Below are 56,586 nucleotides of genomic sequence, written 5' to 3'. Positions count from 1 at the left end.
GGTTTCGATCAGGTCGGCAATGCCAAGCTGGTCCTGACCGATGCATTGATCGCCGCGACCCGGCCTTTGTCGGTCGAGGGTGTCGAGGAAGAAGAATTCGAAGACGAAGAGGCGCTGGAAAGCGCGCATAAGGACGAAGGATAAATCATGGCTCTCAGCGCCGTTTCCGCCAACAAGGCCGAATTGCTCGCCATCGCGAATGCCGTCGCGACCGAGAAGATGATCGACAAGGCGATCGTGATCGAGGCGATGGAGGACGCGATCCAGCGTGCCGCCCGCTCGCGCTACGGCGCCGAGAACGACATCCGCGCGAAGCTGGACGGCCAGACCGGCGACCTGCGTTTGTGGCGCGTCGTCGAGGTCGTCGAGCAGGTCGACGATTACTTCAAGCAGGTGAATCTGAAGGAAGCCGAGAAGCTTCAGAAGGGCGCGGTCGTCGGCGACTATATCGTCGATCCGCTGCCCCCGATCGAATTCGGCCGCATCGCCGCACAGGCCGCCAAGCAGGTGATCTTCCAGAAGGTCCGCGATGCCGAGCGCGAGCGTCAGTATGAGGAATTCAAGGATCGCATGGGCGAGATCATCACCGGTGTGGTGAAGCGCGTCGAATTCGGTCACGTCGTGGTCGATCTGGGCCGTGCGGAAGGCGTGATCCGCCGCGATGCGCAAATCCCGCGCGAAGTTGTGCGCGTCAACGACCGCATCCGTTCGCTGATCCTGAACGTCCGCCGTGAGAATCGCGGTCCGCAGATCTTCCTCAGCCGCGCGCATCCCGACTTCATGAAGAAGCTGTTCGCGCAGGAAGTGCCCGAAATCTACGACGGCATCATCGAAATCAAGGCCGCTGCCCGCGATCCGGGTTCGCGCGCGAAGATCGGCGTTATCTCGCATGACAGCTCGATCGATCCGGTCGGCGCATGCGTCGGCATGAAGGGCAGCCGCGTCCAGGCCGTCGTGCAGGAAATGCAGGGCGAGAAGATCGACATCATTCCCTGGTCGCCGGACACCGCGACGTTCGTCGTCAACGCGCTTCAGCCGGCCAGCGTGTCGCGCGTCGTGATCGACGAGGAAGAGGACCGGATCGAGGTCGTCGTTCCGGACGATCAGCTGTCGCTGGCGATCGGCCGTCGTGGCCAGAACGTCCGCCTCGCGTCGCAGCTGACCGGCAAGGCGATCGACATCCTGACCGAACAGGATGCGAGCGAGAAGCGCCAGAAGGAATTCGCCGAGCGGACCGAGATGTTCCAGACCGAGCTGGACGTCGATGAGACGCTGGCACAGCTGCTCGTCGCCGAAGGCTTCGGCGCGCTGGAAGAGGTCGCCTATGTCGAGGCGAGCGAAATCGCCATGATCGAAGGGTTCGACGAGGATCTGGCCGCAGAGCTGCAGAGCCGCGCGACCGAAGCACTGGAACGTCGCGAGGAAGCCAACCGCACCACCCGTCGCGAGATGGGCGTTTCGGACGACCTGGCGGCGCTGCCGCACCTGAACGAAGCGATGCTCGTCACGCTCGGCAAGGCTGGCATCCTGACGCTGGACGATCTCGCCGATCTGGCGACCGACGAATTGGTGCAGAAGAAGCGCCAGGAACAGCGCCGCCGCGCAGAGAGCGACAACAAGCGTCCAGAGGACAAGGGCGGCGTGCTTGGCGAATACGGCCTGACCGACGAGCAGGGCAACGAGATCATCATGGCCGCGCGCGCGCACTGGTTCGAGGAAGAAGAGGCCTGATGCCGTTCGTCAGCATCCGCATTTCGGGCTCGGCGAGCCGCGACCAGAAAGCCGGGATCGTCGAGGACGTCACCGCCAGCCTGGTCGCGCGCCTCGGCAAGAACCCGAATGCGGTGCAGATCGTGATCGAGGAAGTGAGCACGGAGAATTACGGCGCGGGCGGACAACTGATCGCCGACCGGGATGCGCCGAAATCGCAGGAGGACGCTCATGCGGAATCCTCGCGATGACACTTTAGGCGCCACATCTTCCCCCCTCCCGCTTGCCGGAGGGGCCGGGGAGGGACCGAAGTCAGTCCTTCCGCCGCGAATACGCCCTCCCTGACCCCTCCCGCAAGCGGGAGGGGAATAACGACCCCATCCGCCGGTGTATCCTGCTGGGCGACCGCGCGCCGCGGGCCGCGCTCGTGCGGCTGGCACTGTCGCCGGACGGTGCGGTGCTGCCCGACGTGCGGGCCAAGGCGCCCGGTCGCGGGGCGTGGATCGGGGTTACCAGGGCGCAGCTGGAAACGGCGATCGCCAAGGGCAAGCTGAAGGGCGCACTCGCCCGGGCGTTCAAGACTGGGCCGATCGACATTCCCGACGATCTGCCGGCGAAGATCGAAGCCGCGCTGGAACGCGCCGCACTGGACCGGCTCGGGCTCGAGTCGCGCTCCGGCGGACTTTTTCCGGTGCGGAGAAGATCGAGACGGCGGCGCGGTCGGGCAAGCTTCACCTGCTGCTTCACGCCTGCGACGCGGGTACCGACGGCAACCGGAAACTCGACCAGGCATGGCGTGTCGGGTCGGATCGCGAAGGCGAAGACGTAAGGGGCTTGGTTCTGCCGGTGCCCCGCACCATATTGGCCGTGGCACTGGGCAGGCAAAATGTGGTACATATAGGCCTGACTGATCCCGATGCGGCGAAGCGCGTGCGAGAATCGCTTGAGCGCTGGCTGCATTTCATCGGCCCTGACCCAATTCTCCCGCCTTGCGAAACGGCCTCGCAGGGCGCATCGGCGTTCCCCGAAAACGCCGGTGACGCGATCGACGATACGGCCGAAGATAGTTACGAGGAATTCGAGTGAGCGATACCGAAAACGAAAAGCCGAAACTGGGCATGCGCGCGCCGCTGGGGCTGAAGCGCACGGTCGAGACGGGCAAGGTGAAGCAGAGCTTCAGCCATGGCCGCTCGAACACCGTGGTCGTGGAAGTGAAGCGCCGTCGCATCCTGGGGCCTGGCGCCGCGCAGGAAGCGCCGCCCGTGGAGGACGCCGCTCCGGCACCGGTCGCGGCACCGCCCGCACCGCCGCCCCCGCCGCCTTCGCCCGCGCAGTCGCCGGGCAACTCGCTGCTGTCCCGTCAGGAATTGCAGGCCAAGCTGTTGCGTGAGGCGGACGAGGCGCGGATGAACGCGCTCGAGGAAACGCGTCGTCGCGAAGAGCGCGAGCGGATCGAAGCGCAGGAAGCCGAACGCAAGCGGGCCGAAGAAGCCCGTCGTGCGGGCGATGCCGCCGACAGCCCCGCCGCGCCCGAACCCGCGCCGCAGCCCGTCGCGGCCCCTGCCCCGACGCCTGCGCCCGAGGCTCCTGCCGCACCGGCTCCGGTTGCGGCACAGCCAGCGGCCGCTCCGGCGCCGACCCCCGCGCCTGCTCCGGCACCCGCGCCTGCCCCGGCTCCTGCGCCCGCGCCCGCTCCGCTGACCTTCGGTCTCGACCCGAGCATGCCGGCACCGCGCCGCTTCACGCCCGTGCCGCGTCCGGAACGGCCGAAGCCCGCCCCCGCCCCCGTCGCGCAGCCCGAGGCTCCCGCCCCGGCGGCGACCGGCACCGCGGCTCCGGCGACGCCCGGCAGCCCGATCAAGCGCGCCGGCGAGACGCTGCAACGTCCGCAGCAGACTCCGTCGCGTGGCCGTACCGGTGACGAACGTCGCGGCGGCAAGCTGACCGTCAACCGTGCGCTGAACGATGGCGATGGCGCGCGTGCGCGCTCGCTCGCGGCATTGAAGCGGGCCCGCGAAAAGGAAAACCGCCGTCTCGGCGGCCCGCGCGAGGCGCAGGCCAAGCAGGTTCGCGACGTCGTCGTTCCGGAAGCGATCACGGTTCAGGAACTCGCTAACCGCATGGCCGAAAAGGGTGCGGATCTGGTCAAGACGCTGTTCAAGATGGGCATGCCCGTCACGATGACGCAGACGATCGATCAGGATACGGCCGAGTTGCTGGTCACCGAATTCGGCCACAACATCGTCCGTGTCAGCGATTCCGATATCGATATCGCGATCGAGACGGATGCCGATGCGGAAGATACGCTGAAGCCGCGTCCGCCGGTCGTCACGATCATGGGCCATGTCGATCACGGCAAGACCTCTTTGCTCGACGCGTTGCGCGGCACCGACGTGGTGCGCGGCGAAGCCGGCGGCATCACGCAGCATATCGGCGCCTATCAGGTCACGTTGAAGGACAAGTCCAAGGTGACGTTCCTGGATACGCCGGGCCACGAAGCGTTCACGGAAATGCGCCAGCGCGGCGCGAACGTGACCGATATCGTCGTGCTCGTCGTGGCGGCGGACGACAGCATCAAGCCGCAGACGGTGGAGGCGATCAACCACACCAAGGCGGCGGGCGTACCGATGATCGTCGCGATCAACAAGGTCGACAAGCACGGCGCCAATCCGCAGAAGGTCCGCGAGGAACTGCTGCAATATGAGGTGATCGTCGAGGAAATGTCCGGTGACGTGCAGGACGTGGAAGTCTCCGCGCTGCAGAAGACCGGGCTGGACGAGCTGATCGAGAAGATCCAGCTGCAGGCCGAATTGCTCGAACTGAAGGCCAATCCGGATCGCCCCGCCGAGGGCACGGTGATCGAGGCGAAGCTCGACAAGGGCCGCGGCCCGGTCGCGACGATCCTCGTTAACAAGGGGACGCTGAAGGTCGGCGATATCTTCGTCGTGGGTGCGGAAAGCGGCAAGGTCCGCGCGATGACCAACGACAAGGGCATGCAGATCAAGGAAGCCGGTCCTTCCATGCCGGTCGAGGTGCTCGGCCTGTCCGGCGTGCCGCGTGCGGGCGATCCGCTGTCGGTCGTCGAGAACGAGGCACGCGCTCGCGAGGTCGCCGAATATCGTCAGGGCGTCATCACGTCCAAGCGCACGGGCGGTGGTCCGGCGAGCCTGGAATCGATGTTCAGCGCGCTGAAGGAAAAGCAGGCGATCGAATATCCGCTTGTGGTCAAGGCCGACACGCAAGGGTCGGTCGAGGCAATTGTGGGTGCGATCAACAAGATCTCGACTGATCTGATCAAGGCGCGCGTGCTGCACGCGGGCGTCGGCGGCATCACCGAGAGCGACGTGACGCTGGCCGGGGCATCGGGAGCACCGATCATCGGCTTCAACGTCCGTCCGAACGCCAAGGCCCGCGAGATCGCCGAACGGCAGAAGGTCGCGTTCAAATATTACGACGTGATCTACACGCTGACGGACGAGATTCGCGCCGGCATGGCGGGCGAGCTTGGCCCGGAGGCGTTCGAAACGGTCGTCGGCCGTGCCGAAATCCGCGAAGTGTTCTCCGCCGGCAAGCACGGCAAGGCGGCGGGTATCCTCGTCACCGAGGGCATTATCCGCAAGGCGCTCAAGGCACGCATCACCCGGGACGATGTCATCATCTACCAGGGCGAGATTGCGTCGCTGCGTCGCTTCAAGGACGATGTTCCGGAAGTGCGCGCCGGTCTGGAGTGCGGCGTGACGTTCACGTCGAACTTCGTGGACATCAAGTCGGGCGACTATCTCGAGACGTTCGAAGTCGAACTTCGCGAACGCACGCTGTAATCCTCAGCCCCTCCCCCGTGTTTCGCGGGGGAGGGCCAGGACATCGATATGAAGACCAACGATCCGCAGGAAAAGTCCGTCCGCACGCTCCGCGTCGGCGAACAGATGCGCCATACGCTGAGCGACATCCTCGCGCGCGGCGACGTGCATGACGAGACGCTTGCCAAACATATGGTCACCGTGACGGAAGTGCGCATGTCGCCCGATCTCCGCCACGCGACGGTGTTCATCAAGCCGTTGCTCGGCAAAGACGAGGAAAAGGTGCTGAAGGCGCTCCGCACCAACACCGCCTATCTCCAGCGCGAAGCCGCGGCGCGCGTGCAGATGAAATATGCCGCGAAGCTGAAATTCCTCGCCGACGAAAGCTTCGACGAGGGCAGCCATATCGACAAGCTACTCAAGGATCCGAAGGTCGCGCGGGATCTGGCAGGTAGCGACGACGATTGACTCAGGTGCCGGTAAGACGCATCTTACTAGCGTGAACACGCAAACGACTCTTTCCGAAAAAGGCCAGGTGGTCATTCCGAAGGATGTCCGCGATGCGCTGGGGTTTGTGGCGGGGCAAAAGCTCGACGTCATCCGCTCGGGCAACGGCGTATTCCTTCGCCCGGCACAACAGAAGAGCGGACGGACGACGGATGAGATCGTCGCCGAGTTGCGGAAGCTCTACAAGCACGAAGGACCGGCTGCGACTATCGACGAGATGAACGCCGCCGTCGACGCGATGTTCGCGGCAAAGTCGAAGGACGACACCTGACCCGCGCCGTGGATACCAACGTACTGGTACGGCTCATTACCGGGGACGATGCTGCACAGGCGGCGCTCGCCCTATCGGCGCTCGATCAGGATTTCGTGTTGTTGGCGACCGTCATGGTGGAAGCCGAATGGGTTCTCAGATCGCGGTACCGGATGGACAGACCGCAACGTGCGGCAGCGCTGAAGATGATCATAGATTTGCCCCATGCCGTGGATATTCCTGAAAATGCGGAGTGGGCGCTCGCCCGGATGATGGAAGGCGCCGATTTCGCTGATATGATGCATGTTGCCGCCGCCAAGGGTGCTTCAGGCTTCGCGACATTCGACAAAGCGGTCGCAAACGATGCAGGAGTGGATACGCCGGTTCCGATCGAGACGCTCAACTGATGGCCAAGCTCTACTTCTACTACGCGTCGATGAATGCGGGAAAATCCACCAACCTGCTACAGGCCGATTTCAACTATCGCGAACGCGGGATGCGGACGGTGTTGTTCACGGCGGCAATCGACGACCGGTTCGCGGCGGGGACGATCACTTCCCGGATCGGGCTGCATGAAAACGCCATTGCGTTCGAACGCGACACCGATCTGCTGTCGATCGTGCACCGTGCGGGCGAGGCCCTCCCCGCCTGCGTGCTGGTGGACGAAGCGCAGTTCCTGACAGCGGCGCAGGTCGATCAGCTCGCGACGTTGGCCGATACACACGGCGTTCCGGTGCTGGCCTACGGGTTGCGCACCGATTTTCAGGGACAGTTGTTCGAAGGGTCGGCGCGATTGCTGGCGATCGCGGACTCACTGGTCGAGATCAAGTCGGTCTGCGTCTGCGGACGCAAGGCGACGATGAACCTGCGCGTCGATGCGCAGGGCGTGCCCGTCGCGCAGGGCCGGCAGACGGAAATCGGCGGGAACGACCGCTACGTCGCCTTGTGCCGCAAGCATTTCACCGCGGCACTGGCCGGTGGCGCGACGGTCTGACGACGATGCATGGCTGGATAATCCTCGACAAGCCATTGGGGCTTGGATCGACACAGGGCGTGTCGGCGGTGAAGCGTGCACTGCGCCAGGGCGGGTACGGCAAGTTCAAGGTCGGTCACGGCGGGACGCTGGATCCGCTGGCGACGGGCGTGCTGCCGATCGCTGTCGGCGAGGCGACGAAGCTCGCCGGGCGGATGCTCGACGGCGACAAGGTGTACGACTTCACGATCCGGTTCGGCGTGCAGACGGATACGCTGGATCTGGAGGGCGTGGAGATCGCGACGTCGGACGTGCGCCCGACATCGGCGCAGCTCGCGGCGGTGCTGGGCCGGTTCACCGGGCCGATCGAGCAGGTACCACCGGCCTATTCCGCGCTGAAGGTCGATGGGCAGCGCGCCTATGATCTTGCGCGCGCCGGGGAAGAGGTGATGCTGGCGAGCCGGTCGGTAACGATCCATTCGCTTCACTCCTCCCCGGCACGGGGAGGGGGACCGTCCGCTTCTTCAGCGGATGGTGGAGGGGGGCCTCCACAAGCCGAGCGCTCGCGGCTCGTCCCCTCCACCGCTAGCGGTCCCCCTCCCCGTGCCGGGGAGGAACTGGAGGAGGCAACCCTCACCGCGCACGTGTCCAAGGGAACGTACATCCGCAGCCTCGCACGAGACATCGCGCTGGCGCTCGGAACGGTCGGTCACGTGACGATGTTGCGGCGGACGAAGGCCGGTCCGTTCGACCTGTCCGGCGCGATATCGCTGGACAAACTGGACGAACTTGCTATGGCCCGCGCGCTAGAAGACGTAACTTTGCCCTTGAGGGCGGCGCTGGACGACATCCCGGCTCTCCCTCTTACCTCCGATCAGGCAGGGGCGCTCCGACAGGGGCGTGTTTTGGTCGGGGTCGCCGCAGACGATGGCCAGCATTTCGCGTGTTTCGGGGATATCCCGGTCGCGCTGGTGGAGGTTCAGGACCATGAGGTCCGCGTCGTCCGTGGCTTCAACCTGGATTGATGTCGAGGAACGAATACACATGACGATTACCGCAGAGCGCAAGGATGCGCTGGTCAAGGATCACGGCCGCGCCACTGGCGATACCGGTTCCACCGAAGTTCAGGTCGCGATCCTCACCGAGCGTATCCGCAACCTGACCGAGCATTTCAAGACGCACAAGAAGGACAACCATTCGCGCCGCGGGCTGCTGATGATGGTCAACAAGCGTCGCTCGCTGCTGGATTACCTCCGTCACAAGGATGGTCAGCGTTATACCGATCTGATCGCCAAGCTCGGGTTGCGCAAGTAACCCAGACAGTCACGAAACGGCGCCTTCGGGCGCCGTTTCCATATTCAACCCCTTTCGCCATCCCGCAATTCGGCGGCTTGGCTAAGCAGGGCCACGAAAGGCCCGAAACCGCGCGGACCGGTTAGTCCGCAGATAGGCCCCGCGGCGCATAGGGCGCCCGGAGTGAAGGAAATAAAATGTTCGATACCAAAACCGTAAGCGCCCAGTGGGGCGGCAAGACCCTGACGCTGGAAACCGGCCGCGTCGCACGCCAGGCCAATGGCGCCGTGCTCGCCACGTTGGGCGAAACCGTCGTGCTGTGCGCCGTCACCGCCGCACGCACCGTGAAGGAAGGGCAGGATTTCTTCCCGCTCACCGTCCACTATCAGGAAAAGTATTCCGCAGCCGGCCGCATCCCCGGTGGCTTCTTCAAGCGTGAACGCGGCGCGACCGAAAAGGAAACGCTGACCAGCCGCCTGATCGATCGTCCGATCCGCCCGCTTTTTCCGGAAGGTTTCTACAACGAAATCAACGTGATCTGCCAGGTCCTCAGCTATGACGGCGAAAACGAGCCGGACATGCTGGCGATGGTCGCGGCCTCCGCTGCACTGACCATTTCGGGTGTGCCGTTCATGGGCCCGATCGGCGCTGCGCGCGTCGGCTATATCGACGGCGAATACATCCTGAATCCGACGCTGGAGCAGGTGAAGGAAGGCGAACTCGATCTGGTCGTCGCCGCCACCGGCAACGCCGTGATGATGGTCGAATCCGAAGCCAAGGAGCTTTCGGAAGAGGTCATGCTGGGCGCCGTCCAGTTCGCGCACAAGGCGTGCCGCGAAGCCGCCAACCTGATCATCGATCTGGCCGAGCAGGCTGCCAAGGAGCCTTGGGAAATGGCCGAGCAGGCCGACCTGTCGGCGGCCAAGGACAAGCTGAAGAAGCTGATCGGCAAGGACATCGCCGCCGCCTACAAGGTGACCGACAAGTCCAAGCGTTCGGACCTGCTGAATGCCGCACGCGCCAAGGGTAAGGAAGCCTTTGCCGATGCCGCACCGCAGGACCAGATGGCTGCCGGCAAGCTGATGAAGAAGCTGGAAGCCGAGATCGTTCGCGGCGCCATCCTGAAGGACGGCAAGCGAATCGACGGTCGCACGACCACGCAGATCCGTCCGATCGAGGCGATGGTGCACTTCCTGCCGCGTACGCACGGTTCGGCGCTGTTCACGCGCGGCGAGACGCAGTCGATCTGCACCACCACGCTTGGCACGCGCGATGCGGAGCAGATGATCGACGGGCTGAACGGCCTGAACTACGAACACTTCATGTTGCACTACAACTTCCCGCCCTATTCGGTCGGTGAAGTCGGTCGCTTCGGTGCTCCCGGTCGTCGTGAAGTCGGCCACGGCAAGCTCGCCTGGCGCGCTCTGCACCCGGTCCTGCCGGCGAAGGAAGACTTCCCGTACACGATCCGCGTCCTCTCCGACATCACCGAGTCAAACGGCTCGTCGTCGATGGCGACGGTGTGCGGCGGTTCGCTGTCGATGATGGATGCCGGCGTGCCGCTGAAGCGCCCGGTTTCGGGCATCGCGATGGGCCTGATCCTGGAAGGCAAGGACTTCGCCGTCCTGTCCGACATCCTGGGTGACGAGGATCATCTGGGCGACATGGACTTCAAGGTCGCTGGCACGTCCGAAGGCATCACCACGATGCAGATGGACATCAAGATCGCCGGCATCACCGAAGAGATCATGGGCAAGGCACTGGCGCAGGCCAAGGAAGGCCGCGCGCACATCCTCGGCGAAATGGCCAAGGCGCTCGATCACACGCGTGAAGAGCTGTCGAGCCATGCACCGCGCATCGAGACGATCACGATCGACAAGTCGAAGATCCGTGAAGTCATCGGCACCGGCGGCAAGGTGATCCGCGAGATCGTCGCGCAAACGGGCGCCAAGGTCGACATCGACGACGAGGGCGTGATCAAGGTTTCGTCCAGCGATCACGCGCAGATCGAAGCCGCGATCAAGTGGATCAAGGGACTCGTGGAAGAAGCCGAAGTCGGCAAGGTCTATGACGGCAAGGTCGTCAACCTGGTCGATTTCGGCGCGTTCGTGAACTTCATGGGCGGCAAGGACGGTCTCGTCCACGTTTCGGAGATCCGCAACGAACGCACCGAAAAGGTCTCGGACGTCCTCTCCGAGGGCCAGGCCGTGAAGGTCAAGGTCCTCGAAATCGATCCGCGCGGCAAGGTTCGCCTGTCGATGCGCGTCGTCGATCAGGAAACCGGTGCCGAGCTGGAAGATACCCGTCCGGCACGTGAACCGCGCGAAGGCGGTGATCGTCCGCGTGGCGAGGGCCGTGGCCCGCGTCGTGACGGCGATGGCGGTCGTGGTCCCCGTGGCGATGGCGGCGGGCGCGGCGAAGGCCGGGGTGATCGTGGTCCGCGTCGCGATGGCGATGGTGGCCGTGGTCCTCGTCGCGATGGCGGCGGCAGCGGAGAGCGTGCTCCCCGTGCCGAGCGTTCGGGCGACGATAACGGTCCTGCACCGGAATTCGCACCCGCATTCCTGACCGGCGATCGCGACTGATCGCTCGACCAAGTCGAACAAAGAAAAGGGGCTCGGGCGACCGGGCCCCTTTTCTCGTTTTATTTTACAAAAGCTGCGAGACTTGAGAATAATCAGCGACGGACCGCGCAAATTGTGAAAGATTACCCTGCCGATCGCTTACAGGAGGGGGCCTGTTCGCGGACGCAGGGGGCGGGAATGACGGGCGAGGCAGCGAGACAGAAGGCGCAGGACGACGATATCCTGTCGCCCGATCAACTGGTTTTGCAGGCCCGGCGCTCGATCGCGGTGCGGCGGGCGTTGATGGCACACCTCCCCTCCTCTCTCATTCCCGATCCCTCCCTGGATTTTCTGTCGGCGCTGTACGTCGCCCACGCCGTCGGCGGACGCGGCTTGAGTCGACGCCAACTTTGCGAGCAGACCACGGTCGCGGCGAATGTCGGGGCGCGGTGGGTGGGCGCGTTACGGGCAGAAAACCTCGTCGTCGAACAGGCCGATGAAACCCGCCTGAGCGCGCAAGGACTGCGCCTGGTCGAAGACGGCCTGAAGGCGGTGCTCCTCGCCTCGCACGCCATCCGGTAAGGCATAGGGCGGCGCGCCGACGATCGCTGCCCTCCCAATCTCCTGATATCCGTGGTGGATTCCGTAGCGTTCGCACGGTAACGGTGCTGCGCACGGGCGACGTACGCCTCATTCGGAAAGTCGAAGATGAAGAATGCGGGCCGGATTGTCATCGACGCCACCGGGACGATCCTGGAAGCCGATGATGCCTTCTCCGCCACGATGCGCGAGCAGAAGAGCCTGGTCGGCGCGAACGCGATCGCCATCACCGCGCTGGGCGACCGCGACCGGTGCACCAAGCTGGTCGCGCAGATCGTCGCGGACGGCCTGCCGATCGCGACGTTCAAGCGGCTGATCCGGGCGGATGGTTCGAACATCTGGGTCCGCAACCAGTTGCGATCGATCGGCACCCCGGACGAACCACGGATCGAGATCAAGCTGGAGGCGAGCCTGCCCCCGAAGGGATGGGTCGCGCCCGACCGGCTGTTGCTCGTCGCCCGGCTTGTCTTCGAAAGCCGGCGCGAACGCGTGCGCTCGTTCGGATCGGACCTGTTCACCGATCATGCGTGGGACCTGTTGCTGTCCGCCTATATCTGCGAGGCGGAGGGCACGCTGATCACGATCGCACAGTTGCACGCCCGCGCCGGCATCTCGCTCGCCACCGGATCGCGCTGGATCCGCGCGCTCGCCGCTGAAGGGCTGCTCGAATATGAGGATGGCGGCAATCACGCGCTGATCACAACGCCGTTCCGTCTGACCGCCGCGGCGCATCACAAGTTCGAGGTGTACCTGTCGGATCTGTACGAAAAGGGTGCAAACGGGCGACAGGTTGCGCTAGGTTAGTGACTGGTCGCAAGCAGGGGTCGAAAACAGGTGGCGGTGCATCGGAGTTTGTTGCGATGGACGAGATGACGGTCATGACCTGTGTGGCGCACATCCGCGCCGCTGCGAAATTGTGTGAAGATGCCGGCATGCTGGCCTGCTGGGCGAACCTGCTCGGCGTGGCGGACCAGTTGCTGGAATCCGCCGACATAGCGGCAACGGTCGGCACGGACCTGCGCCGGGATATCTGACGGCGGGCGCGGCTGGGGCCGGAAGCTCGGCGATGGTTATCCTCTGGTTCCACCAGCCCCGTTCGTTTCGAGCGAAGTCGAGAAACATGCCACGCGGACCATCAAAGCGGTTTCTCGACTTCGCTCGAAACGAACGGGCGAATTAGACACCGCAGCAAGGCGTTGCCGCGACACTACGGCGGGCCATCGAAACTCCACTCATCCGTTCCCCCTGAGCGTGTCGAAGGGCATGCCCCGGGGTCCAAACAAACCCGCCCCTACGCCTCCGAAGCAAACTTCTCGTGATGTCGGATCACTTCGTCGATGATGAAGCGCAGGAACTTCTCGCTGAATTCGGGATCCAGATTGGCGTCCTTCGCCAACCCCCGAAGCCGCGTGATCTGCATTTCCTCGCGGTTCGGATCGGCGGCGGGAAGGTCGGTCGCCGCCTTGTAACGCCCCACCGCCTGAGTCACCTTGAACCGTTCGGCCAGCAGGAACACCAAAGCTGCGTCGATATTGTCGATGCTCTGGCGATAGCCGCTCAGCGTTTCGTCGGTCACACACCCTCCTGCGGCGAATTTCTCGCCTTTTGCGGGTGCGAAGCCCTTCGTGCAAGCCCGGCGGGGCGTGCTTGGGGTTGCGTTTGTCCGCGTGCCCGGCCACATCGGCGGCACAATGAGCGCCACCATCCACCGGCTCGACAAGAGCACCGCCCCCTCGCTCGATCCGATGGTCCGGCTGGTCGCGGGGGATATGAACCTCGTCAACGCGGTGATCTTGGCGCGGATGGAATCGCAGATCCCGCTGATCCCCGAACTTGCTGGTCATTTGATCGCGGGCGGCGGCAAGCGGATGCGGCCGATGCTGACGCTCGCGAGCGCGCGGCTGCTCGGCTATACCGGCACGCGGCACCACCGGCTGGCGGCATCGGTCGAGTTCATCCATACCGCGACGCTCCTGCACGACGACGTGGTCGACGGCAGCGACCTGCGCCGGGGCAAGCGCACCGCGAACCTCATCTGGGGCAATCCCGCCAGCGTGCTGGTCGGCGATTTCCTGTTCAGCCGCAGCTTCGAATTGATGGTCGAGGATGGCAGCCTGAAGGTGCTGAAGATCCTCTCCAATGCCAGCGCGGTGATCGCCGAGGGCGAAGTGCATCAATTGACCGCGGCGCGCCGGGTAGAGACGACCGAGGAACGCTATCTCGACATTATCGGCGCGAAGACCGCGGCGCTGTTCGCCGCCGCCTGCCGCATTTCGGCGGTCGTCGCCGAACGGCCCGAGGCGGAGGAACTGGCGCTCGACGCGTATGGGCGCAATCTGGGCATCGCGTTCCAGCTGGTCGACGATGCGATCGACTATGTTTCGGACGCAGGCACGATGGGCAAGGATGCGGGCGACGACTTCCGCGAAGGCAAGGCCACTCTGCCCGTGATTCTGGCCTATGCGCGCGGCAATCCCGAGGATCGCGCCTTCTGGAAGGCCGCGATGGAGGGTCACCGCGCGCGTGACGAGGATTTCACCCACGCCGTCTCGCTGATCCGCTCGACCCGCGCGATCGACGATACGCTCGCCCGCGCCCGCCATTACGGCCAGCGCGCGATCGATGCGCTGGGCGGTTTCGCCAACGGCCAGGCGAAGGACGCGATGGTCGAGGCAGTCGAATTCGCCATTGCGCGGGCGTATTGAGGCCGGCGCTTCAGCCCTCCGCCGAACACCCGTCGCAATCGTCGCCAGTCTCCACCTGCAACGTCGCGTGACCGATGCCGAACCGGTCGTGCAGCATCGCGCGCGCCGCCGTCAGGAACGCATTTCCCGGTGATCCGGCCGGCATGACGAGGTGCGCGGTGAGTACGGGTTCGGTCGTGCTCATCGGCCAGATATGCAGATCGTGGACGCGATCGACGCCGTCCAGGCCACACAAGGCCTGCTCCACCGCGTCGAAATCGATCCCGCGCGGCACGGCGTCCAGCGACATCTCGACGGATTCGCGCAACAATCCCCAGGTCTGCCAGAAGATCAACGCGGCTATGATCAGGCTGACGGCAGGGTCGATCCAGCCGATCCCCGTCCGCCATATGACCAGCCCCGCCACCACGACCCCGGCGGAGACGAGCGCATCGCTCAGCATGTGCAGGAACGCGCCGCGAATGTTGATGTCGCCCTTCCGTCCGCTGGCGAACAGCCACGCGGTGACGCCGTTGACGAGGATGCCGATGCCCGCGACGACGGCGACCGTGGTGCCCATCGTCCCCGCCGGCTCGCCGAACCGTTGCACCGCCTCCAGCACGATCGCGCCCAATGCGACCATCAACAGCAAGGCATTGAGCAAGGCCGCCAGGATCGACGATCCGCGCAGGCCGTAGGTGAAGCGCTTGGACGCGGGCCGCGTCGCCAGTGCCGCGCCCGCCCAGGCCACCGCCAGCCCGAGCACGTCGGAAAGGTTGTGCCCCGCATCCGCCAGCAAGGCGACCGAGTCAGCGACGATCCCGTACGTCGCCTCGACGATCACGAAACCAAGATTGAGCGCGATCCCGATCGCGAATGCACGGCTGAAGTTTGCGGGCGGCGAATGATCGTGGCCGTGATGGCCCCCGCCGCCATGACCCGCATGCGATTGAGCGTGCGAATGTCCATGGCCATGCGAGTGGCCGTGATGATGATCGTGTCCGGCCACGCAAATGCTCCGTTGTGCAGCGCACGCTAGCATCGTGGTATCGTGAGATACTAGGACCCGATCGAGATTAAGCGTGCCCGGCCGTGATCCTCCCGAAATCCGCACGCGTCCCAGAGTCCGCAATCCTGCTCCCCCCTGTAAGGGAGGGGCCGGGGGTGGGTAGCGTCCGGGCATACCGATGCCGCGCGGCCACCAAATGATGTAGATGAATACCCGCCGACATCGCTGCGACGCGTAGATCCCGAAACGGTCCGGAACGACGACGATAGAACCGCCCAAGAAAAATGCCCCTGTCCTACAGCGGGCGGATCGTGCCACAGCATTGCGGACGTGACCCGATTGCGCACCCCTTCCCTCCACCATCGGCCAGACCAACCCGTACCGGGGGCGACAAAGGCACGTACGTGTCGTCAACTTCGTCAACTTGGCCCCGAATCAACTCGATCTCGCATGACCTCGCTTCCGATCCACGCGGTCCTGCCCGATCTGGTCGCCGCGCTGCGAAATGCGACGAATGCCGTGCTGGTCGCCCCGCCGGGTGCGGGCAAGACGACCGCGGTCGCCCCGGCCCTGCTGGGGGAGGCTTGGTGCACCGGCGAGATCCTGCTCCTGTCCCCGCGCCGCCTCGCCGCGCGCGCCGCGGCCGAACGGATGGCATCGCAGGCGGGCGAGAAACTGGGCGAAACCTATGGCTATGCGACGCGGATGGACAGCAAGCGATCGGCACGCACCCGCGTCACGGTCGTGACGGAGGGCATCTTCGTCAGCCGCATCCAGACCGATCCCGAACTCGCCGGCGTGTCGGCGGTGCTGTTCGACGAGGTTCACGAACGCAGCCTCGACAGCGATTTCGGACTTGCGCTGGCACTCGACGTGCAAGGCGCATTGCGGCCCGACCTCCGGCTGGTCGCAATGTCGGCGACCTTGGACGGTGCGCGCTTTTCCGATCTGCTCGGCGGGCCGGTGATCGAGAGCGAGGGACGCTCCTATCCGCTCACGCTCCGCCATATCGGTCGCGCGGCCGAAAGCCGGATCGAGGATTCGGTCGCCGCCGCGATCCGCACCGCCTTGCGCGAGGAACAAGGCGGCGTGCTGGCCTTCCTGCCCGGCGTGGCGGAGATCGAACGCACGGCCGAGCGGCTGGATGGCCTTGGCGACGGCATCGTACTGCATCGCCTGCACGGCAGCCTCGATCCGGCGGCACAGCGCGCCGCGATCCAGCCCGACCCGCATGGCCTCCGCAAGGTCGTGCTTGCGACGGCGATCGCGGAGACGAGCCTGACGCTGGACGGCATTCGCGTCGTCGTGGATTCCGGGCTGGCCCGGCGCCCGCGCTACGACCGCGCGGCGGGGATGACACGCCTCGTCACCGAACGCGCGAGCCAGGCGTCCGTCACGCAGCGCGCGGGCCGGGCCGCGCGGCAGGGACCGGGCACCGCCTATCGCCTGTGGGAGGAAGCCGCGACCGCCGGCCTACCACGCTTCGATCCGCCGGAGATATTGGAAGCCGACCTGTCCGCGCTGACTTTGGACTGCGCCTTGTGGGGCGTGGCCGATCCGCGGACCTTGGCCTGGCTCGATCCACCACCCGCCGCCGCCGTCGCGGAGGCCCGATCGCGACTGGCTGCGCTGGAGGCGATCGATGCCGACGGGCGACCGACCCCGCACGGCCACGCCATCGCGCGCCTGCCCCTGCCGCCACGCCTCGGCCACATGCTGGTCCGCTCAGGCGAGATGGGGCTGGCCGATGTCGCCGCACAGGTCGCGGTTCTGCTCGGCGAGCGCGGGCTGGGCGGCAACGACCCGGATATCGAAAGCCGGTTGCGCCGCTGGCGTGGCGAGCGCGGGCAACGCGCCGAGGCCGGGCGCAAGCTGGCCAAGCGCTGGGCCAGCCTTGCTCCCCTCCCGCTCGCGGGAGGGGCTGGGGAGGGGTCGGGGATGCCCGCCGAGCCTCCCCTCCCCCGACCCCTCCCGCAAGCGGAAGGGGGGAAGATGTCGCCATCGCCATCGCACTCGCCTTCCCGGACCGCATCGCCCGCCGTCGCGACGCATCCGGCGAAACATGGGCATCGGTAGGCGGACGCGGATTCCGGCTCGATCCGACCTCCGCGCTGGCGCGCAACGACTGGCTCGCGGTGGCGGAGACGCAGGGCATGGCATCGGGCGCCCGCATCCTCTCCGCCGCGGCGATCGACCTGACGACGGTCGAGACGTTGTTCGGCGACCGGATCGAGACGCGCCATACCGTGACGTTCGACCCGGCGACCGGTGGCGTTCAGACGATGCGCGAACGGCGGCTGGGCGCGATCCGGCTGGCCAGCGGTCCGGATGCCGCCGCCGACCCCGCGAGCATCGCCGCCGCATTGCTGGATGGCATACGGGCGCACGGTCTGGACCTGCTGCCGTGGAGCGACGCGGCGACCGCGCTTCGCCACCGCGCCGCCTTTGCCGCCGCGCATGGCGGCGCGGACCTGGAGCTTGACGACGCAGCCTTGCTCGCACGCGCCGACGAGTGGCTCGCACCATTGCTGGAGGGCAAGCGCCGCCTGTCGTCGATCGATCCCGGCGCGCTGACCGATGCCTTGCGCGGTATCGTCGGCTGGGATGCGATGCGCGCGATCGACCGGCTCGCCCCGACGCATTTCGACAGTCCCGCCGGGTCGAGCCATCCGATTGACTATGCGGCGGAGGGGGGGACCGCGCGTCGATCTTCGTCCGCAGCAATTGTTCGGGCTGGCGGTGCATCCGGCGATCGGCGGAGGGCGCGTCCCGCTGGTCCTGAGCCTCACCTCGCCCGCCGGCCGCCCGATCCAGACGACGCGCGACCTGCCGGGATTCTGGGCCGGCAGCTGGGCGGATGTCGCGCGCGAGATGCGCGGCCGCTATCCCCGGCACCCCTGGCCCGACGACCCCGCCGCCGCGACTGCGACGATGCGGACGAAAAATGCGGATGCACGCGCCCGACAACCGCGATAAGGCGTATCGAGATTCGAAGGACCAGCCCATGACCACCGCCCGCATCTATCAGCGCCCGAAAAACGCCATGCAGTCCGGCCGCGCCCGCACCGACAATTGGGTGCTGGAATTCGCACCGTCCGAGGCGAAGAAGGCCGATCCGCTGACCGGCTGGGCCGGCTCCGGCGATACCCGCGATCAGGTCCGCATCGGCTTCCCCACGCAGGAAGCCGCCGTCGCCTATGCCGAGCGCGAAGGCCTCGCCTTCACCCTGTTCCCCGCACCCGAGCGCAAACTGAAGCTCCAGGCTTACGCGGATAATTTCCGGTAGCATCATACGGCGCTCGTAATCGCCGGTGACGGTGAACTGACAGTCCCAAACCACCGTTTGCCCGCAGCTTGTCGAAGGTCAGGCACACCGACAGGTGCTTCGACAGGCTCAGCACGAACGGGCGGGGAAATGCCCTCCCCTCCCACACCGTTCGTTTCGAGCGAAGTCGAGAAACCGCCACCACAAGCCCGCGGCTGTTTCTCGACTTTGCTCAAACGAACGGATGGCAACGGATCGGAGACAGGAACATCCATCCCCGTTCGTGCTGAGCCTGTCGAAGCACCTGCCCCGGGGAGCACCACCAAAAAAACCCCCGCTGGCCTACGCCAGCAGGTCCCCGCTCAGCAACAGCAGCATCTTAACGTCGATTCCCACCCCCGCCGCACGCTTCTCCGCGACGAAAGCGGAAAGCTCCGACAGCGGCACCCGGTGAACGACGATATCCTCGTCCACCGTCCCGCCGCCCTCGCCGACCTTGGTCAAGCCAGTCGCCCGAACCAGCGTGAAGCCCTCGCTGACCATGCCGGGCGACGAATAGAAGCTGCCGAGCGAGACGATACGGTCCGCCCGGTATCCGGTCTCCTCCTCCAGTTCACGAGCGGCGGACGCTTCGACGCTCTCGCCCTCGGTCTCGTCGCCGACCAGCCCGGCGGGCAGTTCCAGGCAGCGACGGCCGAGGGGCACGCGATATTGCTCGACCAGGATGACGTGCCCGTCCTCGATCGCCACGATAACGGCGGCCTGGATCCCACGCGCGCGGGAGACGTATTCCCACGCCCCCCAGCGTTTGGCGGCGATATACTTGCCCTGCCAGACGGTCTCTTCGGGATCCATGCTCACAGTTCGATCAACCGGTCGGGCAGTTCGTTGCGATCGTCCTCCGCCCGTGGAAAGTGCGCGGCCAGCACGATGCCGACCTGCCTGACCGCCTCTGCCATGCCGTCGCCCGGACGCCCGTCCTTCACCGCCGCGATCAGCGCCGCCATCGCCGCGCCCCATGTTTCCGGCGCGACTTTGGAATGGATCGCGCTGTCCGCGATCAGTTCGGCGCGATGTTCCTCGAGGCTGAGATAGATAAGTACGCCCGTCGCGCCGATCGTGCGCTTCTCGGCACTCGACCGGAACAGGTCGAGCGCGCGCGCCCGCACCCGCCGCGTCTTTGTCGCACCCGGCGTCACCGCGATCCGCAGCTTGATCGGTGAGAGCGCATAGCGCGCGGCGAGGAAAGCGACCGCCGCGAGGAGCAAGGCGATGCCGTACAGCGCGCCCTGATGCTCGCCCGCGGTCCACGGATCGTAGACGAGCGCGTGCAGCCGATCCGCGATCCCCGGCCAGATCGACAGCGCGGCCAGGACGATCAGCATCGCCAGCACCCCGGCATGCGCCGCCACGTCGTTATACTTGTCCGACCGGCGTGCGACGATCGTCACGATCTCGCCGGCCGTATCCAGTTCCGCGGCAGCCACCGCTGCCGAAACCTTGGCGCGATCCTCGGGCGTAATGTGCATCACCAACTCCCCGAGGCGCCACCGCCCCCGAAATCGCCGCCGCCGCCGCCGGAAAAGCCACCGCCACCCCAGCCGCCGCCACCGTCGCTATCGCCACCGCCCCAACCACCGCCGCCGCCGCCGCCGCCACGCATCGCGCTGTTGCCGATTTCGTTGGCGATCGACCACAAGATGATCGGCAGGGCGCCACTTCCGCCCCCGCCGTTTCGATCGTCGTCAGCGTTATAGCGCTTGCCGGAACCCCGGCGCATGAACGACAGCGCCATGATCCCGACGACCATCACCACGATGACGGCGCCGATCGGGAAGCCACCGTCGCGCCGCGCTCCTCGTTTATTGGCTTTGTCGAACTCGGCCACCGCGGCGTCCACCCGAGCTTGCGCTTCCTCCGGCGACGATCGCAATTGCTGGATGATCGCGTCCGCCCCCGCGTTCATAGCACCCGGAATGTCGCCCGCGCGCAGCTTAGGTAGCATGTCGTTGTTGATGATGACGCTCGACAGAGCGTCGGTGAGGAAGGGTTCGAGGCCGTAGCCGGCCTCTATCCGAACCCCGCGCTGCCCCGCCGGCGCGTTCGGCGCGATGAACATGATCGCGCCGTTGTTGACATCCTTCAACCCCACGCCCCAGGCGCGCCCGAGCTTGTAGCCGTAATCTTCGAGGGGATACCCCTGCAGATCACCGATCGTCGCGACGACAAGCTGGCGCTTGGTATCCTTCTGCAACGCCTGCAGCTTGGCGGTCAGTTCCGCTTCGGTTGCGGGCGGCAGGACGTTGGCGTCGTCTACGACGAGGCCGGTGAACTTGGGGAAAGTCTGCGCGGCGAGCGGGGTCGCCCCGATCAGCATCAGGCCGATCAGGGCGAGCAACAGATGGAGCGAACGCATCACGCGGTCCCCTGGATGAACGAAGATCAGCTGTTGTTCCCGAAGGCATTGGCGACCGACGGTGCGGTCTCGGCCCCCGGCGTCGTCGCCTGGAACGGGGTCATCGGCTTGGCACCGTAGAAGATCTTCGCACCGATCGCATCGGGGAAGGTGCGGATCGTCGTGTTGTAGCTTTGCACCGCCTGGTTGTAATCGTTACGCGCGATCGTCACGCGGTTCTCGGTACCCTCCAGCTGGCTCATCAACGTGGTGTAATTGCCCTGGCTCTTCAGCTCGGGATAGGCCTCCTGCAAGCGCTGCAACGACAGCGTCACGCCGGCCTGCGCGCGCTGATAGGCGGCCATCTTGTTCGGATCGGTCAGGTCGTCCCCGGACACCTGCACCTGATTGGCAGAGGCGCGAGCCTGCGTCACTTCGGTCAGGATCGCCTTCTCCTGCGCGCCGGCCGCCTTGACCGTCGCGACGAGGTTCGGGATCAGGTCGGAACGGCGCTGATACTGGTTCTGCACGTCGGCCCACTTCGCCTTCGCATTCTCTTCGGCGGTGGGAACGCTGTTGACGCCGCATGCGCCCAGCGCGGTTGCGGACATCACTGCGAAAACGGCACGATACTTCATGTTCACCCTCCAAAGCCTTGGCAAGCGCCATGATACGCGCTTAGCATCACCAAGGTTAAGTGAAATCGGAAGGGAGCACGTCATGTTCAAGGAGTTCAAGACCTTCGTCATGCGGGGGAACGTGCTCGATCTCGCCGTCGCGGTGATCATCGGCGCCGCGTTCAGCAAGATCGTCACCTCGCTGACCGACGACGTGATCATGCCGATCGTCGGCAAGATCTTCGGCGGACTGGATTTTTCCAGCTACTTCATCATCCTGGGCAAGGTGCCATCGGCGCTGGCAGGATCGTCCGACTATGCCGCGCTTAAAAAGGCCGGCGTACCCCTGCTCGGCTACGGCGCGTTCATCACCGCCGCGGTGAACTTCATCATCTTGGCGTTCATCATCTTCATGCTCATCCGCGCAGTAAACCGCCTCATCCCGAAAGCGGACGAAGCCCCCGCCACTCCGGCCGCGGAGCCGGCGGACATTGCCTTGCTGCGCGAGATTCGCGACGAACTGAAGGCCCGCCCACGGGTCTGAACGCGACGAGCTTGCGCGTAACGCCCCGGCACGACGCCGGGCCGTCCGTCACTCGGCAGGCTGCGGACCGTCGCTGCTTTTCAGACGCGGCGGCGTACCCGGCAGGCGGGCCGTCGGATCGTGATCGATCACGTCGGTTCCGTCGTCGCCCGGCTGATAGGTCAACAGGCTGCGGCGCAGCTTCGGCCCGATCCACACTTCGATGCTCGCCGCCAGGCTGAAGCTTGCGGGCACGATCAGCAGCGTCAGCAGGGTCGATAGCGTCAGCCCGCCGATCACCGTAATGCCCATCGGCACGCGCGCAGAGCCGTCTCCGTTCAGCGCGAGTGCGGTGGGCAGCATGCCGGCGACCATCGCCACCGTCGTCATCACGATCGGCTGCGCACGCTTGTGCCCGGCATCCATGATCGCATCGAACAGCGGCACGCCCTTCGCCATCTCGTCCAGCGCGAAATCGATCAGCAGGATCGAGTTCTTCGCGACAATGCCAAACAGCATGATGATACCGATATAAACCGGCATCGACATTGGCTGACCCGTCACCAATAACCCGAGCAACCCACCGAGCGGCGCGAGCAGCAGCGAGCCCATATTAACCAACGGCGGCAGCACGCGGCGGTAGAGCAGCACCAGCACCGCGAAGACGAGGAAGCAACCCGACGCTAGCGCGATCATGAAGTTGGTGATCATCTCTGCCTGCCACTTGTCCGAACCGACGACCAGTTCGCCCACGCCGATCGGCATGTTCTTCATGATCGGCAAGGCGTGGATCAGCTTCTGCGCATCGCCGCTGATCAGGCCGGGCGCGAGATCGGTGCCGACGGTCAATTGGCGTTTCTGCGCGACGCGTTCGATCTGCGTCGGACCGGCACCGAAGCTGATCGCCGCAACGAGGCTGAGCGGCACGGAGCCGCCACTCTGCGTCGCGACGGGCAGGTTCTGGATCGTCGACAATTTCTGTCGCGCTGTCTGGTTCAGTGCAACGCGGATCGGTATCTGGCGGTCGCTGAGCGAGAATCGCGCACTGTTCTGGTCAATGTCGCCCAAAGTCGCGATGCGGATCGCGGACGACAGAGCCTGCGTCGTGACGCCAAGGTTCGCAGCCAAATCCATTCGCGGCGTGATGACAATTTCGGGGCGCAACAGATCGCCCTCGATCCGCGGCGCAATCAGCCCGGGGACCTTGCCCATCTGATCCACAAGTTGCAGCGCAGTCTGGGTCAGCTTCTTCGGATCGTCTCCCCCAGCACGATCGACAATTGTCGTCCGCTACCGCCCCAGCCGTTCTGCGACCGGAAGGCGACGCGCGCGTCCGGAATGGCGGCAAGCTGTGGCGACATCGACCGTTCGAACTGAACGCTCGACATCGACTTGTCCTTCTTGAAGATCGCACGGACCCGGCCATTGCCGACGAACGCGCGTGCGTAGACATGCTCGACGTCCGGCTGCTGTTCGAACAGGCGGGTGACGCGTGCGACAACTGCCTGCGTGTCGGCCAACGTCGTCCCGGGAACCATCGTGACCAAGGCAGTCGACGCATCCAGATCGCGTTCCGGCTGGAACGTCTTGGGCAGCATGACCATCAACGCGACCGTCATCGCGAACGCCACGACACCGGCGACGACCGCGGACCAGCGGTGCCGCAGCGTCCAGCGCAGCGTGACCATATACAGGTCCATCAGCTTGCCTTCACCGTGCGACGCCTGGCCCTTCGCCTTCAAGAAGTAGGCCGCGATCATCGGCGTGATCAGTCGCGCGACCGCGAGGCTCAGCAGCACGGAGACGACGACGGTCAGGCCGAAATTCTTGAAGAACTGGCCCGAGATGCCCGGCATCAGGCCGACCGGCAGGAACACGGCGACGATCGACATCGTCGTCGCCAGCACCGCCAGCCCGATCTCGTCCGCTGCGTCGATCGATGCCTGATACGCGCTCTTGCCCATGCGCATGTGGCGAACGATGTTCTCGATCTCCACGATCGCATCGTCGACCAGCACGCCCGCGACGAGGCTGAGCGCCATCAGCGTCATGTTATTGAGCGTGAAGCCGAGCATATCCATGAACCAGAAGGTCGGGATAGCGGACAGAGGGATGGCAAGCGCGGAGATGATCGTCGAGCGCCAGTCACGGAGGAACAGATAGACCACGACGACCGCGAGCAGCGCGCCCTCCAGCATCGCCTCCATCGCGGAGTGATACTGCGCCTCCGTATATTTCACGCTGTCGGAAATGAGCTGGAAGCGGACCTGCGGGTTACGCTTTTCCAGGTCCGCCAGCTTCTTCTGCGCTTCCTTGAAGATGGTCACGTCGGACCCGCCCTTGGCGCGCTGGAAATCGAAGCTGAGGACTTCCCGACCGTCGAGCTGCGAGGACGAGCGCTGTTCCGCGAACAGGTCGCGCACCTGCCCCAGATCGGCAAGCCGAACCGTCCGGCCGCCACCGACGACGATCTGCTGCTGCCCGAGCGCATAGGCGGTCTGCGCATTGCCCAGCACGCGGACGGATTGCTCCGCCCCACCGATTTCTGCGCGGCCGCCAGAGGCATTCAAATTCACCTGGCGCAATTGCTGATTCACCGCGCTGGCGGTGATGCCCTGCGCCTGCAGCTTCAGCGGATCGAGGATCACCCGGATCTCGCGGCTGACGCCGCCGTTGCGGCCGACCGCCGCCATGCCCGGCACCGACAGCAGTTCCTGCGATACCGTGTTGTCGATGTACCAGCTGAGCTGTTCGATCGTCATGTCGGTCGAAATCGCGGCATAGCTCGCAAGATCGTCGCCGGTCGTGTTCGCGCGCATCACCTGCGGTTCGAGGATTCCCTCCGGCAGGTCGCCGCGGATTTGCTGGATCGAGGATCGGACATCCTCGACCGCACGGTCGATCGGGGTGCCGATCGCCAACTGGACGACTGTGGTGGAATTGCCTTCCTGTACGGTCGAGTTGATCTCGTCGATGCCCTGCAGGCTGCGAACCGCAGCCTCGACCCTTTGCGTGACCTGGTTTTCGAGTTCCGACGGCGCCGCACCCGGTTGCGAGATCTGCACGATCACGACCGGGAAATCGATATCCGGCTGGTTGTTGACGTCCATCCGCATGAAGCTGACAAGCCCCGCCACCGTCAGCATGACGAACAGGACGATCGATGGAATCGGGTTCCGGATCGACCAAGCGGAGATGTTGCGGAAGCTCATCGGGTTCAGCCTTGCGCGGTCTTGAGGATCGGCTTCACTTTCTGCCCGGGGTTCAGGAACGCCCCCGCGGACAGCACGACACGTTCCGTACCCGTCAGGCCGCCGGTGATCGTGACGCCGGCGTCGGAAACATCACCCAGCGTGATTTGGCGACGGACCACCTTGTCCTGCCCATCGAGGACATAGACGAAATTGCCCTTCACGTCGCTCTGAATTGCGGAGTTGGGCAATTGCGGCGCGTTGGACCCACCGCTGGTGATCTGCGCCGCAGCGAAACCGCCAGGGCGGAGCGCCGGATTGTAGGACAATGCGATGCGCGCAATGCCCTGACGCGTCTGCGGATCAATGACGGGCGACACCTGCCACACCTGCCCCTTGAAGCTCTGTGTCGAACCGACCGGCGTTACGCTGGCCTGTACGCCCACGCTCAATCCGGCGAGATCCGCCTCCGACAAGGCCGCGCGCATTTCCATCTCGCCGCCCTTCGCCATGCGGAACAGCGTGCCCGTGCCAGAACTGACGATCTGGCCGGGTTCGACCGCGCGTGTCAGGATCAGACCGGCGGCCGGCGCGCGAACGTCGAGCCGGCCGTTGCGGGCACGCTGTTCGCCCAGCGCGGCGCGCGCGACGTTGACGCGGGCAAGTGCGGCGTCACGCGTAGCAGTACGGCGTTCCAGATCGGCCTTGGAAATGAAGCCGCGATCGACGAGCGATTTCGCACGCTTCAGTTCCGATTCTGCAATCGCAGCATCCGCCTGCGCGACGTTGATCTGGGCAGCGAGGCTCGCCGCGGTTTCGGACTGCACGGACCGGTCGACCTGCGCCAGCACCTGCCCCGCCTGGACCCATTGGCCGGGCTCGACCAGGACACGCGTAACCATGCCACCTTCGCCTGCCACCCCGACCGGCATTTCGCGTCGTGCGGCGAGCGTTCCGGTCGCGGAAAGCACGCGCGATACCGTCTTGCTGCCCGGCACGACGACCGAGACATTGGGCAATTGTTCCGTCTTGGCGGCGGCAGCGGCAGGCTTGGCGTCGCGGCCGAACGCGAAATACGCGATCGCCGCGGCGACGACTAACGCGACGATGCCGACGATCAACCACTTGCGCTTCGAACGCTTCTCGCCCTCGATCGCCAGCCGGCCGTCATTCTCGAACGTCGCCGTTTCGTAATTCATTGCCACTTCCCGATGCCCTCATCCGGCTTATCCGCCGATTTCTCAGAACTGTATTATCGAAATAACTCACCGGCCTCAAGAGCCTGTTTTCGGGATGCATGGTCTGCAACTTTGCCGCCCCCTGCCCGCCCCCGCGCGCACGATGCCGCGCAATGCCCGTTTCGCGTGTTTTCCGCAAGTTGTTCCCTGCACTTCGCATCGTGTCCAAACGGCAGATCTTAAGGTCGAGCCGCGCCTCGAAACGAGGGTGCACATCCTTTGCATCGAAGGTCTGAATGCGATTCGCAGACGGCGATCGTCGGCGCGACGTCTTCCCCGGAACGTTCTGCCCAGTCCCGCTGCTCGCGCTCATCGCCTGCCCTTGATGCGCGCGACGTTGATCTTTCACGCAATTCGTTCAGCTTCGGTTTTGCGCCCGGCCTGCATCAGGGCTTCGAAGGGCCGACCGGCCGTTCCAACAACAGGAGTTCGAAGATGAAGTTGCTCGCGACCGCCCTGGTTCTCGCCGCCGTGCCGCTGGCCGGCGCCACGGCGCAAACCGCTACCACGGTCGAGCCGATGGTTCCCGCCAGCGGTACCGTGCTCGACGTGTCCGCCACCGGACGCACAACGCGCGTGCCCGATGTCGCGACGATCCGATCGGGCGTAGTGACACAGAATGCGACGGCTGCGGTCGCGCTTGGCGAGAATGCGACACGCATGGCACGGGTGCTCGCTGCCTTGAAGAAGGCGGGCGTCGCACCGCGCGATATCGCCACATCCAACGTCTCGCTCAGCCCGCAATATCGGTACGAGAACAACGTGCCGCCGGTGATCACCGGATATCAGGCGACCAACACGGTATCGGTGCGCTTCCGCGATGTCGCCAAATCGGGTGCGATCCTTGATGCTCTGGTCAAGGAAGGGGCGAACCAGATCGACGGCCCGAACTTCAGCCTCGACAATCCGGACGCCGCAATGGACGAGGCGCGGATCGAGGCCGTGAAGATCGCCCGCGCCCGCGCCGAGACCTATGCCAGGGCAGCCGGGATGAGCGTCGCGCGGATCGTATCGATCGGAGAAGGCGGCGAGAATGCCGGCAACCCGCCGCCGATGCCGCAGTTCCGCGCGATGAAGGCGATGGCGGATTCGGCGCCGACGCAGATCGCATCCGGCGAAACCGACGTCACCGTCACGCTGAACGTGCGCTTCTTGCTAAAATAGCGGCCGGACACGAAGAAAGGGCCGCGCGGTTGCCCGGACGGCCCTTTCGATCATGATCCCATGAAGGATCCGCTTTAGCGAACGCTGCCGCGACGGACCAGGTTCACGATCGCGAGCAGGATGACTGCGCCGATCAGCGAATACAGGAACGTCTGGATGGTGATCGCCTGGTTGATGCCGGCGCCGAAGATGAACGACGCGATCACCGAACCGATGATGCCGACGACGATGTTAAGCAGGATGCCCTGCTGGCCGTCGGTGCGCATGATCATGCTGGCCAACCAACCGCAAATACCGCCGACGACGAGCCAAATGATGATACCCATGTTCTTGTCCCTCTGCTTCCGCCCGCCGATCGGGCTACGGAAGCAAAGACTCGCAAACGGGTTAGTTTGTTCCGGTACCGGTTTGTTTTTAGATGAACAAAAAAGCCCGCACGCTCCGGGCCGGAGCGGCGGGCTTTGCTCGCGTCGACGAGAATTTGATCGACGTCAGTATTTTTGCTGGCGGTCGTAGAGCGAGCGGTAATGCTGGATGCGGGTTACGCGAAGGCCCGGCATACCCGACCGGTCGATCGCACGTTGCCAGCCGGCAAACTCTTCGACGGTCAGGCTGTACCGCGCGCAAACCTCGTCCACCGACAGCAGCCCGCCGTTTACCGCAGCGACCACTTCGGCCTTGCGACGCACGACCCAGCGTGTCGTCTCCGGCGGCGGCAGGCTGTCCAGCGTCAACGGCTCACCGAGCGGGCCGATGACTTTCGCTGGACGGATTTTCTGGTTCTCGATCATTCTAACCTCGGATCGGGGCGGGGGCCCCCGTCTGTGTTGCGACTTGTCTTCTTGGTTGCGTATTCGTCTGTCTGTGAGGCGGTGCGTATCGCCGGTGTTTGAACGCCGGCTAAAGCGGCTCGGTAAATGTCGGCTTCATCTTTGTTTCCACCGCGTAATGCTTGCCGCCATTTCAGGATTGAAGCTGCCGTGCGTCGGCGCGAACAGATTGCCCGCCACCGGCAGCGCCATCAGATTGCCCTGGAAACGCGCGGTCGGGCTGGAGGCCTGACGCGCCGTGATCCCGACGACCATCACCGCCAGATCGGCCGGCAAGACGGTCGGCTGGGCGTTGAGAGCAAATCGGGAGAAACTGAGATCCAACGGGACGCCTTCGTGCGGGGTGAAGCCACGTTGATAGCCGGCACGTCTAAAGGCGGGGTAAAGCCGGCAAAAATGCTTTGGAAAGCATCTGTTTTGCAATGGGACAGTTCGCGCCTTATGTGAGCGTCCATGACCGAAATCGGCGATTTTCAGCTCGGGAACGATCTCAAGGGCAAGCGCATCGTCGTGGCGATGTCGGGCGGCGTCGATTCGTCGGTCGTCGCGGCGCTTGCCGCGCGGACGGGTGCAGAAACGATCGGCATCACGTTGCAGCTGTACGATCACGGCGAGGCGGTGGGCCGTGCCGGATCATGCTGCGCCGGGCGCGATATCCGGGATGCGCGCGCGGTGTGCGACGCACTGGGTATCGCGCATTACGTCTACGATCACGAATCCAGCTTCCGCGCGCAGGTAATCGACGGGTTCGCCGACGAATACCTTGCGGGACGGACGCCGATCCCCTGCGTCCGCTGCAACATGGGTCCGAAGTTCACCGACCTGTTCGGGCTTGCGCGAGACCTGGGTGCGGATTGTCTCGCCACCGGGCATTACGTCCGCCGGGTTGAGGGGCCCGACGGCGCGGAACTGCACCGCGCGATCGATCCGGCACGCGACCAGAGCTATTTCCTCTTCGCGACGACGCAGGACCAGCTCGACTATCTTCGGTTTCCGCTGGGCGGTCTGCCCAAGGCGAAAGTGCGCGAATTTGCCGCAGGATTGGGGTTGGGCGTGGCAGCGAAGCCGGACAGCCAGGACATCTGCTTCGTACCGGACGGCAATTACGCGGATCTGGTCCGCAAACTACGTCCGGAAGCGGAAGCCGGCGGCGAGATCGTCGACGAAAGCGGTCGCGCGCTGGGCACGCATCGCGGGATCGTCAACTATACCGTCGGCCAGCGCCGCGGGCTGGAGATCGGTGGCACGCCCGAACCATTGTACGTCGTACGGCTGGAGCCGGAAAGCCGGCGCGTCGTCGTCGGACCGCGTACGGCGCTGGCGGTCGAGGCAGCGCGTCTGACCGACATGAACTGGATCGGCGGCGATACGGAGCAGCCGATGACGGTGAAGGTTCGGTCGATGGCAAAGCCCGTTCCTGCGCGGCTGGACGCCGGGCAGTTGATGTTCGACGCGCCCGAATATGGCGTATCGCCCGGTCAGGCCGCCGTATTCTATTCGGGCGAGCGGGTGATGGGCGGCGGCTGGATCGCGGAGACCGAGCGCAAGCGCATCGCCGCCTGACGACACGCGCCCCATCCGGGCATCAGACGAAGAACGTTCCCTCGATCACGGTGACGCATGATCCGCCAAGCACCACCCGGTCGCCGTCCAGCCGGCAAGCAACATGCCCGCCCCTCGCGCTCGCCTGATATGCGGTGAAATCGTCACGACCGAGCCGCTTCGCCCAATACGGCACCATTACCGCGTGCGCCGACCCCGTCACCGGATCCTCGTCGATCGAATAAGCGGGTGTGAAGACGCGGCTGACGATATCGGTATCCACACCGGGCGCGGACACGACCGCGACGATCGGGCCTTCCGCCGCCAGCGCACGCAGGTCGGGCCGGATATCGCGCACCTCCTGTTCGCTTCCGACGATCACCAGCGCATAGCCCTTCTCGTACCACAAGGTCTCGACGGCCGTGACGCCCAATGACGTGACGATACCGGGCATGTCCTTCGCCACCGGTCCCCAGGCGGGCAGCGCGAGCGCATAGCCGTCGCCATCGCGCGACACCTCCAGGATACCCGCCTGCCGCGTGCGGAACCGCACCCGGTCGCGCATCGGATCGCTGGACAGGACGAAGTGCCCGCTCGCCAGCGTCGCGTGTCCGCACAAAGCGACTTCGGCACCCGGCGTGAACCAGCGCAGATCGAAATCAGCCTCGTCATCAGCCGCCGCCACCAGAAAAGCGGTTTCGCTGAGATTGTTTTCCTCCGCGATCTTCTGGAGCGTCGCATCGTCGAGCCACGACCCGAGCGGCATCACCGCGGCGGGATTGCCCTCGAATGGCTTGCCCGCAAACGCATCAACCTGAACGAACGGTATTCTCAACGGATCATCCTCACTTGATGCGCCATTACAGGCGCTTGCCGAACCAGTGCGGCGTGACGTCCGCCTCGACCAGCGGATTGTCGGTATCGACATGCCCCTCAGGATCGAGATGGATCAGCACTTCGACCTTGGGATAGACGCGCCGCAACGCTTTCTCGACGCCCTCGACGATATCGTGCGCGTCGATGACGGTCAGGTCGCGACCGACTTCCATGTGGAATTGCGCGAAATCGTGGCTGCCGGACCGGCGCGTACGGAAATCGTGGATACCCTTGATCCCGGGCTGGCGCGCCGCGACCTCGATGAAGCGCGCACGCTCGCCCTCGGGCCATTCCTTGTCCATCAACTGGTCGATCGCGTTTGACGACGCCTGGAACGCGCCCCAGGCGAGCCATAGGGCGATGATGATCCCCATCACCGGATCCGCGCCACGAACGCCGGCATATTGGTCCAGCACCAGCGCGACGATCACCGATCCGTTGAGCAACACGTCCGACTGGTAATGCACGTTGTCCGCCATGATCGCGACCGAACCGGTCTGGCGGATAATGCGGCGTTGATAGGCGAGCAGGATAGCGGTCGCGGCGATCGCGACGACCGACACGCCGATCCCGAAATCGGCGCCTTGCGTCGGCGTGGGATCGCTGAACGCCATGATGGCACGCCATGCGATGCCGACAGCCGATGCGGTGATCAAGGCGATTTGGAACAATGCCGCCAGCGCCTCCGCCTTACCGTGTCCGAAACGGTGATCGTGGTCGGCCGGCTCCGACGCCAGCTTCACGCCGTACAAGGTCACCAGGCTGGCGAGCAGGTCGAGGCCGGTATCGGCGAGCGATCCCAGCATCGCGACCGACCCGGTCGCCCATGCCGCATAGCCTTTCAGCAGCAGCAGGAAGCACGCCATCGCGACGCTGGCGAGTGCGGCGCGCACGGCAAACGGGATCGCGCGGCGCTGTTCCTCGGTCATGGGTAGAGCAAGCCTTCGTCCCACCCCGCGTCGGTACGCGTGAATAGGCGGCGTTCGTGCAGCCGATGCGCCCGATCCTGCCAGAATTCGATCGCGCGCGGCGTTACGCGGTACCCGCCCCAATGCGGCGGGCGCGGCACGTCACCACCGGCGAAGCGCGCCTCCATCTCGGCGAACCGCGCCTCGAACGTCGCGCGATCGGCAAGCGGGCGCGATTGATCGGACGCCCAGGCGCCAAGCTGCGAGTCGCGGCTGCGGCTGGCGAAATACGCATCGGATTCCGCATCGCTCGCCAGTCCGACCGCACCCTCAATCCGGATCTGGCGGCGCAGGGATTTCCAGTGGAACAGCAAGGCGACATGACTGTCGACCCTGATCTCGCCCGCCTTCCGGCTCTCGCGGTTGGTGTAGAAGACGAAACCGTCCGCACCATGCCCTTTCAGCAGCACCATGCGCGACGATGGCCGCCCCGCCGCATCCACCGTGGCGAGCGCCATCGCATTAGGGTCGTTCGGCTCGCTCTGCTTCGCCTCCGCGAACCAGGTGTCGAACAGTGCAAAGGGATCGTCGGCCATGCCCGCACTTTAACGAAGGTTGCACGCGAGCGAAACCGCCGATCAATCAGGCGGCGCTTTACTCCCCTCCCTGGAAGGGAGGGTTTGGGGGTGGGTAGATTTGAAGGACGACGGGCTTTTTTAACCGTGAGTTTTGCCGTCACGGACGGGGTGAGCTTTGCGGTGGGACATCGCCAGGAACCGACCCACCCCCAGCCCCTCCCTTTCAGGGAGGGGAGCAAGAAGGGTACTTTCCCTTCCATTGACGAGGGCCAGAACCGGCCCCTCCACCAACACGCATGTTGCACGCGCATCCCGTTTGTGGCCAAGACAAGCGCGGGTGGGAGATTGATCGCAATGCCAGCATCCGAGTGCAACGCCGGGGCGGATCGCCAATGGCGACCGTGACGGCGGTTCCTCCGATCGATGCCGGCCAGCATGCGGAACGCTGGATCGCAGACTATTGCCGGCAGGCGCTGCACGGTGACGTGCTGTGTGCCGCGCCGCAAGACTCGGCTTGGACCGCAGTGTTCGAGGAACTGGCTGCTGTCGCGGGCGACGATCTAGGACATGCCCGCGAACGGGTGCAGCGGCATGCGGAGGATATTGGCACTGGTTTCCGGATCATCGGCGAAAGCGACGAACGCCCCTGGCCCGTCTCCCCCGTCCCGCTGCTGATCGATAGCGACGAATGGGCCGGTATCGCCGCCGGTGTGCGCCAGCGGGCCGAACTGCTCGAGATGCTGCTGGCGGACCTTTACGACTCCGCACGCCATGTCGAAAGCGGGTTGATCCCCGCCGCATTGATCGGGGGCAGCCCCTATTTCCTGCGTCCGATGGTCGGGCTGACTCCACCGGGCGGGCACCACCTTCATTTCATCGCAATCGATCTCGGTCGTGGGCCGACCGGCGAATGGCGCGTTCTGGGCGATCACCTGCGCGCGCCCGCCGGGGCAGGCTATGCGCTGGAAAACCGGCTGGCCGTTTCGCGCACGCTTGGCGGGCTGCAATCCCGGCTAAACGTCGAACGCCACGCGCCTTTTTTCGCAGCGTATCGCGAGGGGCTCGCCGCCGCCTGCCGCCGCGTCGAACCACGTATCGGCCTGCTCACGCCTGGGCGATACAGCGCAAGCTATGCCGAGCAGGCGCATCTCGCGCGCTATCTCGGGCTGCTGCTGGTCGAAGGCGACGATTTGGCGGTGCTGGAAGACCGGCTGTACGTCCGCACGATCGGCGGGCTGAAGCGGATCGACGCGATCTGGCATCGCAGCGACCCACGGATGCTCGACCCGCTGGCGTTCGATTCGCATTCGCGCATCGGCGTGCCGGGGCTGATCGATGCGATGGCCGCGGGCGAAGTCGTGATCTCCAACGCGCCCGGCGCTGGCGTGCTTGAAAGCGCGGCCTTCGGGGCGTTCCTGCCGCGCCTTGCCGCGCGCTTGACCGGTCGCGACCTGCTGATCCCCAACATCGCGACGTGGTGGTGCGGCCAGAATGCAGAGCGCGCACGGGTGATCGAGGATTTCGACGCGCTGCTGATCGGCCCGGCCTTCGGCGTCGCGCCGCTTGGCCTGCCCGAGGGGCGGCCTGTCTACGGTGCCGATCTGTCCGCCGAGGAACGAACCGTGCTGCTTGCCGACATGGTGCGCCGGCCGCAGGATTATGTCGCGCAGGAAATCGTACGCCTCTCGACCATGCCGGTCGTCGCTGACGACACTTTGGTCGCCCGCCCCTTCACGCTCCGGGTCTTCGCCGCGCGCGCGGCGACGGCAACTGGGTCGTGCTTCCCGGAGGCTTCGCGCGGATCGGCGACGACAGTGATCCCCGTGCCAATGTAATGGGCGAGGGCGCATGGTCCGCCGACGTCGTCGTCCACGGCTCGACCACGGTGGAGCCGGTGTCGTTGCTGCCGGCGCCCGATACCGTGCATGTCCGGCGCAATCCCGGCACGTTACCCAGCCGGGTGGCGGATAACGTCTTCTGGCTCGGCCGGTACCTCGAACGCGGCGAGGCACTGCTCGGCGTGATCCGAGTCATGCTGGGCAACTCGATCGATGCGGATGCGGGCGCGGCACTCGGCGCAGCAACAGTGGGGAAACTCGTCGGGCTGGTCGTCAATGCCGGGGCGGCACCGCATCCCGCATCGTTGCGCCGCACCGACCTGACTCAGTTCGCACGCACCGCGATGGAGGCGGAGAGCGAGTGGCAAAGCGTACGCGCGATCAACCGCCATGCGCGCAGCATCGGACAGGGTTCGCGCGACCGCTTGTCGGCCGACGTCATCCGCCTGCTCGACGCGCCGCATCCGATGCGCGGCGGCATGCTCGACCGCGCGGGATCGCTGCAACGCCGCTACGCCGCTCTGTCCGGGCTGTCGGCGGAACATATGAGCCGGACCGCGTCGTGGCGGTTTCACGATCTGGGCCGCCGCATCGAACGCGCGCTGGCCGTCACTCGTGCCGTCTGGGCGTTCGGCATGGCCGGCGCGACCGCAGACGATCTGTCCACCCTGCTCGATCTTGCCGACAGCCAGATCAGCTATCGCCAGCGCTACCTGACCGGGATCGGGCGGGTACCCGTGGTCGACCTGGTTGCACTGGATCCCGGCAATCCCCGCGCGCTTGCGTTCCAGATCGACGCGATATGCGCACATATGAAGGCACTGCCGGTGCTGGGCGATGACGGGATGGACGAGGCGCAACAGGCACAGGCGACCGCCTTGTCCGCAATCGTTTCCACCGCGACCGCCGCCGCGCTCGATGCCGAGATACTGGGGGATATCGAACGCCGCCTGTTCGCGTTGTCGAACGCGATCGCGCGTCGCTATTTCCTGCAAGGCGCGGAACCGCTTCGCGCCGCCGGGATGACGCTCGCATGATCTACGACATCCGCCACGTCACGCGCTTCGACTATGGCAACAACGTCAACTTCGCGCGTTGCAACCTGCGGCTGAAACCGATCCACTGGTCGGGCCAGACGCTGGAGACCTATCGCCTCACCATTTCCCCGTCCGGCCGCACCGCGCCCGCGCGGGCGGAGGCTGGCCTGGCCAACGTCACGCGGCTGGTGATCGACGAACCGGTGCGACATCTCGTGATCGAGAGCGTGTCGCGCATCGTGGTCGATCGGCTGATCCCTATCCCCTCCCCGACCGATCCGACGCTGGCCCAGATCGCGGCTCAGGTGCGTGCCAGCCGCGATCCGTCTCCTGCCGGCCCGGCCTATTACCTGTTTCCGTCCCCGCTGATTCCGCTCGACCGAGATATCGCCGACTGGTGCGCGCAGGATCTGGCGCCCGACCGGCCATGCCTCGAAGCGGCAATGGCGCTCGCCCGCCGGATCCAGGACGAATTCGAATTCGATACCGAGGCGACTTTAGTCGACACGAAGCCGCACGATGCCTTCGTCAAGCGCGGCGGCGTGTGCCAGGATTTCGCGCAGATCATGATCACCGGCCTGCGTGCTGCGGGACTGCCCGCCGCCTATGCATCGGGCTATATCCGCACGATCCCGCCACCCGGCGAGGAACGGCTGGTCGGTGCGGACGCGACGCATGCCTGGGTCCTGTTGTGGTGCGGCGACGCGCTCGGCTGGGTCGGGGTGGATCCCACCAACGGTATCTGGATGGCGGGCGACCATATCGTCATGGCGATCGGCCGCGACTATGCCGAAATCGCGCCGATCGACGGTATCGTTCTGGGATCGAGCGCACAGGACATGGAAGTCAGCGTCGACGTCGCGCCGGTTCCGGAAGCCGTCGCCTGACCCTTGTCGCCGCAAACGCGCTGCTTATCTCTGGCGGCGTGGGGTTTGCACTCGGGGCCCCTATCCCCCAAATAGCCGGCAGCATTCGTAATCCAGAGGAACTCCGTGGCCGATCCCTATAAAACGCTTGGCGTAGAACGCACCGCCAGCGAGGCCGACATCAAGAAGGCGTATCGCAAGCTCGCCAAGGAGCTTCACCCCGATCGCAACAAGGACAACCCCAAGGCGACCGAGCGGTTCAGCCAGGCCACCAACGCCTACGATCTGCTGACCGACAAGGACAAGCGCGCGCGGTTCGATCGCGGAGAGATCGACGGCGACGGGAATCCAGCCGCGCCGTTCGGGTACGGCGGCAGTGGCGGCGGGCCCGCCGGGGGCCAGGGCGGTTTTCAGGGCGGCAACTTCGGTGGCGAAGGCGTCGATGTCAGCGATCTGTTCGAGGGTCTGTTCGGCGGCGCTCAGCGTGGCGGCGGCGGGTTCGCCAGCGGCTTCGGCGGATTCGGCCGGCGCCAGCCGCAGCCCAAGGGCGCGAATATCGGCTACAAGCTGAACGTCTCTTTCACCGACGCCGCGACGCTCGCGCCGCAACGCGTGACGCTGGCGGACGGCAAGACGATCGACATCAAACTGCCCGCCGGCTTCGAAAACGGCATGCAGATGCGCCTGACCGGCAAGGGCCAGCCCGGCCCGGGCGGAAACGGCGACGGCATGGTGACGATCACCGTCCAGCCGCACCGCTTCTTCACCCGCGATGGCGACGACGTGCGCCTCGACCTGCCGATCACCCTGTCCGAAGCCGTGCTCGGGGCACCGGTCCGCGTCCCCACCGTCGAAGGGGCCGTGATGCTGACCGTTCCGGCAGGATCGACCTCGGGCAAGACTCTTCGGCTCCGCGGACGTGGATTCCATCGCAAGGACGGCACGCGCGGCGACCAGCTGGTGACCTTGATGGTCGATCTGCCTGCCAAGGATGCGGCACTGACGGAATTCGTGCAGGGATGGGACAATAAGGGGAACCCGCGCAGCAATCTGGGCGTCTCAATCGTGTGAGTTATTTTTCCCCCTCCTCGCCCGAACAACGCGCCATCAACGGGGAGGCGGGCCTCGATCCCGAGGAAGCCCCACCGGCCGCAAAGCCCTTCGCTTATGCGTGGCGCACGTTCAAACGCGTCGCGATCGGCGTCTATACCGACGGCTTCACCTATGCCGGCAACCTCGCCTATCTTACGCTGATGACGGTCTTCCCGTTCTTCATCGTCGCCGCCGCCGTTCTGTCGCTGTTCGGACAGAGCGCCGAGACGCAGCGGGCGGTATCGTCCTTCCTCCACGTCCTGCCGCCAGACGTCAGCGACCTGCTGCGCAAGCCGATCGCGGATGTGCTGAAGGCGCGGACGGGGTCCCTGCTATGGCTCGGCGCGCTCGTCGGGCTGTGGACCGTCGGCAGCTTCGTGGAGACGATCCGCGACATATTTCGCAAAGCGTATGGCACGCACAGTTCCTCGCCGATCTGGCGCGCGCGGTTGGGGCTCAGTCTGGCGATCGTCGCTTCGGTGATCCTCGCCCTGTTGTCGTTCCTCGTGCAGGGCCTGTTGCTGGCGGCGGAACAGTTCATCTACCGTCTGGTCCCCTTCGCCGAAAACGCCGCGAGCTGGATCGGGCTGTCACGCGTAATCCCCGGACTCGTCATGTTCGGTGCGCTGTACATGCTGTTCTATTCGGTCACACCGTCGAAATATCGCTACAGTAAATGCCCCAAATGGCCTGGCGCATTATTTACCGCGGGGTGGTGGGTCAGCATGACCGCATTGCTGCCGATCGTACTGGCGCAACTCGGCGGCTACGACATGACATATGGCAGCTTGGCAGGTGTCGTCGTCATGTTGCTGTTTTTCTATCTGATCGGTCTCGGTCTCGTTTTTGGAGCCCATTTGAACGCGGCACTGGCGGAACCCCCCGAACCGAGCGTAAAGGATTCCGCTACTGGCGCGACTTTGGAGGCGGCGACGGCGTGAACGGGTTAATGCAGGGCAAGCGCGGGCTTATTATGGGCCTAGCCAACGACAAGTCGCTCGCATGGGGTATCGCACAGAAGCTCGCCGAACATGGCGCGGAACTGGCGTTCAGCTTCCAGGGGGAAGCGCTCGAAAAGCGCGTACGCCCGCTCGCGGCGCAATTGGGCCAGGACTTCCTGATCCCGTGTGACGTATCCGACATGGCGGACCTCGACGCGTGTTTCGCGACCTTGGCGGAGCGTTGGCCGACGATCGATTTCGTCGTCCACGCAATCGGCTTTTCCGATAAGAACGAATTGCGCGGCGGTTACGTCGATACCAGCCTCGACAACTTCCTGATGACGATGAACATCAGCGTCTATTCGTTTGTTGCGGTGGCGCAGCGTGCGCAGAAGATGATGAAAAAGAGTGGGTCGCTCCTGACGCTAAGTTATTACGGCGCCGAGAAAGTCATTCCACACTATAACGTCATGGGCGTCGCCAAAGCTGCGCTGGAAACCAGCGTTCAGTACCTTGCGGTGGATCTGGGACGCGAGAACATCCGCGTCAACGCGATCTCCGCCGGCCCGATCAAGACGCTGGCGGCAAGCGGCATCGGCGACTTCCGCCTGATCCTGAAATGGAACGAGCTGAATTCGCCGCTGAAGCGCAACGTGACGATCGAGGATGTCGGCGGTGCCGGCCTGTACCTGCTCAGCGACCTGGCGAGCGGCGTGACGGGCGAGACGCATCACGTCGATGCCGGGTACAACGTCATCGGCATGAAGGCGGAAGACGCGCCGGATATCGCGCTGGTCTGATTGCGAGCGTCGCCGGACGATGAAGAGCCTGCTGGACAAACTGGGCTTCAAGCCCGGCATGACCGGCTGGGTTCGGAACCGTCCCGCAGCGTTCGACGAGACACTGAACCTGCCGGATACGATACCGGATGGCCCCGCCGACCTGATCCTGAGCTTCGTCACCGGGCAGGACGAAATCGCGGCGGCACTGGACGGTGCGATGCCATATTACGCCCGCGGCGGGCGTTTGTGGTTCGCCTATCCGAAGAAGAGCGGATCCGTTCCGTCGGACATCACCCGCGATCATGGCTGGACTGCACTTGCCGATGCGGGCCTGCTCGCCGTGACGCAGATCGCGCTGGACGATGACTGGTCCGCGCTGCGCTTTCGGTATCGCGACGAGATCGCCCGGCTGACGCGCAAGGGCGAAGCGGGCCAATCGCAAGCGGCATAGCGTACGGGCCATCCAGCCGCTACAGCGGCGCGCATGAGCTACAACACCTTCGGCCGCGTGTTCCGTTTCACCACCTGGGGCGAAAGCCACGGGCCGGCCCTGGGCGCGGTCGTGGACGGATGCCCGCCCGGACTGTCGCTGACCGAAAAGGATATCCAGCCCTTCCTCGACCAGCGCCGCCCGGGCACCTCGCGCTTCACCACGCAGCGGCAGGAACCCGATCAGGTCCGCATCCTGTCCGGCACGTTCGAGGGCCGCACGACGGGCACGCCGATCAGCCTGATGATCGAGAATGTCGATCAACGATCGAAGGACTATTCCGAGGTCGCGGTCGCGTATCGCCCCGGCCATGCCGACTATGCCTATGATGCGAAATACGGCTTTCGCGACTATCGCGGCGGCGGCCGTTCCTCCGCGCGCGAGACGGCGGCGCGGGTCGCGGCGGGCGCGGTGGCGCGCCTCGTCATTCCACAGGTTCGGATAACCGCCTGGGTCGAGGCGATCGGCGGCGATGCGATCGATCCCGCCAATTTCGATGCCGAGCAGATCGGCAGGAACCCGTTCTTCTGCCCCGATGCCGCCGCCGCCGCGCGCTGGGAAGTGATGATCGACGCCGCCCGCAAATCCGGATCTTCGCTCGGCGCGGTGATCGCATGCGAGGCGACCGGCGTCCCCGCCGGATGGGGCGCACCGTTATATGCAAAGCTGGACAGCGAACTCGCCGCCGCCTGCATGAGCATCAATGCGGTCAAGGGCGTCGAGATCGGCGACGGTTTCGCGGTGGCGACGCTGCGCGGCGAAGATAATGCCGACGCGATGCGCCCCGGTGCGGATGGCCCCGAATTCCTCGCCAATCACGCCGGCGGAATCGCCGGCGGCATATCCACGGGCCAGCCGGTCAAAGTACGCGTCGCGTTCAAGCCGACCAGTTCTATCCTGACGCCCGTACCGACGATCACGCGCGACGGCGATGCGACGGAGATCATGACCAAGGGACGGCACGATCCCTGTGTCGGCATCCGCGGCGCGCCCGTGGTCGAAGCCATGATGGCATTGGTGCTGGCCGACCAAGCGTTGCTGCACCGCGCCCAATGCGGATAGGCATCGGCCAGTGGTTCGATTCCAGAGTTAAAGAGAGCGTCGTTTTCCGGATCGGCGCGTTTTTACTCCGACCCCAAATGGATCGGGAAAGGAGAAGACGATGCGTACTCTCATCATCGGAATTGCAGCACTTGGTTTGTCCGGCGCGGCATTTGCCCAGACCGCCCCACAGACTGCACCGGTAACGCCGGGCACCAACACAAGTCCTACGGCGCCTGTGCCGAACAGCCCGTCGGATACGCCGACGACGACGGATATGAGCACGGTGGATCCGAGCGCACCGACGACATCGACCGCGCCCACGACGACCGCACCGGCGCCGACCGAGTCCACCACGGTGGATCAGGCAAGCCCGACGACCGATCCGGCAACCACCACGAGTGAGACGCCGAAGAAGTCGAAGAAGAAGCCGAGATAAACTTCTAACGAACGAGTATCGTCGGCCGGCCGCGTCCCGAAAGGGGCGCGGCCGGTGTCGTTTCGGGGACTGGGTAACTGCGTCAGTCGATCATCACGGCGCTTCTGGACGATACCAGTTCTCACCGACCGTTAGTCGCGAGCTTGTCGAAGGGCGAGTCCGTCTGGACAGGTGCTTCAACAGACTCGGCACGAACGGGGTGGGTATTCGCGGGGCCCCGCCCCGTTCGTCTCGCGTAAATCAGTCCGCGAAGGGGTCGCGGACCAGGATCGTGTCCTCACGCTCCGGACTGGTGGACACCAGGGCAACCGGGCATTGAATCAATTCCTCGATCCGCCGGATATACTTGATCGCCTGACCCGGCAGATCGGCCCAGCTGCGCGCACCCGCGGTCGATTCGCTCCAGCCGGGCATCGTCTCATACACCGGCACCACCTGCGCCTGATCGGCGGCATGCGACGGAAAATAGTCCAGCGTCTCGCCGTTCAACGTATAGCCAGTGCAGATCTTCACCTCGTCGAACCCGTCGAGCACGTCGATCTTGGTCAGTGCGATGCCGGTGATGCCGCCGACCGCAGCCGATTGCCGGACCAGCACCGCATCGAACCAGCCGCATCGCCGCTTGCGCCCGGTAACAGTACCGAATTCATGTCCGCGCACCCCCAACCGCTCGCCGGTCTCGTCCTCCAACTCGGTCGGGAAGGGACCGGAGCCGACGCGCGTCGTATAGGCCTTGGCGATCCCGAGAACGAAGCCGACTGCGCTCGGCCCGAGGCCGGAACCACCCGCCGCGGTGCCGGAGATGGTGTTAGACGACGTGACGAACGGATAAGTCCCGTGATCCACGTCCAGCAGCACGCCCTGCGCGCCTTCGAACAGGATACGCCGTCCACGCGCACGCAACGCGTTCAGGTCGCGCCACACGGGCTTGGCGAATTGCAGGACGAAGCCGGCGATTTCGCGCAATTCGGCGAGCAAGGCATCCCGGTCGATCGGTGGTTCGCCAAAGCCCGCGCGCAACGCATCGTGATGCGCGGTCAACCGGTCGAACTGCGGCCCGAGCGCGTCGAGATGCGCCAGATCGCACACCCGGATCGCACGCCGCCCGACCTTGTCCTCATAGGCCGGGCCGATGCCCCGCCGCGTCGTGCCGATCTTGCCCGCGCCGCTGGCGTCTTCCCTCAGCGAATCGAGATCGCGGTGGAACGGCAGGATCAGCGCGCAATTGTCGGCGATCATCAGCGTATCTGGGCTGATCGCGACGCCCTGCCCGGCCAGCTTCTCGATCTCGGCCTTCAGGGCCCAGGGGTCGAGCACGACGCCGTTGCCAATGACGGACGGCGTGCCGCGCACGATGCCCGACGGCAGCAGCGAGAGTTTGTAGACCTTCTCGCCCACGACCAAGGTGTGGCCGGCATTATGCCCACCCTGAAAGCGGACGACGACGTCGGCGCGCTCGGCGAGCCAGTCGACGATCTTGCCCTTGCCCTCGTCGCCCCACTGGGCCCCGATCACTGCTACGTTTGCCATGAATACAGCTCTCCGCCTGCCGGACAACTCCACGCACCCTTCGACAGGGCTCGGCGCGCGGAGGATCTAGAAACTGCGCGTGCGCCCCTGCCGGGGTAGCACGCACCTGTCAACCGCGAAGGTCAACCCGCCAGCGGGCGCGCCTCGTCGCCCGCCAGCACATGCGTGCATAATTGCGCCTCCGGTGTGTCACCCGGTTCGAGTGCCGCGACCGTGACCCAACCTTCGGCGCGCATCTGTGCCGCGAGCGCGGCATCGGTGCCGACGGGCACGAACAGCCGCCGCCTCTCCGTCGCACCCAGCCCTGCGGCAACGATGCCGTCCGCGAACAGCGAAAAGCCGACCGCCGCCTCTTCCGCGCCGCTTTCGTGAACGATCGTATAGCTGCCGCCGCGCCCAATCTCTCCGCGAACGCCGTCGGCGAAGATCGAGAAGCCGAGCCAGCTCTGATATTCGAACCCATGCCGCTCGGTAGGATCGAGCGTCAGCGCGACGCGCCCCTTCAGGCTCGCGGCGATCGCCCACAACCCGTCGAGCCGGCTGGTCAGTGCGCCCCCCGCATCGAACGCGCACAGCCTGTGGTGCGCGGCCTCGAACGGCCCCGCCGCCTCGATCAGCGGCAGATATTCGGGAGCGATGGCGGCAACACCGCCCGCATCCTTGGCATCCAGCCGGTCGCGCAGCGTGTCGATCGTCCCGGCCGGAACCGGGAACGGCCCGGCGGCGAGGATATCGACCAGATCGGGCAAGGTGAAATCGATCGACACTCCCTGCACGCCCGCGGCGGCCAGCGCCTCCACCGCGACCTGTGCGATCTCGACCGCAGCCGGAACGGTATCCAGCCCGATCAACTCGCAGCCGATCTGACGCAATTCGCGCTCCGGGCTCAATTGCGATGCCCGCAGCTTCAGGATCGGCCCGGCATAGGACAGGCGCACGGGGCGCGGGTGGTGTCCCATGCGGGTCGCCGCGATGCGGCCGATCTGCGCAGTGATGTCGGGTCGGACGGCGAGCGTCGCCTGGCTTACCGGATCGACGAAGCGCACCGAATCCTGCGCCCGGGCCAATTTCAGCCGCCCCGCCAGCCCAGCTTCGAACTCGGCCAGCGCCGGATCGGCGCGTTCATAGCCATGTGCATAGGCGGCACCCAGCACCGCCGCCTCCAGCCTCGCGGCGGCATCGGCATAGGGGGAAGGCGGTCGCGGAAACCCTCGGGCAGTAAAGCAGTCATGCGCGGCTGATAACGCGGGGTGCGGCGGGGGCAAGCCCGATCACAGCAATCCGCCCCGTGCCATGCCGAACAGGACGCACGGCCAGATCAACGTCCCCGCAATATCCTGCAGCGTATCCGCGATCATCCACGATCCGTTGCGCAGCCGGTCGAGTATCTCGTTGATGCATTCGGCGGCGATGACGATCAGCAACGGCCAGAGCGCACCCGCGTCACCCGCGACGATCACGCAGGCCAGCCAGATCGCCATGCCAAGGTGCGCGTGAAGTGCCGCATGATCCAGCTTCAGCGTATGCGCCAGCCACAGCTTCACGCGGTTGTGGAGCGTCGTCTGCTCTTCGGTCTGACGCTCGGGCATATCTTGGAAACTCAATATGCGGCGGACCGGGGCCATCGCGACCCCGGCCCGACCGGACCTAAAAGCTGAGGCCCATCGCGGTCCGCACGCCGGACAGCGTCCGAACTTTGGCGAGCAGGTCCTGCGTCACCGGCTCGTCGACCGACAGCAACAGGATCGCCTCGCCCCCGGCGGAGCGGCGACCGAGATGGAACGTGCCGATATTGACCCCGGCCTCGCCCAGCAACGATCCCAGACGCCCGATGAAACCGGGTGCGTCCTCGTTGACGACATACAGCATATGGCCGGCCAGATCGGCCTCCACCTTGATGCCGAACAGTTCGACCAGGCGCGGCGCCTGATCGCCGAACAAGGTGCCCGCGACCGAACGGTCACCCGCCTCGGTCTTCACCGTGACGCGCAGCAGCGTGTGGTAATCGCCTTCGCGGTCATGCCGCACTTCGCGCACGTCGATGCCGCGTTCCTTCGCCAGGAACGGCGCGTTGACCATGTTCACCGTGTCGGTGTGCACGCGCATCAGCCCGGCGAGCACTGCCGACGTGATCGGCTTCTGGTTGAGCGATGCCGCCGCACCCTCGACCTCGATCGCTATCCCGGACAGGCCGCCATGCGCCAGTTGACCGATCAGCGAACCCAGCTTCTCCGCCAGCGCCATGTACGGCTTCAGCTTCGGAGCTTCCTCCGCCGACAGCGACGGCACGTTCAGCGCGTTCGTGACGCCGCCCGACATCAGGTAATCGGCCATCTGCTCGGCGACCTGAATAGCGACATTGACCTGCGCTTCATTGGTCGACGCACCCAGATGCGGGGTGGAAACGAAGTTCGGCGTACCGAACAGGGGCGATTCCTTCGCCGGTTCCTGCACGAACACGTCCAGCGCCGCGCCGCCGATATGGCCGGAGTCGAGCCCCGCCTTCAACGCCGCCTCGTCGATCAGGCCACCGCGCGCGCAATTGATGATGCGGACGCCCGGCTTGGTCTTGGCCAGCGCCTCGGCCGACAGGATGTTGCGGGTCTGGTCGGTCAGCGGCGTGTGCAGCGTTATAAAGTCGGCGCGGGCGAGCAATTCGTCCAGCGTGACCTTCTCGACGCCCATCTCGATGGCGCGTTCCGGCGTCAGGAACGGATCGAACGCGACGACCTTCATGCGCAGGCCAAGCGCGCGATCGGCCACGATCGACCCGATATTGCCCGCACCGATCAGCCCTAGCGTCTTGCTGGTCAGCTCGACGCCCATGAAGCGGTTCTTTTCCCACTTGCCGGCCTGCGTGCTGGCGTCCGCCTCGGGAAGCTGGCGGGCGAGCGCGAACATCAACGCGATGGCGTGTTCCGCGGTGGTGATCGAATTGCCGAACGGGGTGTTCATCACGACGACGCCCTGCGCGGATGCGGCGGGGATATCGACATTGTCGACACCGATCCCGGCGCGACCGATCACCTTCAGCTTGGTCGCGGCGGCGAGGATCGCCTTGGTCACCTTGGTCGAACTGCGGATCGCGAGGCCGTCATAATCGCCGATGATCGCGATCACCTCTTCCGGCGTCTTGCCCGTGATCTCGTCCACCTCGACGCCGCGCTCGCGAAAGATCTGCGCGGCCTTGGGGTCCATCTGGTCGCTGATAAGTACTTTTGGCATGGGATTTCCTTCGAACGGCCGTCATCCCCGCGCAGGCGGGGATCCATAATCGCTGACGGCATTGGGTATGGATCCCCGCCTGCGCGGGGATGACAGGGAATTAAGCGGCGACCTGCGCCTTGACGGTGGCGTAAGCCCAGTCGAGCCAAGGCCCCAGCGCTTCGATATCGGCCGTATCGACGGTCGCGCCGCACCAGATACGCAGACCCGCCGGCGCATCGCGATATCCCGCGATGTCATACGCCGCGTCCGCATTTTCGAGCAGAGCCGCAAACGCCTTGATGAACGCCTCGTCCGCGCCCTCGACCGTCAGGCACACGCTGGTCTTCGAGCGCGACGCCTCGTCCGCCGCCAGATGGCCCAGCCAGTCGCGATCCGCGACGATCTTGCCCAAAGCCGCCGCATTGGCGTCGCTGCGTGCGATAAGCCCGTCCGCCCCACCGACCGACTTCGCCCATTCGAGCGCGAGGATCGCATCCTCGACCGCCAGCATCGACGGGGTGTTGATCGTCTCGCCCTTGAACACGCCTTCGGTCAGCTTGCCCTTGGAGACGAGGCGGAACACCTTCGGCAACGGCCAGGCGGGGGTATAGCTTTCCAGCCGCTCGACCGCGCGCGGGCCGAGGATCAGCACGCCGTGACCACCTTCGCCGCCCAGCACCTTCTGCCAACTGAACGTCGCGACATCGATCTTCGCCCAGTCGATGTCATAGGCGAACACGCCCGACGTCGCGTCGGCAAAGCTCAGCCCCTCGCGGTCGGCCGGGATCCAGTCGGCATTCGGCACGCGCACGCCCGATGTCGTCCCGTTCCAGGTGAACAGCACGTCGTTCGACCAGTCGACCGTCGCCAGATCGGGCAACTGCCCGTAATCGGCGCGGATCACCGTCGGATCGATCTTCAGCTGCTTTACCGCGTCCGTCACCCAGCCTTCGCCGAAGCTTTCCCAGGCGAGCGTCGTGACGGGCTTCGCGCCCAGCATCGTCCACATCGCCATTTCGAACGCACCCGTATCCGATCCCGGAACGATGCCGATGCGGTGCGTGTCCGGCAGCTTCAACAGCTCGCGCATCAGGTCGATGGCATATTGCAGCCGCGTCTTACCCAGCTTCGAACGATGCGAGCGGCCGAGGACAGCGGTATCGAGTTTTTCAGGGGACCAGCCGGGCGGCTTCGCGCACGGGCCGGAAGAAAAGTACGGACGCGCCGGTTTCATCGCCGGCTGTTCATTTTGCGCAGCAAAAGGCTGCGCGGGGACGGCAGGTAAGTCAGTCATGTAGTCTCTCCTCACAGAGAGCACGCGCGGCGTTGGGACCGCGTGGCCCGTCGCCGCCTCTAGAGACGTGGGATGATCTGTCAACCACGCGATCTTTTCGGCACGCGGGTGCTGCGCTCCGTCGCACGCCGGCTGTTGGAGGCTGTTCCACGGTGAGCCGTTGATGTTTAGACGGATCGGGTGAAGCGTTCGCCCCTCTTGCTCGCCCTCCTGCTGTCCGCGTGCGGCGGTGGAGACAATCGGCCCCCGCCGCGGCCGGCGGGGTCGCGGCCTGTCACGCTCAATATCCCGACATCCAGCGAGACCAAGGCGTGCTTCGCCGATCTTTCACGCATCGGCGTGCGCTATTCGCCGTTGCCGGATCGCGATTTCGGCGGCGGGTGCCAGGTGATCGGCGCGGTCCAGTTGATCGATGTCGGCCTGCCCGTGTCCGGGATCAAGAGCATGCGGTGCGGGCTGGCACGTGCGTTCATCGGCTGGGCGAGAAGCGGCGTCGCGCCCGCCGCGCGGCAGATCCTGGGCAGCGACGTCGTGCGGATCGAGACGATGGGCACCTATGCCTGCCGCAACGTGGTCGGCAGCAGCGCGACGCCGCGCCTGTCGGGCCACGGCACCGCCAATGCGGTCGACATATCCGGCTTCGTGCTGGCTGACGGGCGCCGCGTGACGATCCAGCAGGACTGGCGCTCGGTCGATCCGGCGGTCAACCTGTTCCTGCGCACGATCCGCGCCTCGGCCTGCAAGCGCTTCGGCACGGTGCTGAGCCCGGATTACAACGCGGCGCACTACAATCACCTCCATTTCGAGGACGACCGGGCCAATTTCTGCCGCTGATGCCGGTCGGGGACGGGCTTCAAACCGAAACCGTTTTGCTCTAGGCGCGGATGATGACCGATACACATGTTCCATCGCGGGTATTCCCGCGCGCCCGCCAGGATGCCGAGACCGCCAATGCCGGCGTCAGCACCCCGCAGACCGAAAACCCCAGCTTCCGGCTCGCCTTTCAGGACATGGATTTCCTGTTGCGCGAAGACCTTCGCCCGGTGCGCTTCCAGCTTGAACTGCTGAAGCCCGAACTGATCCTGAAAGAGGCGAACATCGCCTCGACCTTCGTCTTCTACGGCTCCGCCCGCATTCCCGAACCATCCAAGGCACAGGCGATGCTCGACTTCGCCCGGGCGGCGGAAGGCGATAACGAACAGGGTATCCGGATCGCCGAGAGCCTGGTCGCCAAGTCCAGATATTACGACGTGGCACGCGAACTCGCGGGCAAGGTCAGCCAGTTCCCGCTCGACGAGGAAGGCAAAAGACAGTTCGTCGTCTGCTCGGGCGGCGGACCGTCGATCATGGAGGCAGCGAACCGCGGCGCAGCGGATCAGGGTCAGGAGTCGATCGGCCTGAACATCGTCCTGCCGCACGAACAGGCGCCCAACCCCTATGTCACGCCGCATCTGTCGATGCAGTTCCACTATTTCGCGCTGCGCAAGATGCACTTCCTGCTCCACGCCCGCGCGCTTGCCGCGTTCCCGGGCGGGTTCGGTACGTTCGACGAACTGTTCGAACTGCTGACGCTGATCCAGACCGGCAAGATCAAGCCGATCCCCGTCCTGCTGTTCGGCAAGGACTTCTGGAACCGCGTCGTCAATTTCGAAGCCTTGGTCGAAGAAGGCGTCATCTCGCCGCGCGACCTGAGCCTGTTCACGATGGTCGAGACGGCGAACGAGGCATGGGAGGTCGTTCAGGACTTCTACCGGGAGCCGGTGGTCTGAGGGACGGGTAAGGCCGGGGGGCGCGTCGTTGTTGCGGGTCGATATCGAGGTAGCCACCTCGGCCCCCTCCCCGCTCATTTCGATCGGTGGCCGACCGCTCCCGTTCGTTTCGAGCGTAGTCGAGAAACCGGCGTCACGGACCGTCGAAAGGGTTTCTCGACTACGCTCGAAACGAACGAACGGGGCCTACGTCATCGTGCAAGACGAACGGTGAAACTCCTACCGCGGCCTGAACCCTCCGTTCGTCCTGAGCTTGTCGAAGGGCGGGCAAAGCAGGACAGGTGCTTCGACAAGCTCGGCACGAACGGCTAGTATATGCTCGTCACGCGCCGCCGCGATCTCAGATCGATGAGACCAAGCGTCGATCACCACGCACGATTAGCAAAGCTTACTTTGCGTCTTCCTTCGCGCCGCGAACCTTCGCTGCCGGATCGATGGAAGGTGCGCCGGTCGCGGGCGCGGCCTTGTTGCTCAAATCTTCGGTGGTCGGTTCGGCCTTGCCGCCCGGATCGGCCGGGGCGCCTGCGGGTGCCGCTGCGCCCGCCGCAGGAGCGGCCGGCATCGGCAGATCCGACCCCATCGAGTTGATATAGGCGATCACGTTCGCGCGGTCCTGGCCGTTGCCGATACCGGCGAAGGTCATCTTGGTGCCGGGCGCGAACTTGCGCGGGCTGGTCAGCCAGGCGCTCATGTTATCGAAGTCCCACTTGCCGCCCTTCGACTTCAGCGCGTCGGAGAAGGCGAATCCACCCTTGCCCTCGGCAACGCCCTCACCGAGCGTGGCGTAGAGATTCGGGCCGATGCCGTTGGCGCCGCCCTGGTTGATCGTGTGGCACGCGGCGCACTTCTTGAACACTTCGGCGCCCTTGGCGACGTCGGCCGTGGCGAGCAACGTGGCGATCGGCACTTCGGCCGCGCCGGCGTCTCCGCCCTCTTCCGCTGCCTCGATCGGGAAGCCGAATTTCTCGGGAGCTTCGGAGTGAAACACCATGCCGCCGGCGATCGACAAGCCCAGTGCCGCGCCGCATGCCGCCAGCACCCAGCCCGCGATCGTGTTCGTCCGATTGTCCATGTCAGCCCCGTGCCTGTTCCGCGTAAGTGCGCTTCCTTTAGATTCGCGTTGCCCACACCGCAAGCGGCGCTTAAGCGCGGCGGCCACATGGAGAATTTTGCCGCCCCCGCCCGCCCGATCGTGGACCGGATGACCGCCGCCGCCGCTGCGGACCCCACGCGCGCCGTCGCTTTTCAGGGCGCACCCGGCGCAAACAGCCATGTCGCGGCGGTCGAGGCCTTTCCGAACGGCCTGCCCCTGCCCTGTTTCGATTTTGCCGACGCGATCGATGCGGTGCGCGAAGGACGTGCGGATTGTGCCATCATTCCCATCGAGAATTCGCTGCACGGCCGCGTCGCGGACATGCATTTCCTGCTTCCCGAATCGGGTCTGGTGATCACCGGGGAGCATTTCCTCGGCATCAAGCATGCGCTGATGGGGCTTGGATCGCGCGACGAAGTCCGGCAGGCGATGAGTCATCCGCAGGCACTGGGACAATGCCGCCACTGGCTGCGCGAGCACAACATCACGCCGATCAACTATCCGGACACCGCCGGGGCCGCGGCGATGGTTGCGGAACAGGGCGATCCCGCGGTCGCCGCGCTCGCGCCGCCGGGCGCCGCCGCCATCTATGGCCTGAACCTGCTGGCGAATGGCATTGCCGATGCCGAACACAATATGACGCGCTTCGTCGTGCTTGCGCGCGTAGGGCATGCGGCACCGGAAAACCCGATCGGCGAGAACGCGCCGTACATGACGACGTTGATGTTCGAGGTGAAGAACATCCCCGCCGCCTTGTACAAGGCGATGGGCGGGTTCGCGACGAACGGGGTCAACATGACCAAGCTGGAAAGCTATCAGCGTGGCGGGACGTTCGCGGCGACGGAATTCTTTGCGGATGTCGAGGGCAAGCCGGGCGATCCCGGACTGGACCGCGCGCTGGAGGAACTACGCTTCCAGACCAAGTGGCTGCGGCTTCTCGGCACGTACCGTCAGGCGCGGAAGCGAGGCTGACCCCTTACGCGGCGACCAGTTCGTCCAGCCCGGCATCGGCCAGGCTGGTACCGTCGAGAATACGCGCCGTCTCGTCCCGAACGCGCATCATCGCATGCCGAATCGCGCAGGTCGCCTCGTCCTTGCAGTCGTTGCACGAGCGGTAGGCGGTCCGGCTGACGCAGGGCACCAGCGCCAACGGCCCTTCGATCACGCGGATGATTTCCCCGAGCGAGATCAGATGCGTCGGCCGGGTAAGGCAATAGCCGCCCATCTTGCCGCGATGACTGTGCAGGAAGCCGGCTTCGCGAAGATCCGCGAGAATTAGTTCCAGGAACTTGCGCGGGACGTTCGCCTCCGCGGCGATGCGGTTCATCGGGATCGGCGGGCCACCGGGCTTCGCCCCGGCAAGGAAGAGCATGGCGCGCAAGGCATATCTGGAACGCTGGGTAAGCATGATATCCTGTCCCATGAACCGGATTTGTGGCGAGTAAAAGGCGTTACGCGCAAACCCGATGCTCGCCGGGCTTGGCAAAAGCCGGCGATAATCCCATATAGAGGGTGTCGTAAGGGGCTTGCCCCGGAGACTATGGTGATAAAGTGCTGTGCATAATAGACGCAACGGACCCGGGGGCAGTACCCGGCGGCTCCACCAAAACCCGTTCTTTGAGGACAGGTTCTGACGGGGCCGAAGCAGGATCGACGTGTGTTCAAAGGCGCAGTTTTTGCCCCGGCTGAGTAACCGGTTATAGGCTCAAAACCACAAGTGCTAACGATAACGAAGCGCTCGCGATTGCCGCGTAAATTGGTCTTAACGGACTAATTTACTAAGACAAAAGCGCGGTTGGACCGCACCGGGCAACAGAAGCGGATTCCGGCGGTACGGGGGGCACCGAGCAACAGAAGCTCCCCACTTGATAATTCATCTGATCGCGCCGCATGCCGGCTGCTAGGTCTGGACCAAGCAAAAATTTTGGGTCGGTCCCGCCGCAACATCAACGTGCTGTTGCTATGTGTTGCGACCCGGGGACCGAAAGACGACAACCGTGTGTTGCGCCGGCCACACGGCTTGCTATGCATCAAACGATACGGTCGCTTCGAGGAAAAACCTGCATGACATTCCGGACTATCGCGCTTTCGGGCGTGGCCCTTTCGGCTGTGGTTTCGACACCTGCATTCTCCGCTCCTGCCGCGGCGGTCGCAAAGGCCGCGCCGGTCTCCACGCTCGTCAAGCAGGTCGATATCCCCTACCAGCAGTTCACGCTCCCGAACGGCCTTCGCGTTATCGTGCACACCGATCGCAAGGCACCCGTCGTGGCGGTGTCGATCTGGTACGACGTCGGGTCGAAGCACGAACCCAAGGGCAAGTCCGGTTTCGCTCATTTGTTCGAGCATCTGATGTTCAACGGCAGCGAGAACGCACCGGACGACTTTTTCGAACCTTTGAAGCAGGTCGGCGCGACCGATTTCAACGGCACGACCTATTTCGACCGCACCAACTATTTCGAGACGGTGCCGACCGCGGCGCTCGACCGCGCGCTGTTCCTCGAATCCGATCGCATGGGCTATCTGACCGGCGCGATCACGCAGGGCGTGCTGGATGAGCAACGCGGCGTCGTGCAGAACGAGAAGCGCGGCAACGACAACCAGCCCTATGGTCTCGTCCAGTACAAGATGAACGAGGGCGTGTTCCCGGCCGATCACCCGTACGGCCACACGACGATCGGCTCAATGGCCGATCTGGACGGGGCGAGCCTGGCGGACGTGAAAGCGTGGTTCAAGGATCATTACGGGCCGAACAATGCCGTGCTGGTGCTGGCCGGCGACGTCGATCTCGCCACCGCCAAGGCGCTGGTCGAGAAGAACTTCGGCGCCATCCCGCGTGGCCCGCAATCGAAGTTGCCGACGGCTCCGGTGCCCGTGCTGGCGACGACCAAGACCGAACAGATGAAGGACCGGGTCGCCGCGACCCTGCTGGTGCGGTCCTGGCCCGTGCCGGGGCTGAACGACAAGGATGCGACCGCGCTGGATGTCGCCGCGGGCGTCCTCGGCGGCCTGTCCAGCTCGCGCCTGCAGAACGCGCTCGTCCGGCAGGGAAAGCTCGCCGTGCAGGTGAGCGTCGGTAACCAGAGCTTCGCGCAGGTCGGCACATTCGACATCTATGTCGTGGTCCGGCCCGGCGTCGATCCGGCCGTCGTCACCAAACGGATGGACGAGATCGTCGCCGACTTCCTGAAAACCGGTCCGACCGCTGACGAAGTCACGCGCTACGTCACCAACAGTGCAGTGGGCCGCATTTCGGGCCTCGAGTCGGTCGGTGGCTTCGGCGGAAAGGCCGTCGCGTTGGCCGAAGGGGCGTTGTTTTCCAACGATCCCGGTTTTTACAAGAAACAGCTCGCCGAACTCGCCGCGCAAACTCCGGCCAGCGTTCGCGCTGCGGCCAATACGTGGCTGACCAAGCCGTCCTATAATCTGACCGTCGCTCCGGGCGCACGCGACTCCTACGCGGAGGCGCAGGTGCCCAAGGAGGTCAAGATCGTACAGGCGCCGCCTGCAACGCCGAAGGGCACGCGCGGGCCGCTCCCCGCGGTGGGTGATGTCGCCGGCCTGACATTCCCGGCGGTTACCCGGGATCGGCTGAACAACGGCATCGAACTGATCTACGCACAGCGCGGCGCGGTACCGATGACGAAGGCGGTGATCAGCTTCGATGCCGGTGTGGCGGCCGACGTCTCGGGCAAGCTCGGGACGCAGCAACTGACGCTCAGCATGCTCGACGAAGGTACCAAGACGCTCGATCTCGACGAAGTTCGCCGAAGCGCGTGAGCGGCTGGGCGTGGACATTGCCACGGGGGCAAGCCTCGACCGCACCTCACTGACGCTGTCGACGCCGAGTGCGAACCTCGCCCCCGCTATCGACCTGTTTGCCGACGTGACCCGCAATCCGGCGTTCGCCGCGCCCGAGGTCGCCCGCGTGAAGCAGCAACAGCTCGCCGAGATCGCGCAGGAACTGACCAACCCCGGTGCGATCGCCGGACGCATCCTGCCGAAACTGATCTATGGACCGGCCTCCCCCTACGCCAAGTCGGCGGGCAGCGGCGATCCGGCTGCGGTCGGCAGTCTGACCCGCGACGACCTGATCGCATTCCAGCAGGCGTGGCTGCGTCCCGAACGTGCGAAGATCTTTATCGTCAGCGATCTGCCGCTGGCGACGGTGAAGGCGGCGCTGAACAAGCGCTTCGGCGACTGGAAGGGCGTCGGTCCGGTTGGCACCAAGACGTTCGGCCCGATTACCGGCACCGCCAGCCCGAAGATCATCCTCGTTGATCGTCCGGATTCGCCGCAGTCGCAGATCAGTGCCGGCGCGGTCACCGGCCTGAACGGCAGCGACGAACTGCTGCCCGTCCTCACCGCCAACGACGCACTGGGCGGCAGCTTCCTCAGCCGTATCAACATGGACCTGCGAGAGGGCAAGCACTGGTCCTATGGCGTCAGCGGCGGGTTCCAGCGGAGCGAGAATGCCGCGCCCTACATCATCAGCGCCCCCGTCCAGTCGGACAAGACGGGCGCCTCGATCGCCGCGCTGCGCAGCGACATTGCCGAGTTCGTGACGACCAAGCCGATGACGAAGTTCGAGTTCGATCGTGCGATCGCGGGCGCAACGCGTTCACTTTCGGGCAATTTCGAAACGTCGTTCGATGTCCTCCGCGCGATGCAGCAGAACGACCTGTATAAGCGCCCCGACGATTATTACGGGACGATCACGCAAAAATATAAGGCGATGACGCTGCCCCAGCTTGACGCTGCGGCACGCGCGGCAATCGACCCGAAGAAGCTGGTCTGGGTCGTCGTGGGCGATGCCAAGACGGTCCGGCCGCAGCTTGACAGTCTCGGCCTGCCCGTCGAGGAAATCACCGCGGCGTCCGTTGCGGGCGCCACTGCTTCGGGAGAGAAATAATGGCCGCAGTTGATGGCACCTGGGATACGATCGTCAAATCGCCGCTCGGCGACCAGAAGAGCACGCTGACCGTCGCCAGCAATGGCGACACCTTCACCGGCACCAACAGCGGTGCGATGGGTTCGGTCGACATCACGGACGGCAAGGTCGATGGCAACACGATCAGCTGGACGATGAAGATGACCGTGCCGATGCCGATGACGCTGGATTGCACCGCGACGATCGACGGCGACACGATCACCGGCAGCGTCGGCGCAGGCGCGTTCGGCAGCTTCCCGATGACGGGCACCCGCGCGGGCTGAACGTCCGAACGGTAGTGGTTTTGTAAGAGGCCCGCTTCCGAAAGGAGGCGGGCTTTTTCGTTTGGATTGCCGGGGCTGGATGAAAGCCGGATCCGGCGTCGGAAGCTTGCCCTTCTACTCCCCTCCCTGAAAGGGAGGGGCTGGGGGTGGGTGGACGCCCGGGATGCAGTTTCCGTGGGGACGATCTACTGTAAACTATAGCGGATACGTCGGTCTGGCGCGGAGAGAGGTTTGTGCTCCCGCAACCTACCCACCCCCGACCCCTCCCTTCCAGGGAGGGGAGAAGGTGTGCCGGGCCCGGCGTAAAAGTGTCCGGACTAACGCTCAAAACGGCGCAACCAAGCGGCGGGCCAACGGAATGCCGCAGTCTCGCCCTTCTGCTCCCCTCCCTGAGAGGGAGGGGCTGGGGGTGGGTAGACGCCCGGGATGCGGTTTCCGTGGGGCGATTACTATAAACTTTAGCGAATATTTCTGACTCGCGCGGAGTGGGGTTTGTGCTGCCGCAACCGACCCACCCCCGGCCCCTCCCTTCCAGGGAGGGGAAACCGTAGCCCGACCTAAAAGCCCTTACTTCCCGACCCAGTCCGCCACTTGGCCCGCCACCTGGTTCGCCGCCTGGTTGATCCCCTGCGATGCGGCATTCGCCTCGATCGCGGCGATCGGCACGCGGGCTTCGAAGCGGCGCTTCTCAACCACTTCGCCGGTCGTCCGGATCAGTGCCGCGTCGAACGTCACCACCGCTTCGCTGGTCGATCCATCGACGCCGAAATTGCGCAATTCGCCCGACAGACGCGCACCGGGATCGGAGAAGGACTGCGCGGTACTCAGGACGACACGGCCCGTCCGGGCAGCGACCGTATCGGCGGCAAGCCGGGCGAACAACCGCGCCGGCAGTTCGACCCACTGCGCATCCTTAACGTATGCGACCGACGTCGCGCTCGACTGTACCGGCACGCGCGTCGTCGCAAGCGCCTGCGATACGGACGGAACGGCGATCGTGATCGTCGCGGCACTGGCCGAACTGCGCGTCTCGCCCGCAGGTACGCTCTGCGCCGATTCCAGCGTCAGCAGCACGGGTGGGGGCTTCGCGCCGAAGCTGATGCAGCCGCCGAGCGCGAGAGCGCCGGCAATCGGGAGCAGGACGGTGAATTTGGTCATGGTCATGCGCCTCACTTCTTCGGCTTATAGTCGGGCAGCTTGGGCGATCCGACCAACGCCCCTGCCCCGCCCTGATCGATCTTCTCGGCGACCGACGTCAGCGAGGACGACATCACGCGCAGGTCGCGCACCAATTGCCCGACCTCCGGGATCGTCTGCTTGCTGAACGCCTGAAGGCCCGGCCGCGCATCGCCGATCGCCGCGTTGAGCGAGTCCATGCTCTTCTGCGCGCTCGCCACTGCTTTGTTCAGGTTCGCCGCCGCCGGGCGGACATCCTCGGC

53 protein-coding genes, 1 other RNA gene and 5 pseudogenes (2 of these 59 only partly in view) are annotated in these 56,586 nt (G+C 65.2%); 36 read left to right on the top strand and 23 right to left on the bottom strand.

What is annotated here, in order from left to right; all coding sequences use genetic code 11:
• From rimP to H5J25_RS03450, 15 genes and pseudogenes are all read left to right on the top strand, one after another.
• On the top strand, positions 1-144 hold the end of the coding sequence (gene rimP, locus H5J25_RS03520) for a ribosome maturation protein RimP (protein WP_202094773.1). It extends 417 nt beyond the left edge of the window; 144 of the gene's 561 nt are visible here — the last part of the coding sequence; its start codon lies off the left edge, out of view; it ends in the stop codon at positions 142-144.
• 3 nt (positions 145-147) lie between these two features.
• Positions 148-1,731, top strand: coding sequence for a transcription termination factor NusA (gene nusA / locus H5J25_RS03515; protein WP_202094772.1), 1,584 nt, complete (start codon positions 148-150; stop codon positions 1,729-1,731).
• Complete coding sequence (locus H5J25_RS03510) at positions 1,731-1,961, top strand: tautomerase family protein (RefSeq protein ID WP_202094771.1); 231 nt, start codon at positions 1,731-1,733, stop codon at positions 1,959-1,961. The genes nusA and H5J25_RS03510 overlap by 1 nt, the downstream gene beginning before the upstream one ends.
• 128 nt (positions 1,962-2,089) lie before the next feature.
• Positions 2,090-2,796: pseudogene (locus tag H5J25_RS03505) on the top strand (DUF448 domain-containing protein).
• The gene (infB, locus tag H5J25_RS03500) at positions 2,793-5,531 is read left to right on the top strand and encodes a translation initiation factor IF-2 (RefSeq protein WP_202094770.1); all 2,739 of its coding nucleotides are present in this window, start codon (positions 2,793-2,795) and stop codon (positions 5,529-5,531) included. The pseudogene H5J25_RS03505 and the gene infB overlap by 4 nt, the downstream one beginning before the upstream one ends.
• 48 nt (positions 5,532-5,579) lie before the next feature.
• The gene (rbfA, locus tag H5J25_RS03495) at positions 5,580-5,978 is read left to right on the top strand and encodes a 30S ribosome-binding factor RbfA (RefSeq protein ID WP_202094769.1); all 399 of its coding nucleotides are present in this window, start codon (positions 5,580-5,582) and stop codon (positions 5,976-5,978) included.
• A 31-nt stretch (positions 5,979-6,009) separates the two neighbouring features.
• Positions 6,010-6,288: an AbrB/MazE/SpoVT family DNA-binding domain-containing protein gene (locus tag H5J25_RS03490; RefSeq protein ID WP_202094768.1), complete on the top strand. Its 279-nt coding sequence runs from the start codon at positions 6,010-6,012 to the stop codon at positions 6,286-6,288.
• Between the two features lie 8 nt (positions 6,289-6,296).
• Positions 6,297-6,674, top strand: a complete 378-nt coding sequence (locus tag H5J25_RS03485) for a PIN domain-containing protein (RefSeq protein ID WP_225883326.1) — start codon at positions 6,297-6,299, stop codon at positions 6,672-6,674.
• Positions 6,674-7,261 carry a thymidine kinase gene (locus H5J25_RS03480; RefSeq protein ID WP_202094767.1) on the top strand — a complete coding sequence of 196 codons (588 nt, stop codon included), beginning with the start codon at positions 6,674-6,676 and terminating at the stop codon, positions 7,259-7,261. The genes H5J25_RS03485 and H5J25_RS03480 overlap by 1 nt, the downstream gene beginning before the upstream one ends.
• A 5-nt stretch (positions 7,262-7,266) precedes the next feature.
• A complete protein-coding gene (gene truB, locus H5J25_RS03475; RefSeq protein WP_202094766.1) occupies positions 7,267-8,265 on the top strand; it encodes a tRNA pseudouridine(55) synthase TruB in 999 nt (332 codons plus the stop codon).
• Between the two features lie 19 nt (positions 8,266-8,284).
• Positions 8,285-8,554 carry a 30S ribosomal protein S15 gene (rpsO, locus tag H5J25_RS03470; protein WP_055776754.1) on the top strand — a complete coding sequence of 90 codons (270 nt, stop codon included), beginning with the start codon at positions 8,285-8,287 and terminating at the stop codon, positions 8,552-8,554.
• A 176-nt stretch (positions 8,555-8,730) separates the two neighbouring features.
• The gene (gene pnp, locus H5J25_RS03465) at positions 8,731-11,118 is read left to right on the top strand and encodes a polyribonucleotide nucleotidyltransferase (RefSeq protein ID WP_202094765.1); all 2,388 of its coding nucleotides are present in this window, start codon (positions 8,731-8,733) and stop codon (positions 11,116-11,118) included.
• A gap of 177 nt (positions 11,119-11,295) precedes the next feature.
• A complete protein-coding gene (locus H5J25_RS03460) occupies positions 11,296-11,679 on the top strand; it encodes a hypothetical protein (protein WP_202094764.1) in 384 nt (127 codons plus the stop codon).
• Positions 11,680-11,805: 126 nt separating this feature from the next.
• Positions 11,806-12,501, top strand: coding sequence for a PAS domain-containing protein (locus H5J25_RS03455; RefSeq protein ID WP_202094763.1), 696 nt, complete (start codon positions 11,806-11,808; stop codon positions 12,499-12,501).
• A gap of 56 nt (positions 12,502-12,557) precedes the next feature.
• Positions 12,558-12,731: a hypothetical protein gene (locus tag H5J25_RS03450; protein WP_202094762.1), complete on the top strand. Its 174-nt coding sequence runs from the start codon at positions 12,558-12,560 to the stop codon at positions 12,729-12,731.
• A gap of 257 nt (positions 12,732-12,988) precedes the next feature.
• On the opposite strand, the gene H5J25_RS03445 is transcribed toward H5J25_RS03450, so the two are convergent.
• A complete protein-coding gene (locus H5J25_RS03445; protein ID WP_225883325.1) occupies positions 12,989-13,273 on the bottom strand; it encodes a chorismate mutase in 285 nt (94 codons plus the stop codon).
• Positions 13,274-13,388: 115 nt separating this feature from the next.
• Here H5J25_RS03445 and H5J25_RS03440 point away from each other — a divergent pair, with 115 nt between their 5' ends.
• Positions 13,389-14,402, top strand: coding sequence for a polyprenyl synthetase family protein (locus H5J25_RS03440; protein WP_202094761.1), 1,014 nt, complete (start codon positions 13,389-13,391; stop codon positions 14,400-14,402).
• A gap of 10 nt (positions 14,403-14,412) precedes the next feature.
• On the opposite strand, the gene H5J25_RS03435 is transcribed toward H5J25_RS03440, so the two are convergent.
• Positions 14,413-15,390 (bottom strand): cation diffusion facilitator family transporter, encoded by a 978-nt coding sequence (locus H5J25_RS03435; protein WP_225883324.1) that lies wholly within the window; start codon positions 15,388-15,390, stop codon positions 14,413-14,415.
• A 450-nt stretch (positions 15,391-15,840) separates the two neighbouring features.
• On the opposite strand from H5J25_RS03435, the pseudogene hrpB reads away from it, so the two are divergent.
• Positions 15,841-18,366 (top strand): annotated as a pseudogene (hrpB, locus tag H5J25_RS03430) (ATP-dependent helicase HrpB).
• Between the two features lie 28 nt (positions 18,367-18,394).
• Entirely contained in the window at positions 18,395-18,676 is a 282-nt protein-coding gene (locus H5J25_RS03425) for an ETC complex I subunit (protein WP_202094759.1), read from the top strand.
• Between the two features lie 321 nt (positions 18,677-18,997).
• Here H5J25_RS03425 and H5J25_RS03420 read toward each other — a convergent pair whose 3' ends face one another.
• From H5J25_RS03420 to H5J25_RS03405, 4 genes are read right to left on the bottom strand one after another with little or no spacing between them, the layout of a single operon-like run.
• Positions 18,998-19,510, bottom strand: a complete 513-nt coding sequence (locus H5J25_RS03420) for an NUDIX hydrolase (protein WP_202095953.1) — start codon at positions 19,508-19,510, stop codon at positions 18,998-19,000.
• 2 nt (positions 19,511-19,512) lie between these two features.
• Positions 19,513-20,184 carry a TPM domain-containing protein gene (locus H5J25_RS03415; protein ID WP_202094758.1) on the bottom strand — a complete coding sequence of 224 codons (672 nt, stop codon included), beginning with the start codon at positions 20,182-20,184 and terminating at the stop codon, positions 19,513-19,515.
• Positions 20,184-21,071 (bottom strand): TPM domain-containing protein, encoded by an 888-nt coding sequence (locus tag H5J25_RS03410; protein ID WP_202094757.1) that lies wholly within the window; start codon positions 21,069-21,071, stop codon positions 20,184-20,186. The genes H5J25_RS03415 and H5J25_RS03410 overlap by 1 nt, the downstream gene beginning before the upstream one ends.
• Positions 21,072-21,097: 26 nt before the next feature.
• A complete protein-coding gene (locus H5J25_RS03405; protein ID WP_202094756.1) occupies positions 21,098-21,688 on the bottom strand; it encodes a LemA family protein in 591 nt (196 codons plus the stop codon).
• Positions 21,689-21,770: 82 nt separating this feature from the next.
• Here H5J25_RS03405 and mscL point away from each other — a divergent pair, with 82 nt between their 5' ends.
• Positions 21,771-22,211, top strand: a complete 441-nt coding sequence (gene mscL, locus H5J25_RS03400; protein ID WP_202094755.1) for a large conductance mechanosensitive channel protein MscL — start codon at positions 21,771-21,773, stop codon at positions 22,209-22,211.
• Between the two features lie 48 nt (positions 22,212-22,259).
• Here the strand turns inward: mscL and H5J25_RS03395 are convergent.
• Positions 22,260-25,402 (bottom strand): annotated as a pseudogene (locus H5J25_RS03395) (efflux RND transporter permease subunit).
• Between the two features lie 5 nt (positions 25,403-25,407).
• Positions 25,408-26,580, bottom strand: coding sequence for an efflux RND transporter periplasmic adaptor subunit (locus H5J25_RS03390; protein ID WP_202094754.1), 1,173 nt, complete (start codon positions 26,578-26,580; stop codon positions 25,408-25,410).
• 474 nt (positions 26,581-27,054) lie between these two features.
• On the opposite strand from H5J25_RS03390, the gene H5J25_RS03385 reads away from it, so the two are divergent.
• Entirely contained in the window at positions 27,055-27,783 is a 729-nt protein-coding gene (locus tag H5J25_RS03385; protein ID WP_202094753.1) for an SIMPL domain-containing protein, read from the top strand.
• A 74-nt stretch (positions 27,784-27,857) separates the two neighbouring features.
• On the opposite strand, the gene H5J25_RS03380 is transcribed toward H5J25_RS03385, so the two are convergent.
• From H5J25_RS03380 to H5J25_RS03370, 3 genes are all read right to left on the bottom strand, one after another.
• Positions 27,858-28,109 (bottom strand): GlsB/YeaQ/YmgE family stress response membrane protein, encoded by a 252-nt coding sequence (locus H5J25_RS03380; RefSeq protein ID WP_202094752.1) that lies wholly within the window; start codon positions 28,107-28,109, stop codon positions 27,858-27,860.
• Positions 28,110-28,274: 165 nt separating this feature from the next.
• Positions 28,275-28,574: a CtrA inhibitor SciP gene (gene sciP, locus H5J25_RS03375; RefSeq protein ID WP_202094751.1), complete on the bottom strand. Its 300-nt coding sequence runs from the start codon at positions 28,572-28,574 to the stop codon at positions 28,275-28,277.
• A gap of 135 nt (positions 28,575-28,709) precedes the next feature.
• On the bottom strand, positions 28,710-29,036 hold the full coding sequence (locus H5J25_RS03370) for a hypothetical protein (protein ID WP_225883323.1): 327 nt from the start codon (positions 29,034-29,036) through the stop codon (positions 28,710-28,712).
• A gap of 30 nt (positions 29,037-29,066) precedes the next feature.
• Between H5J25_RS03370 and mnmA the strand changes: the two genes are divergently transcribed.
• Positions 29,067-30,176, top strand: a complete 1,110-nt coding sequence (gene mnmA, locus H5J25_RS03365) for a tRNA 2-thiouridine(34) synthase MnmA (protein WP_202094750.1) — start codon at positions 29,067-29,069, stop codon at positions 30,174-30,176.
• A 22-nt stretch (positions 30,177-30,198) separates the two neighbouring features.
• On the opposite strand, the gene H5J25_RS03360 is transcribed toward mnmA, so the two are convergent.
• From H5J25_RS03360 to pdxH, 3 genes are read right to left on the bottom strand one after another with little or no spacing between them, the layout of a single operon-like run.
• Positions 30,199-30,990, bottom strand: coding sequence for a PhzF family phenazine biosynthesis protein (locus H5J25_RS03360; RefSeq protein ID WP_202094749.1), 792 nt, complete (start codon positions 30,988-30,990; stop codon positions 30,199-30,201).
• 25 nt (positions 30,991-31,015) lie between these two features.
• The gene (locus H5J25_RS03355; RefSeq protein ID WP_202094748.1) at positions 31,016-31,960 is read right to left on the bottom strand and encodes a cation diffusion facilitator family transporter; all 945 of its coding nucleotides are present in this window, start codon (positions 31,958-31,960) and stop codon (positions 31,016-31,018) included.
• The gene (pdxH, locus tag H5J25_RS03350) at positions 31,957-32,535 is read right to left on the bottom strand and encodes a pyridoxamine 5'-phosphate oxidase (RefSeq protein WP_202094747.1); all 579 of its coding nucleotides are present in this window, start codon (positions 32,533-32,535) and stop codon (positions 31,957-31,959) included. Before pdxH ends, H5J25_RS03355 begins: the two co-directional genes overlap by 4 nt.
• A 374-nt stretch (positions 32,536-32,909) precedes the next feature.
• Between pdxH and H5J25_RS03345 the strand changes: the two are divergent.
• The 8 genes and pseudogenes from H5J25_RS03345 to H5J25_RS03310 all read left to right on the top strand — a co-directional run bounded on the left by H5J25_RS03345 (position 32,910) and on the right by H5J25_RS03310 (position 41,043).
• Positions 32,910-35,392, top strand: a pseudogene (locus tag H5J25_RS03345) (circularly permuted type 2 ATP-grasp protein).
• Positions 35,389-36,279, top strand: coding sequence for a transglutaminase family protein (locus H5J25_RS03340; protein WP_202094746.1), 891 nt, complete (start codon positions 35,389-35,391; stop codon positions 36,277-36,279). The pseudogene H5J25_RS03345 and the gene H5J25_RS03340 overlap by 4 nt, the downstream one beginning before the upstream one ends.
• Before the next feature lie 105 nt (positions 36,280-36,384).
• Positions 36,385-37,329, top strand: a complete 945-nt coding sequence (locus tag H5J25_RS03335; RefSeq protein ID WP_202094745.1) for a DnaJ C-terminal domain-containing protein — start codon at positions 36,385-36,387, stop codon at positions 37,327-37,329.
• A complete protein-coding gene (locus H5J25_RS03330) occupies positions 37,326-38,291 on the top strand; it encodes a YihY/virulence factor BrkB family protein (RefSeq protein ID WP_202094744.1) in 966 nt (321 codons plus the stop codon). The genes H5J25_RS03335 and H5J25_RS03330 overlap by 4 nt, the downstream gene beginning before the upstream one ends.
• Complete coding sequence (gene fabI, locus H5J25_RS03325; protein WP_202094743.1) at positions 38,288-39,091, top strand: enoyl-ACP reductase FabI; 804 nt, start codon at positions 38,288-38,290, stop codon at positions 39,089-39,091. The genes H5J25_RS03330 and fabI overlap by 4 nt, the downstream gene beginning before the upstream one ends.
• Before the next feature lie 19 nt (positions 39,092-39,110).
• Positions 39,111-39,524, top strand: a complete 414-nt coding sequence (locus tag H5J25_RS03320) for a hypothetical protein (protein WP_202094742.1) — start codon at positions 39,111-39,113, stop codon at positions 39,522-39,524.
• A gap of 33 nt (positions 39,525-39,557) precedes the next feature.
• Positions 39,558-40,625: a chorismate synthase gene (aroC, locus tag H5J25_RS03315; RefSeq protein WP_202094741.1), complete on the top strand. Its 1,068-nt coding sequence runs from the start codon at positions 39,558-39,560 to the stop codon at positions 40,623-40,625.
• A gap of 100 nt (positions 40,626-40,725) precedes the next feature.
• Positions 40,726-41,043 (top strand): hypothetical protein, encoded by a 318-nt coding sequence (locus H5J25_RS03310; protein WP_202094740.1) that lies wholly within the window; start codon positions 40,726-40,728, stop codon positions 41,041-41,043.
• A gap of 240 nt (positions 41,044-41,283) precedes the next feature.
• On the opposite strand, the gene H5J25_RS03305 is transcribed toward H5J25_RS03310, so the two are convergent.
• From H5J25_RS03305 to H5J25_RS03285, 5 genes and pseudogenes are all read right to left on the bottom strand, one after another.
• Complete coding sequence (locus H5J25_RS03305; RefSeq protein WP_202094739.1) at positions 41,284-42,573, bottom strand: adenylosuccinate synthase; 1,290 nt, start codon at positions 42,571-42,573, stop codon at positions 41,284-41,286.
• Positions 42,574-42,695: 122 nt separating this feature from the next.
• A pseudogene (locus H5J25_RS03300) lies at positions 42,696-43,804 on the bottom strand (ATP phosphoribosyltransferase regulatory subunit).
• Between the two features lie 40 nt (positions 43,805-43,844).
• Entirely contained in the window at positions 43,845-44,162 is a 318-nt protein-coding gene (locus tag H5J25_RS03295; RefSeq protein ID WP_202094738.1) for a hypothetical protein, read from the bottom strand.
• A gap of 58 nt (positions 44,163-44,220) precedes the next feature.
• Positions 44,221-45,798 carry a phosphoglycerate dehydrogenase gene (serA, locus tag H5J25_RS03290; RefSeq protein WP_202094737.1) on the bottom strand — a complete coding sequence of 526 codons (1,578 nt, stop codon included), beginning with the start codon at positions 45,796-45,798 and terminating at the stop codon, positions 44,221-44,223.
• A gap of 100 nt (positions 45,799-45,898) precedes the next feature.
• A complete protein-coding gene (locus H5J25_RS03285; RefSeq protein WP_202094736.1) occupies positions 45,899-47,074 on the bottom strand; it encodes a phosphoserine transaminase in 1,176 nt (391 codons plus the stop codon).
• A gap of 180 nt (positions 47,075-47,254) precedes the next feature.
• On the opposite strand from H5J25_RS03285, the gene H5J25_RS03280 reads away from it, so the two are divergent.
• Positions 47,255-47,908 carry an extensin family protein gene (locus H5J25_RS03280; protein ID WP_202094735.1) on the top strand — a complete coding sequence of 218 codons (654 nt, stop codon included), beginning with the start codon at positions 47,255-47,257 and terminating at the stop codon, positions 47,906-47,908.
• Positions 47,909-47,961: 53 nt separating this feature from the next.
• Positions 47,962-48,843 (top strand): LOG family protein, encoded by an 882-nt coding sequence (locus H5J25_RS03275; RefSeq protein ID WP_202094733.1) that lies wholly within the window; start codon positions 47,962-47,964, stop codon positions 48,841-48,843.
• A gap of 388 nt (positions 48,844-49,231) precedes the next feature.
• Here the strand turns inward: H5J25_RS03275 and H5J25_RS03270 are convergent, their stop codons facing one another.
• Complete coding sequence (locus H5J25_RS03270) at positions 49,232-49,915, bottom strand: c-type cytochrome (protein ID WP_202094732.1); 684 nt, start codon at positions 49,913-49,915, stop codon at positions 49,232-49,234.
• 87 nt (positions 49,916-50,002) lie between these two features.
• On the opposite strand from H5J25_RS03270, the gene H5J25_RS03265 reads away from it, so the two are divergent.
• The gene (locus H5J25_RS03265; protein ID WP_202094730.1) at positions 50,003-50,908 is read left to right on the top strand and encodes a prephenate dehydratase; all 906 of its coding nucleotides are present in this window, start codon (positions 50,003-50,005) and stop codon (positions 50,906-50,908) included.
• Positions 50,909-50,912: 4 nt separating this feature from the next.
• On the opposite strand, the gene H5J25_RS03260 is transcribed toward H5J25_RS03265, so the two are convergent.
• Positions 50,913-51,344, bottom strand: a complete 432-nt coding sequence (locus H5J25_RS03260; protein ID WP_202095949.1) for an RrF2 family transcriptional regulator — start codon at positions 51,342-51,344, stop codon at positions 50,913-50,915.
• 67 nt (positions 51,345-51,411) lie between these two features.
• Between H5J25_RS03260 and ssrA the strand changes: the two genes are divergently transcribed.
• From ssrA to H5J25_RS03245, 4 genes are all read left to right on the top strand, one after another.
• Positions 51,412-51,763: a transfer-messenger RNA gene (gene ssrA, locus H5J25_RS03255) on the top strand.
• Positions 51,764-52,000: 237 nt separating this feature from the next.
• Entirely contained in the window at positions 52,001-53,713 is a 1,713-nt protein-coding gene (locus H5J25_RS21300; RefSeq protein WP_318781345.1) for a M16 family metallopeptidase, read from the top strand.
• 10 nt (positions 53,714-53,723) lie between these two features.
• Positions 53,724-54,845 (top strand): M16 family metallopeptidase, encoded by a 1,122-nt coding sequence (locus H5J25_RS21295; protein ID WP_318781344.1) that lies wholly within the window; start codon positions 53,724-53,726, stop codon positions 54,843-54,845.
• Positions 54,845-55,147: a hypothetical protein gene (locus H5J25_RS03245; protein WP_202094728.1), complete on the top strand. Its 303-nt coding sequence runs from the start codon at positions 54,845-54,847 to the stop codon at positions 55,145-55,147. The genes H5J25_RS21295 and H5J25_RS03245 overlap by 1 nt, the downstream gene beginning before the upstream one ends.
• A gap of 567 nt (positions 55,148-55,714) precedes the next feature.
• On the opposite strand, the gene H5J25_RS03240 is transcribed toward H5J25_RS03245, so the two are convergent.
• Together H5J25_RS03240 and H5J25_RS03235 are read right to left on the bottom strand one after the other, a co-directional pair.
• Complete coding sequence (locus H5J25_RS03240) at positions 55,715-56,311, bottom strand: ABC-type transport auxiliary lipoprotein family protein (protein ID WP_202094726.1); 597 nt, start codon at positions 56,309-56,311, stop codon at positions 55,715-55,717.
• Positions 56,312-56,316: 5 nt separating this feature from the next.
• On the bottom strand, positions 56,317-56,586 hold the end of the coding sequence (locus H5J25_RS03235) for an MlaD family protein (protein ID WP_202094723.1). It continues 696 nt past the right edge of the window; the window shows 270 of its 966 coding nt (coding positions 697-966); the start codon falls outside the window, past its right edge; the stop codon is at positions 56,317-56,319.

It is taken from the genome of Sphingomonas aliaeris, assembly GCF_016743815.1.
Classification (GTDB): Bacteria; Pseudomonadota; Alphaproteobacteria; order Sphingomonadales; family Sphingomonadaceae; genus Sphingomonas; species Sphingomonas aliaeris.
Note: the sequence above shows the minus strand (reverse complement) of the source record. Positions and strands in the feature narration are given on the sequence as shown.

Bases quoted from the DNA above. Each gene is read 5' to 3' on its own strand.
- nusA (WP_202094772.1), top strand. From the start codon at position 148: ATGGCTCTCAGCGCCGTTTCCGCCAACAAGGCCGAATTGCTCGCCATC.
- H5J25_RS03510 (WP_202094771.1), top strand. From the start codon at position 1,731: ATGCCGTTCGTCAGCATCCGCATTTCGGGCTCGGCGAGCCGCGACCAG.
- rbfA (WP_202094769.1), top strand. From the start codon at position 5,580: ATGAAGACCAACGATCCGCAGGAAAAGTCCGTCCGCACGCTCCGCGTC.
- H5J25_RS03480 (WP_202094767.1), top strand. From the start codon at position 6,674: ATGGCCAAGCTCTACTTCTACTACGCGTCGATGAATGCGGGAAAATCC.
- truB (WP_202094766.1), top strand. From the start codon at position 7,267: ATGCATGGCTGGATAATCCTCGACAAGCCATTGGGGCTTGGATCGACA.
- rpsO (WP_055776754.1), top strand. From the start codon at position 8,285: ATGACGATTACCGCAGAGCGCAAGGATGCGCTGGTCAAGGATCACGGC.
- pnp (WP_202094765.1), top strand. From the start codon at position 8,731: ATGTTCGATACCAAAACCGTAAGCGCCCAGTGGGGCGGCAAGACCCTG.
- H5J25_RS03460 (WP_202094764.1), top strand. From the start codon at position 11,296: ATGACGGGCGAGGCAGCGAGACAGAAGGCGCAGGACGACGATATCCTG.
- H5J25_RS03455 (WP_202094763.1), top strand. From the start codon at position 11,806: ATGAAGAATGCGGGCCGGATTGTCATCGACGCCACCGGGACGATCCTG.
- H5J25_RS03450 (WP_202094762.1), top strand. From the start codon at position 12,558: ATGGACGAGATGACGGTCATGACCTGTGTGGCGCACATCCGCGCCGCT.
- H5J25_RS03440 (WP_202094761.1), top strand. From the start codon at position 13,389: ATGAGCGCCACCATCCACCGGCTCGACAAGAGCACCGCCCCCTCGCTC.
- H5J25_RS03425 (WP_202094759.1), top strand. From the start codon at position 18,395: ATGACCACCGCCCGCATCTATCAGCGCCCGAAAAACGCCATGCAGTCC.
- H5J25_RS03420 (WP_202095953.1), bottom strand. From the start codon at position 19,510: ATGGATCCCGAAGAGACCGTCTGGCAGGGCAAGTATATCGCCGCCAAA.
- H5J25_RS03415 (WP_202094758.1), bottom strand. From the start codon at position 20,184: ATGCACATTACGCCCGAGGATCGCGCCAAGGTTTCGGCAGCGGTGGCT.
- H5J25_RS03410 (WP_202094757.1), bottom strand. From the start codon at position 21,071: ATGCGTTCGCTCCATCTGTTGCTCGCCCTGATCGGCCTGATGCTGATC.
- H5J25_RS03405 (WP_202094756.1), bottom strand. From the start codon at position 21,688: ATGAAGTATCGTGCCGTTTTCGCAGTGATGTCCGCAACCGCGCTGGGC.
- mscL (WP_202094755.1), top strand. From the start codon at position 21,771: ATGTTCAAGGAGTTCAAGACCTTCGTCATGCGGGGGAACGTGCTCGAT.
- H5J25_RS03390 (WP_202094754.1), bottom strand. From the start codon at position 26,580: ATGAATTACGAAACGGCGACGTTCGAGAATGACGGCCGGCTGGCGATC.
- H5J25_RS03385 (WP_202094753.1), top strand. From the start codon at position 27,055: ATGAAGTTGCTCGCGACCGCCCTGGTTCTCGCCGCCGTGCCGCTGGCC.
- H5J25_RS03380 (WP_202094752.1), bottom strand. From the start codon at position 28,109: ATGGGTATCATCATTTGGCTCGTCGTCGGCGGTATTTGCGGTTGGTTG.
- sciP (WP_202094751.1), bottom strand. From the start codon at position 28,574: ATGATCGAGAACCAGAAAATCCGTCCAGCGAAAGTCATCGGCCCGCTC.
- mnmA (WP_202094750.1), top strand. From the start codon at position 29,067: ATGACCGAAATCGGCGATTTTCAGCTCGGGAACGATCTCAAGGGCAAG.
- H5J25_RS03355 (WP_202094748.1), bottom strand. From the start codon at position 31,960: ATGACCGAGGAACAGCGCCGCGCGATCCCGTTTGCCGTGCGCGCCGCA.
- pdxH (WP_202094747.1), bottom strand. From the start codon at position 32,535: ATGGCCGACGATCCCTTTGCACTGTTCGACACCTGGTTCGCGGAGGCG.
- H5J25_RS03340 (WP_202094746.1), top strand. From the start codon at position 35,389: ATGATCTACGACATCCGCCACGTCACGCGCTTCGACTATGGCAACAAC.
- H5J25_RS03320 (WP_202094742.1), top strand. From the start codon at position 39,111: ATGAAGAGCCTGCTGGACAAACTGGGCTTCAAGCCCGGCATGACCGGC.
- aroC (WP_202094741.1), top strand. From the start codon at position 39,558: ATGAGCTACAACACCTTCGGCCGCGTGTTCCGTTTCACCACCTGGGGC.
- H5J25_RS03310 (WP_202094740.1), top strand. From the start codon at position 40,726: ATGCGTACTCTCATCATCGGAATTGCAGCACTTGGTTTGTCCGGCGCG.
- H5J25_RS03305 (WP_202094739.1), bottom strand. From the start codon at position 42,573: ATGGCAAACGTAGCAGTGATCGGGGCCCAGTGGGGCGACGAGGGCAAG.
- H5J25_RS03295 (WP_202094738.1), bottom strand. From the start codon at position 44,162: ATGCCCGAGCGTCAGACCGAAGAGCAGACGACGCTCCACAACCGCGTG.
- serA (WP_202094737.1), bottom strand. From the start codon at position 45,798: ATGCCAAAAGTACTTATCAGCGACCAGATGGACCCCAAGGCCGCGCAG.
- H5J25_RS03285 (WP_202094736.1), bottom strand. From the start codon at position 47,074: ATGACTGACTTACCTGCCGTCCCCGCGCAGCCTTTTGCTGCGCAAAAT.
- H5J25_RS03275 (WP_202094733.1), top strand. From the start codon at position 47,962: ATGACCGATACACATGTTCCATCGCGGGTATTCCCGCGCGCCCGCCAG.
- H5J25_RS03270 (WP_202094732.1), bottom strand. From the start codon at position 49,915: ATGGACAATCGGACGAACACGATCGCGGGCTGGGTGCTGGCGGCATGC.
- H5J25_RS03265 (WP_202094730.1), top strand. From the start codon at position 50,003: ATGGAGAATTTTGCCGCCCCCGCCCGCCCGATCGTGGACCGGATGACC.
- H5J25_RS03260 (WP_202095949.1), bottom strand. From the start codon at position 51,344: ATGCTTACCCAGCGTTCCAGATATGCCTTGCGCGCCATGCTCTTCCTT.
- H5J25_RS21300 (WP_318781345.1), top strand. From the start codon at position 52,001: ATGACATTCCGGACTATCGCGCTTTCGGGCGTGGCCCTTTCGGCTGTG.
- H5J25_RS03245 (WP_202094728.1), top strand. From the start codon at position 54,845: ATGGCCGCAGTTGATGGCACCTGGGATACGATCGTCAAATCGCCGCTC.
- H5J25_RS03240 (WP_202094726.1), bottom strand. From the start codon at position 56,311: ATGACCATGACCAAATTCACCGTCCTGCTCCCGATTGCCGGCGCTCTC.